The sequence below is a fragment of the Thiomicrorhabdus heinhorstiae genome, from assembly GCF_013391765.2.
Taxonomy (GTDB): domain Bacteria; phylum Pseudomonadota; class Gammaproteobacteria; order Thiomicrospirales; family Thiomicrospiraceae; genus Thiomicrorhabdus; species Thiomicrorhabdus heinhorstiae.
Window position 1 is genome coordinate 1 of sequence record NZ_JACBGI020000023.1, and the last position, 40,422, is coordinate 40,422.

A 40,422-nucleotide genomic window follows, 5' to 3' on the forward strand; every position below is an offset into this window, starting at 1 on the left:
TTAAAATCCGGTGTCAAATATTTTTTCAAACTTTTTTCACCGACTTCCAACTCATCACAGCTCGTCAGACTTGGTTTTCACTCCAAGTGGCCGCTTCGTTCGCTGCCCCTCGGAACAGCTGCGTATTTTAGTTACTTAATTTTTTAAGTCAACACTTAAATTGCAAATATTTTTTATTTTTTTAATTTGAACGTTACTCATTACCAAAATCGATACTAGATCGCTTTTCTTCCAACTGCTTTATATTCGGGTTCATCCAGGGCCCGGTTATCGCAAACCGGTAGGTAATTAAATTTTCATTTATTCCCGGCAACACCTTCATAAGCGTATAAACCGCTAACGCAGTTAAAGGATTAGCGGCACCGACAAGGGCGGCAATGGTCGGCAAAGAAGATCCCACGGCCGGCGTTACATCCGCTTTCAAATCAAAAGACTCTTTTTGTATATCGATCTGCCCTTTCATGGAAACATTAGCCGACGGCGCTTTTAACGCAAAATCGTCCAAACTCAGGAATCCGTTTTCCAACTTGGCCTGGCCTTTAATTTCGTCATAGACCATGCCTTTATTAGTAACATCCTTCAGATCCAGCTGTAAACGTCTTGCCAGGGACTCAACACTTAACAACCCCAACAGACGCGCAAAGCCGGGCTCAACATCTTCAATAACGCCGTCTTTCAACTGAAAGTTGATCCCTCCCTTAGCACGAACCGTAGAAAAGCACTCCAGCTCTCCCAACCAGTTCAGAGCGAGTTTCACGTCCGCACTCTTACCAGTAAAACCACTCTTTAATTTTAAGAACTTGGTTACTGAAGCGACGTTTTTTGAGGTAATCGCCATATTCAATAGACTGGAATTCTGTGAATAGTCATAGACAAAATCCCCTTGTATGGCTCCGGCGCCATTGCCAAAGCCACCCTTAAGATCGGGAATCTTATAACCCGTATTCGTTTTATCGATGTGAAAATTTAGATGGTCAATCTTACGTCCATCGATAGAGATATCATCGCCATCAAAAGTCAGCAGCTTCCACGGGAAGGTGTTTTCAACAGGTTTGACGCATTGCTGGTCACTTTTTTCTGCAAGCTCAGGTCGAGTGTCGGCTGTGACAAAATCAAGACGATCGACTTTGACATCCAACTTCTCTTCACCGCTAAAGGTAACTTCGCTGGCAAGAATCTCATTTTCTACCTTCAGAATAATTTGCTGCTTATCTTCATGCCAACTCAGCAACAAATCTTTCAAAGGGTGGTTTTTAACCATTAACTCACCGATATTCAGAGTCGATTTACGCCACTGAAGCTGGCCACCGGAATCACTGTACTGATTTTTCAAACCACTATTTTCGATAAACTGCAGCCACTGATCGAAATCCACCCTGCCGATATTGCCGCTCACAAACAAGCCGGGTTGTAACTTAGTACCCGAAATACCACCTTTTCCTAAACTGACATACACCGCTCGCGGCGCATAGTTACCTTTCCCTTTGCGCCAATCTCCTTTTACCGCCAGTAAAGATGCAACACTAGCCTGGAGGTCAATCGTTTTTTCGGCAAAACCAACATTCAACTTAATTGCGCTCTTACTCAAGGCCCTTTCATCAAATGGGGCCGGGAAACGGCTCTTTGCCGTCGAGAGAGGAATATTAAGCGCCAAATTCGAAGCTTTTTCGGCAGAAAAAGGCACTGTCATATTCGCTGTCCAAGGCAAGCTGCCGGCGAATAACTGCTGACTGGCATCTTTTAGAGCTCCATTACCTAGGATCATGATTTGTTTGGACTTGGAATCGGTAGTGACTTTTACCTGTCCATTCCCTTTTAAACGGTCGGCCGCGACAATAAAGTCCAGACGATCTGCACTCACGCCTTTTTCGGAAACATCCAGTTCGCCATTAATGCTAGACAGGCTCAACTTAGAGTGAAAATTCAACGATGCCTGCTCAAGTTTGACATGACCTTTTACTTTTTCACCCACCCCGTCGAAACCGGACACGGGAATCCAAATCGAATCCAAGCGAATATCAGCTCGACCTTGAAGAGGTTTTGCTCCATCCAATACCGAGCCCAAACCAGTCAAAGCTTTAACAGGAGTGCGATTTAAATAACCAGAAACTTGATCCATTGTGGCTGAGACATTACCACTTATATTCACCGCAATATCATGTTTATTTAGATCGGCAATTTTGACCGCCACTTTTTTCGCCAAAACACCATCGCCCATATCCACACTTTCCGAGCGAATATTTAGGGTATGCGGCTGGTAGCGAAGATAAACTTTGGCGTGTTCAATCATCGGCCATTTAGAATCGAAATTTAACTTAACGTCATCGACCTCTCCCGTCACCGAAAAGTCGCCACCCCCATCGTTAAATGGAAACTTGCTGACATCCCCTTTCAAAGAAGATTTCAGGATAATGTTCTTACCATCGACCAAGGCCGTAGACAGCCATTTTGTCAAAGGTTTTGACATAAAGCCGTACGGCAGATATTGCTTCAACGTCGACATATTATTGACTCTCACTTGTAATTCGCCCTCAAGCTGAGTGAAGGAATCATCGGCTCGCAGGGAAAGGCCAAACGGAATTTTATCGACGAAAAATTTAAAATCTTCCAATGCCCATGAAGTATTGTCTTTTACCAAACTCCAACGCTTAGGCAGGTCTACGCGAATCGCTCCGGAATGAATCCGAGTATCAACCATCCACACCGGAAGATTAGTTGTAAACTCAAACCCATCAGGGCGTTTATTGATCTGCAGATTCTGTACAGCCAGACTCGGAAATTCCGTTTTTGGAACCGTCAACTTATCGACCTTGACCGACAAATCTTCAAGCGTCAATGTCTGCCAGTTTAGCAAACCGTGCAAATCGGAAATACTCAACTCGGCAGCTTGGTCAAACATCGCGTAAATATGAGGATTGGAGATTGCCGATTTAATCATATTTTTAAACGGATCAATATCGACGGCTTTAGCTTCGAAATGCAACAAGCTTTTGTCATCAAAATACAGCACTAAGGGGGAAACGGTTTCGATGAAACGATTATCCAATTGCATCTTGGAAACTTGAAATCGCCAATCACGGAATTCTCTATGGATATTGCGGTGTTCCAGCACCCAACTTAACTCAACACCCATGCTTTTCGGCAGATTTTTCACACGGTTAACGGAGGAACTCCAGTTCAACGACTGGCCATTGACATTCAACACCACCGAAGAGAGCTGTGACTGAGAAACGGCTACTTTCGCATCCAGCAACATATCGCCTTTCGGCAGAACACCGGACCACGAGGATGGCAACAGTTTTTCGATACGCTCAAAGCGTAAAGGAGAAAACGAGTTAATATTGAGCGTGCCACTACCTATCCCTTTCCATTCACTCGGTGTAAAGGAAGCGGTTAAATTAAAACGCTCATAATCCAGGAATTTGTCGTAACGCACTCCAAATTCAGCGGCAAGATTCAGCTGCGCGCCTTTCAAAGAACGCAGGTTATTGATATGCAATGTCAAATCGGGATAAATAAGATTACTGACAACAAAGTCGGAAATTCGGACTTTCTGCCATAAACGTGCCACATCAAAATCCTGGACACCCAAGACATTCGACGGCTCTGATGTTAATTCCTTAGAGCCGGAACCACGGCTCAGGTAGCCTTCTTCAATATCAATTTCACTACCGATTGACCAACCAGGCCAAAGCCAGGCAAAAAGATTAACATCAACCAGTGCCTTACGGGCCTGAAATTCATAGGATCCATTTTTAAAATAGGCACCATCCAGATCGACTCGAAACCCGAGCAGATTCTGCTCGATGCTGACATCCTTAAATTTCACCTCCGCATCGGTCAGCCATTCAACAAAATCAACCGACTGCTGAGGTGCAACTTGAACCCAGGTAATCACTGCCCGGGTGACAAGAAGGTAAACCAGAAAAACTGCGAAGAGAAGATGCAGTAATTGATGCACTCGTTTTATCAACACGCCTAACCTCTTCTCTTTACTCTCGATTACATCATAACGACATCGAACTGCTCGGCCGCATAGGTGCTTTCCGCTTGAAAGCGAATGCTTTTATTCAAAAAGGCTTCCAGCTCCGCCACACTGCTGGACTCTTCATCCATAATTCTTGATACCACACTCTCGGCGGCAATGACGCGATAAGTCTGCGCATCGAAAGAGCGCGCCATACGGGTAATTTCCCGGAAGATTTCATAAGCTACCGTTTCGGCGGTCTTGACCGTTCCGCGGCCGCTGCATACCGGACAAGGTTCACATAGCGTTCTTTCTAAACTTTCTCTGGTACGTTTGCGAGTCATCTCGACCAGTCCCAGACTGGAAATACTGCTGATCGTCGTTTTAACCCGATCCTTGCTCAGCTCTTTCTCCAAAGAACCTAAAACATGCTGTTGGTGGTTGGAATCTTCCATATCGATAAAATCAAGAATAATGATGCCGCCCAAGTTTCTTAACCTTAACTGGCGGGCGATCGCCTGCGTCGCTTCCAGATTGGTTCGGTAGATCGTCTCTTCAAGGTTCCGATGGCCGACAAAAGCACCAGTATTAACATCGATGGTCGTCATCGCTTCGGTCTGGTCGATAATCAGATAACCGCCGGATTTGAGGTTGACACGCTTATGCAAAGCAGCCTGCAGTTCTTCCTCGATATTATATAAATCAAAGATCGGGCGCTCTCCTTGATATAGACCGACCCGATCGGCCAATTCCATAACGTACATATCAACGAAAGACTGCATCTTTTTCAAGGTTTCCGTGGAGTCGACACGAATTTTCTCGATACGATCAATCGGAATATCGCGCATAATCCTCAAATACAGTGGAAGATCTTCATACACTACCGCAGGTTTACGCGCTTGCCTCGCTTTATCCTGAATACTGTTCCACAAGCGTTGCAGGTAAAGCATATCAGCGCGCATTTCATGAAAATCGACACCTTCGGCAACCGTTCGAACAATGTAACCACCCTCCGATCCCTGATATTCCGGAATCTGTTTGACCATCTCTCTTAAGCGTTCGCGCTCTTCTTGCGAATCAATTTTCTGCGAAACACCAAGCGTTTTCTCGATCGGCATATACACCAGCATTCGCGATGGAATCGTTACCTGCATCGTGATTCTGGCACCTTTGGAGCCGAGTGGGTCTTTAACGACCTGAACCATGATTTTCTGCCCGGGATGCAATAGTTTGACGATATCGTCGCACTCCGTATCCGGATAGCCTATTGCATGATGACACACATCCGACACATGCAAAAACGCTGCTCTTTCCAAACCGATATTGACGAACGCCGCCTGCATCCCCGGCAAAACCCGCTCTACTTTACCGATGTAAATATTTCCAACCAGACCGCGTTTATTGGATCGTTCAACCCAAACTTCCTGCAATACGCCGTTTTCAACCCAGGCCACCCGCGTTTCGTTCGGGGTAACGTTTACTAAAATTTTTTCTTCATTATTCATAGTGCATCAAGCCTTTACTCTTGATAGAAGTTTGCTTGTAGCAACAACTGATTCAATTCAAAAATCGGCAATCCCATCACCGCCGAATAACTGCCGTCGATGCGGCTAATCCATTTAGCCGCCTGCCCCTGGATCGCATAAGCCCCCGCTTTATCCATCGGCTCACCGGAAGCAACCATTCTCTCGATTTCTTCAGTCGGAATTTCGGTGAACTCAACCCGAGTCTGGTTCACTGCCGAAAAAACCTCACCATCGTACACCACAGCCACCGCGGATAAAACTTCATGCGTCGTTCCGGAAAGCTTCCTTAACATTGTTGTCGCATCGGTCGTATGTCTTGGTTTACCTAGCACCTTATTATTTAAGACTACCGCCGTATCACCGCCGATCACCCAACAATCCTTACCTTCAATTTTATTAAAGCCATCCAAAGCCTTTTCAATCGCAATTCTGCGAACAAAGGAAAACGGAGATTCGTTGGGAAGCGCTACTTCTTCAACCGGAGCTTGTACCAGTTGAAAAGTCAGCCCCATCTGCTGTAAAAGCTCTTGACGTCGAGGCGAACTCGACGCTAAATATAGTTTTTCGGCCATTGCTGATCTAAATTATTAAACTAAAGGGTAAATATAAAATCGATAAACGCTTATTCTACCGCGTCGAAGATAATGAAACCCTTAAAAACCAATTAATATTGTCATGGAAACGTGGAGCAATCCCTGTTAACAAGACGTAATCGGAATTATGAATGGACATTTTGACTACTGATCACAGCATCACTGCCCTTGAAACCCGTTTTGAAGCCCATTACTTAACCGGCAACGATTTTTTTTCCGCATTGATTGCGGAAACCGAGATTCCCTGGTTACTGATTATCCCCAAACAAACCCTAAACAATCCCGATTTCATTGCCGGCTACTACCAGCAGATCCATCATTTAATTCAACATCTCCAGGATCAAGGTTTTGGACCGCACTACAATCTGGCAAAAATCGGCAATAAAAACCCTTATCTGCACTATCATCTGATATTCCGAGATGAAAAAGATGCCGTCTGGCCGGATGCGATTTGGTGTCACGAACCCTTGACACCAAGTGAAACCAGATGGAAAAAAGTAAAACAGGCTCTCGAAAACTTCGAGTGAGGAAAAGAAAAAGGCTCTGCTAATCGACAGCAATTAGTCAGCGGCGCTTAACACCTGTTCAAAAACCTGGGCAATATGCAATGCCTGATAACCGCCCAGATCGGCAACTTGATGGCGGCAGCTGGTCCCGGTGGCGACAATCCAATCACCATCGGACGCATTTTGAAGCGCCGGTAGAAGCGCCTGCTCGGCAATGGTTTTAGAAACGTCATAGTGCTTATAACCAAATTCGCCCGACATGCCACAGCAACCTGATGAAATCATTTCTACCTGTAAACCTTCAATCCACTGTAGAGCCCTCTGCGAGTCCAACGGTTTTGCCAGCGATTTCTGATGACAGTGGACATGCAACCACACTTTTCTGGGTGAGGTACGCAACCGCGGCAGTTTTTCAAGCTCGACATAAGAGAGAATAAACTCCTCAAAACTCTGAATATTTGAGCGCCAAACCGGCATTTTTTCCAAAGCTGTTGACTGTGGCGCCTTCGCCAGCAAATCTTTCGCTTCATCACGCCACACCAACAACTCAGAAGGCTCAATGCCAATTAAATAGTCCTCTTCTCTAACCTCTAGCAATTGCTCGGCAACGTCCAGTAACGCTGCCCTTGCTTCAAGCAGCAAACCTTTACTGATCAGAGCACGCGGCGACTGGGCCATAAACAAGGGTTGGACAGACAACCCAAGTTTTTGCAGACTGTTTAAAACGGCCTGGCCAACCTGTGGCTCCTGATATTGGCTAAACAGATCACACAGCACCCAAATTCTTGGCGCTCGACTATCCGAAAAGGGTTTCTGCTTACCCCACCAAACCTGCAAAGATTCTGCTCGAACCGACGGTAAATTACGACGTGGATCAACCCCCATCAGTCGTTTCACCAAAGCCAGAGATTGAATTCCATTAAACAAGCGCGGGAATAAAGCCCCCAACTTCATTAAACGGCCATAATGCTTTAAGGCCAAACGACTCAAATCCAGAAACTTTCTTGACTGATACAAAACTTCCGCCTTTAAACGAGCCATATCCACATTGGCCGGACACTGGCTTTTGCAACCTTTACAGCCAAGGCAAAGCTCCAAGGCATCTTTCAACTCAGGGTGGCTCAAAGCCTGGCGAGGATCCGGTTCCGTCAAAGCATGACGCAATAGGTTGGCTCGCCCGCGCGTCGAATAATTCTCTTCTCGAGTGGCCTGATAAGAAGGACACATTAAACCGCTCGACTTACGGCATGCACCTGCTCCATTACACTTTTCAACGGCGTCCATCAAAGACAGGTCTCCACTCCAATCAAACGCCGTGGTCAATGACTGTCGTGGCTGACGATCTGCACGTAAATTTTCGGTAATCGATACATTTCCGAGAATTACCCCCGGATTGAGCAAATTATGCGGATCAAAAGCGCGTTTCAGTTCTAGCAGCCATGCATAGACCTGTTCGCCAACCTGTTCCTTGAGGAAAGGCGCACGGATTCGGCCATCACCATGCTCACCGGATAAGGCACCGCGATATTTTTTTACCAACGTGGAGTTTCGTTCAGCAATCGTCCGGAACAATTGCTTACCTTCACTGGTCGCCAGATCCAACTCAGGACGGATATGGATCAAACCGACCGAAGCATGCCCGTAATAAACGCAACCCACTCCTAGCTCGGCCATTAAATTCCGCACATCCTGATAATAGTCATACAAGGAGGTCACGGGGACTGCGGCGTCTTCAATCACCGCAACCGCTTTTTTGCGCGTTACTTTCCCCATCAGCATCCCTAGCCCGGCTTTGCGCACTTCCCAAATCTTTGCAGAATCAGCCCGATCAATAACCGGAACCGAGTAAGATCCATTTTGTAACAACCATTGCTGCTGTTCGATCAACCGTTTTGTCAGAGAGTTTTCATCTTCATCAAACAACTCGATCACCAGCACCGCCAGCGGATCACCATCGATCCAAAAACGGTTTTGCTGCTGCTGAAGATTGGTTTTAGTGCCATCCAGTGTAGCTTTATCGATCAACTCTATCGCCGCAGGACGAAACTCCAACAGATGATTTACCACCTTCATCGCCTTTTCGACCGAATCAAAATGGGCACAGATCAGTTGTTGAAATTTTGGCGTTTTGACTAAATTCAGCGTGGCTTTTTTAATCACCGCCAGAGTTCCCTCGCTCCCGCAAATCAAAGGTGCCAGATTAAACGGCCTGCCGTCCGGGTTGAAAGGTTGATGGTGACGGTATAATTCATCCAGAGCGTAACCGGTATTACGGCGTTTAATGGACGGATGCGGATAATGTTCGAGAATGGTCTTGCCGTGGCGCTCAAGCAGGTTGAAAATCGTACGGTAAATGTTTCCTTCAAAGCTCTGCAGCTCGAGTTTTTCGCGCAGTTTTTGTGGAGTCAAAGGTTCGAAAATGGTTTCGGAACCGTCGGCTAGAACCACCTCAATCGATTTAACATACTCGCGGGTCGTTCCATAATAAACCGAGTACGAGCCACAGGAGTTGTTGCCGATCATGCCGCCGATCATGGCCCGGTTGGATGTGGAAGTGTCAGGTGCAAAGCGCAAACCGTCTTTTCTGACAAACGCATTCAGGTCGTCCTGAATCACGCCGGGTTCGACATCGACTTCTTTTTCGTCCGGGCGGTAATCGAGAATATGGGTCAGGTGCTTGGAAACATCAATCACCGCTCCGCTGCCGATCGCCTGTCCGCCTAACGAAGTTCCTCCGGCACGCATGGTAATCGGCAAAGCCAAACGAAGACAGGCCTCAACCTGATGCGTTAAATCGGTTAGAGATTCGGGGCAGATGAATCTCTCGGCCGGAATTTCAAATACCGAAGCATCATTTGAAATAGTTTTAATTGAATTATTCATGTGATTTAAAATTTACACGCTCTTCCAGCAGAGGAGGTCACCATCCATTGCTACCGGAAAAACTCCCAACCCCATAGCAAGAGACCATCACGATAAAATATCGGGGGAAATCGAACTTAATTATTGCTCAACGCTGCTTTCGAACTCTTCAAGTTTGTTTCTAACCGACTGGAAATGCTGTTCATCAGGCTTTCTCCAATCCCCCTCAACCAGAAACTCGTTGGAAAGATAACTTAGCAACCCATGTCTTGCTTCTTGGTCATAATCCCAGCCTGCGACAACCTTTTTGACGGCTGCATTCAAACTTTCCGAGTCCGTCGCCCTCAAGCATAGAAACTGATAGAACGCTTTGCCTAAACAAATAACCGGTTTGTTTAGCAGTACCCCTTCAAAACCGACCGTAGAATTAATCGTTATGACGGCCTGAGACTGGTTAACCAGAGTTTCCGTATCGACTTGATTGGCAAAGAAAACGTTTTTTCTATTTTCTGCTTGAACCATCAGATCGGAGTAATCGACGCTTGAACTCGGATGCAATTTATAAACAACATTTACTCCCAACTTAGACAACACGTTACTGGTCTTTTCGAAAAGATCCAGCATATCGGTTATCCAGGGAGAATGAGCAATAATCTGAGTATCGTAATCGACTTGGAAAGGAACAAAGAAGTAACGCTCCGGTAGCTCAGTTACCCCTTCTTTACTTAAGTGAGTCAACCTGAAATTGCGAGTCGGCAAGCGGCCTTCCAGGTGATATTCAGGCCCTTGCTTGGCATATTCCTGATAAAAACTCAGATTCTGGTTCAAGTCAGAAGAACAGTTAACTCCTGCCAAATTCATTTGTGTGCTATTCGGAAGCCAGCCATTCTCCATATAAATACACCGAACCGGCAAATCTTTAACCAAGGACTTAACAATCAAGCTGTATGGTTTTTGATCATTCCACAACCATACAAACTCTATAGAGGGATATTCTTTGAGATATTTATCCACTTGAATCGCGAGAAGTTCGGCTTTTTTCCGGAACTTTCTCTTATAAATTTTCTGCGCCCACTTCATACTGTACAGCCAATTAAGCTTAGGATTCTTTTTAAGCTTCTCGGTTAACTTAAAATCCAGCGCACGACTCAAATCCAATCCCTTAAGTTTTTTAACAACATCAGGATCCGGATTATTTTTCAAATACTTATCATAAATAATGACATATTCACCATCAAAACAAGTCTTAGCCAAGATATCAAAATAGTTAAATCCTCCCCTATGGCTAATAAACAAATGTTTAATAGAGTTGTTCCGCATAAACCGTTCCTACTAATTTTGGGTGGACGAAAATGAACGAGCTTTCTTTAAACAAATAGCACCTACTGTTCCAGTTTTTCTCACCCAAAGATAACTGTTTTATTCCAATCTTTTAAATACTTGGCCACAAATTGTCAAACCAACTCAATCCGCAATTTCTTAATTGATATAAATCGCCGTTAAAGAGTGAGCATGTCGCCAAACGCAAATATTTTCCAATCCACGCTCTTTTTACTGAAACGCATGACTTCTTTATTGCGTATTTTCCATCACTGTATCGATAATCTGCTTCATCGGCAAAACAGGAATATCCATTTTCTGATATAAATCAGCAAACTGCTTAAAATGCCGGTTTTCCTGATCCGGTTTAATCGCCAAAACTCCAACATCCGGTCTAAAAAGCCGAGTCATAATCAGGGTTGAACTCATATCACCTATGACAAAAGCGTTATCTCGCGGCATAAACGGTAACAGAACTTCAAACGGAATTTTGGCCGGGAGGATACTCACGTTTAGGCGGGAAGAGACTTGCAGCGGATCCAATTGCTGTTCACTCGGATGGTATTTAACCGAAATTCCGTAACCGGAAGACGACAAACTATCGACCAGGTCATAGACTCTGTCGACATAACCGGGAACCAGACGCATGTTTCGATCCTGCGGCAGAGTCAGCACAACCCGACTGTTTTCGATCACTTCCTGGTCAACATCGAAACAAGCCAACCAATGCTGCGTCAATTGGACGAAGTGCGGGGCGTAGAACCATTCAGGGTCGATTTTTTGCATTTTCTTGCGTTGAATCAGCGGATGCCCTTGCTCCGGGTAAGCAAGATACGCAGAGGTAATCCATTTACCCGCACCGACCGTCGGCGGCTGACTCCACCAGTTCCCGTATGCCAGCTTTTTGAAAAATGTATCGACATACCGATCCGAAAAACTTTTTGAAGCCTCTCGACCAACGTAACTGAACAGACCTTCATCAAGGTACACGCCTTCGACCTGCGGATGATTTTTGCGCGAATGATGCATCAAGAACTGGAACTCAATACGCCGGTCGTTACCGCAAAAAATATAATTCGGAGCATACTGCTCGACAATTTCTGCGAGCTCTTTAAAAAGCTGCTTTCGAAAGGCTTTTTTCTGCAACAGGGAGACTTCTCGCCCACCGAAAACAAAAACTTTATCGAAAGGTGAACCGGATTCCTTATCGCGTAAATTCTTGACGAAACAGTCCGACTGCCCCTCATATTGATCAATAAAAATTGCAATGCATTTACGAGCGCGATGTAACGCCAAGGCTGACGAAACAAACATATGCAAAGGGGTTGAAATCAGGTAGTAATCAAACATCTTCGAGCCATTTCTCTACTTCCGGAACGCCGATATTCTGTAAGGAAAGCCTTTCCTGATCGCCGGAAAAATTCTTTATATACTGACTTGCCAACGGAGAAACCAAACGAGCCACCTTGGGTCCATCCGCACCGACCAGCTCCGGGTCGGTCACGCGATAAAGAACCAGTAATGGAACATCCAAAGCAGCCGCCACATGTGACAATCCGGTATCCACCGAAACGACCGCATTCGCATTTTTCAATAAGGCCGCCATCTCATTCAGAGTCAGCATCCGTTCGGGAACCCAGACATCCTTATCGGACAAATCGGCTTTTAAACGAAGAGAACGAAGTTTTTCCTCGTCATTACCCCACGGGAGCACCACTTTTAGCCCTGACTCCACGGCCTTACGCAAAAGCTGATACCAGTTTTCTTCCGGCCAATATTTAGTTGCCCAAGTCGTACCGTGCAGACAGACCAAATAATTCTCGCTGCTCCATGGCAAAGCCTCGGGGCGATTCCACAACTCCGTCTGCAAACCATAATAAATCGGTTGACCTTGCGGTAATTCATAGCCTAATGCCTGGGCAAAAAGCAAGCGCAAGCGCAATATAGCGTGCTGTGATTTTTCTACCGAAAATTTGCGTTGATAAAATAAGCTGGCAAGCGGTTCGCGGGCACTCTTCAGGTCAAAACCGCTTATCGCCCCCTGTATTCTGCGGCCGACCCAAACGCTTTTATAAAGCCCTTGCGCATCCAGAATCAAATCGTAGGATGTCTGATTAATTTCCTCAAAGAAGGCTCTGACCTGGCGACGAGTTTCGCCTTTAAACAGGCTTTTTCGCCACTCTCTCAACTCAATCGGATAGACCTTATCTACTGCCGGATGCCACTTGGGAATTTCCGCAAACGTCTTTTCTACGACCCAATCGACCTTAATGTTTGGCATGGCCTGTAGCGCATCAGACAGAGCCGGAAACGTATGAAAAACATCCCCCATCGAGGACATCTTGATCAGCAGGACGCGCATCTATTTAAAATCCAAAACCTTCGGATTCTCACTTAACCAGGTCAAGTACTTCTCGACGCCCTGAGCAACCGTATGGAAAGGCGCATCATATCCAGCGTCTCTTAACAAAGTATTATCCGCCTGAGTAAAGCTTTGGTAAGCCCCTTTCAAATGTTCCGGAAACGGAATATATTCGATTTCACCTTTGCCGTGGAAAGCAATCACCGCTTCGGCGATATTCTTAAACGGTTCCGCTTGTGCCGGCCCCAGATTGAAAATACCCGATTTCTCCGGATTCTGCATAAACCACAAATTGACACTCACAACATCTTCGATATACACAAAATCGCGGGTCTGCATGCCGGCATCATAGCCATCGTACGGGCCAAACAGTTTCAACTTCTCACCGGCAAGCAGCTGGTTATGCAATTTGAAAGCCACACTGGCCATATCCCCCTTATGTTGTTCACGAGGGCCATATACATTGAAATAACGGAAACCGACAATCTGGCTTTGCGCCGTCGGAAGGATTCCACGCACATACTGGTCGAACTGAAACTTGGAAAAACCGTAAGCATTCAACGGCTTTTCGTATTGGCGCTCTTCAATAAAGGTCGGTCCGTCTCCATATACAGATGCTGAAGAAGCGTATAAGAACGGAATTTTATAATCCAGACAATAATGCAATACATCTTTAGAGTATTCGTAGTTATTGTCCATTAAGAATTGACCGTCCCATTCGGTGGTCGCGGAACAGGCCCCTTCATGAAACACGGCATCGATCTTCGGTAGGCCCTGTTCAGCAAAAATTCGCTGACGGAAATCTTCTTTATCTAAAAAATCCGCAAAATCGCAATCCGCCAAATTGATAAATTTCTTACCGTTTTTTAGATTATCGACCACCAAAATATCGGTGCGACCCATAGCATTTAACGCCTTGACGATATTGGAACCGATAAACCCCGCTCCACCAGTGACTACAATCATCTGCTCTGTCCGTATTTCTTATGTTTCATTTATTCGCTAGTCCAATCCGCACTCAACACTCAGCAAGATTACGAATTCAACTCATTCTTCTCTCGGCCCCGACAGCATACACAGTACTAACGTTTCCGAAATTCAGAAGCAATTCTATCATTTCATCGCCGATAAAAATTGTAAAATACCCCCTATTTAGCAAGCGTGGATACAGCCTTCATGACACATTTTCACTCTGTATGGGACAGAGTCAAAGCACATCTTCAAGCCTGGTTTATTGACCACGAGCTGTTGAGAGTCATATATCGTAATTTCTTCAGACTGTCGAATAACGCCTATAGGAGCAACCACCCGTCTCCGGCGTTTATCCGCAAAATGCAGCGTGAACACGGGTTAAAGAGCATTATCAGCCTGCGCGCAGCCAACAAATCCGGCCCCTACCGTCTGGAAAAAGAGGCTTGCGATCAACTCGGCATTCACCTTATCAACCATACAATGTCATCACGTGCTCTACCGAAAGTCGATCAGGTTCTCAAAGCCAAAGAAATTTTGGAGACAGCAGAATACCCTATCCTGATTCATTGCAAATCCGGGGCCGACCGCGCGGGATTGATGAGCGTCTTCTATAAATTATTCATTGAAAAAGAGCCGATTGAAGTCGCCTTAAAACAATTAAGCATGAAATACGGTCACTTCCGCTGGGCGGAAACCGGTAAACTGGATTTCTTTTTCGACGAATACCTGCGATTTGCCAAACTTCATCCAGAAACCGATTTTGTGGATTGGTTACAGAACCATTATGACCGTGAAGAGCTAAATCGCCGTTTCAAAAGCGACGGCTGGGCAAACATCGTGGTTAATAAAATCTTGAGACGAGAATAATGCTCGATCGTACGACTTTAAACCTGTACCGACGCTTACTAAAATATATCCTTCCCTACAAAGCCATGATTGCCGTTACCATGCTATCCCTGGTCGTCATAGCCGCGATGGAACCGGCGACAGCGATGGTCATGAAGGATCTGGTGGACGAGAGTCTGATCGCTAAAAACCCGGACTCTTTCATTCAGATGCCATTACTACTGGCGGGAATATTCATCATAAAAGGCTTTGCCGAGTATTTCAGCAAGGTATTCAGTCAGTGGATCGCCCAGAAAGCGATTCTTGCCATTCGTACTGACATGTACAGCAAAATGCAAAACCTGCCTTTTGCTAAATTTCAGTCGTACGGTACCGGCAATCTGATGTCCAAAATCACCTATGACGTGCCGCAAGCCAGTAACGCACTTTCCACCGCCTGGGTAACCTTAATCCGCGACAGCCTGACGATTCTTGCACTGATTGCCTATCTGCTATACACATCCTGGCAACTGACATTACTGATGTTGATTGTCGGCCCTGTCGTCGCCTGGATCATCGACAAAGCCAGTAAATTGATGCGCAACTCCTCCAAAGCGATGCAAAAAAACATGGGACAAATGACCCATCATCTAGAGGAAAGCTTGAACGCCTATCAGGACATTAAAATCTACGCAGCCGAATCCTATGAGCAAAAGCGCTTTAAACAAACCGGCAGCGAGCTTCTGAATAATTCCATGCACGTCACCAAAGTATCGGCATTGAACGTCCCCTTGGTGCAGGTTCTTGCCGCAATCGCTTTGTCGGGCGTTGTATATATTGCGATGCAAATGTCCGCCAAAGATCTCTTCACGCCCGGCGAACTGCTCGCTTATATCACGGCAATGGCATTAATTTTCGAACCGATCCGCCGTTTAACCAGCATCAACGAAACCGTGCAAAAAGGTATGGCCGCTTCGGAAAGTATCTTTGAATTGCTCGACCAGCCTGACGAACCGGATCAAGGTTCTAACAAAATCGAGCATCTGAAAGGCGAAATTCGCTTCGAAAATGTCGAATTCCGTTACAACAACAGTACCCAACCGGCCCTAAACAACTTTAACCTGGTTATCCCTGCTGGAAAAACCACCGCTCTGGTCGGCCAATCCGGCAGTGGGAAAACGACACTGGTTAATCTGATCACACGCTTCTATGACACCACCCAGGGTGGCATCTATTTAGATGGCGAAAACCTGCAATCACTGGATCGCAACCATCTTCGCGAACAAATTGCGCTTGTCGGGCAGAAAGTGACACTCTTCGCCGACACGGTTGCTGCCAACATTGCATACGGACGAGCAGACATACCGCGAGAAGCAATTATCGCCGCCGCTAAAGCCGCGCATGCCTGGGAGTTCATCGAACAATTACCGCAAGGCCTTGAGACGCAGATCGGTGAAAACGGCAGTCTGCTTTCCGGCGGACAGCGTCAGCGTATCGCCATCGCGCGCGCTTTTTTAAAAAACGCACCGATCTTGATTCTCGACGAAGCAACCTCGGCGCTCGACAATCAGAGTGAGAAGATGATTCAGGAAGCGATGGAAGTACTTAAACAAAACCGTACGGTCATCATCATCGCCCACCGTCTAAGCACCATTGAAAATGCCGACCAGATTGCGGTTCTCTCGCAAGGACAACTGGTCGAACTCGGCAATCATCGTCAGCTACTGGCACATCAAGGATATTATTCAGGCCTGTACCAGCAGGGAGAGCTGGCCGATGAAAGCTAAGCGCCCGCAAAAGAATAAGCAGATTACTCCATTTCAATATGCTTTTCTTGCACCGAAATACTGGGGGATCTGGTTGGGATTAGGCCTTCTCCGCTTGATCAATTTTCTGCCTTACAAACAGAAAATGGCTTTGGGAAAGCAAATCGGCAAACTCCTGTACAGAATTGCCGGCAAACGTCGACGTCTGGCTTTGGCGAACATTCGTTTAGCCCTGGCAGAGCTAAATGACCAACAGCAGTTGGAAATTCTCAAGAAGCACTTCGAGTCGATAGGCATCGCCTTAATCGAAAGCGGTATCGCCTTATGGGGCGAACACCGAAAAAATCATAAAACCTCTTTTGAAAGCTCGCTGATCGAACTTGTTGACGGTGAAAACCTGCAAGAAGCCAAGCAGGCAGGAAAAGGGGTTTTAATCGTCTCACCGCATTTCACTACCGTCGAAATGACAGGAGTGCTTCTCTCCTTTCTAACACCATTCCGACCGGTATACCGACCGCACGACAATCCACTCATGGATTATTTAATTGCCAAAGGGCGTTCGATTGAATTCGACGACGGCTCGAAAGTGCAACCGATCTCTAATGCCAACACACGTGAAATGCTTAAGGCACTTCGAAACGGTGAATGCATGGTGATACTTCCCGACCAGAGATATCGGACCAAAGGACATGTTAAGGTTCCTTTTTTCAACCATATTGCCCCAAGTAATCCCGCCACATCCAAACTGAGTAAATTGACCGGCTGCAAAGTCGTACTCGCATTTACCAGCCGACTTGACAACGGCAAATACCAAATCCGCTTCCTGCCTGCTTTGAAAGATTTTCCTTCCGGAGACGATTACCAGGATACCCTTCGACTGCATCACATCTACGAAGATGCTATTCGCAGCAACCCTACCCAATATTTATGGGTCCACAACCGCTGGGATCTTAAAGATTATTAATCGTGACCCGTGATTAGCAAAAAACCTCTAAGGACTTTCGACACGAAATTCTCCAACCCAAATAAAAAGGCCGCGACAATCGAAATTGTCACGGCCTTCAAAACTAAACCCGTTTGGCATCTATGCAGCCAAATCAGTGTCCACCTGCATGATTCGGATCAAAATCGATCAACACATACTCGGCACCGCAATATGGACATTTCGCTTTACCGGTCTTTTCAATCGGCAAGTAGACTCTGGGGTGCGAATTCCACTTACTCATCTCCGGCGTCGGACAATGTAAAGGCAAATCCGCTTTAGTCACCTCATAATGTTTTTTAGCGTTCGTCGAGTTTGACGTCATCCGTAACTCCTAATCGTTTGAAAATTTTATTATGCAACCGGGGTCAGCCAGTCCATGTGAGCAGGCGAACGCCCGTGAACGATGTCGAAATAAAGCGACTGCAACTGCTCGGTTACAGGCCCACGAGTACCGGCTCCGATCGCACGACCGTCCAGCATACGAATTGGCGTCACTTCGGCCGCTGTTCCGGTAAAGAAAGCCTCATCGGCAATATAGACTTCGTCACGGGTAATGCGTTTTTCAACCACTTCAATGCCGGCATCCTTAGCCAACTGCATGATTGTACGTCGGGTAATACCGTCCAAACAGGAAGTTAATTCCGGCGTATACAGAACACCATCTTTAACCATAAAGAAGTTTTCACCAGAACCTTCGGAAACATAACCATCCACGTCAAGCAATAGTGCTTCATCGCAGCCATGACTGATCGCTTCCTGAAGAGCCAACATCGAGTTCATATACTGACCGTTGGATTTTGCTTTGGTCATGGTTACGTTAACGTGATGACGGGTATAGGAAGAAGTGGCAATTTTAATACCACGGGTCAAATTCTCTTCACCCATGTAAGCACCCCATTCCCAAGCTGCAACCATAACATGCACCTGCAAATTATCGGCACGCAGTCCCATTCCTTCCGAACCGAAAAACGCCATCGGACGAATATAGGCCGATTTTAAACCATTTTCTCGGACAGAGGCTTTTTGCGCCTCATTCAAGGTCTCTTTATCGAATGGAAGCTGCATATTCAAAATTTTTGCGGAGTTAAACAAACGATCGGTATGTTCCTGCAAACGGAAAATAGCAGTACCCTGTTCGGCATCATAGGCTCGGACCCCTTCAAATACCCCCATTCCATAATGCAAGGTGTGGGTTAGCAAATGGACTTTAGCCTCACGCCAAGGAACCATTTCTCCGTCCAACCAAATCACGCCATCTCTGTCCGCCATCGTTTGCATTCAAAAAATCTCCCACAAAAATTAAAAAAGTTTAAGCCGGTCATTTTATCGCAAAATCAATTTTTTTTGATTTTTTTTCAGTACTTTACGGTAAGAATTCGCTAAGTAAATCCCTCCCGAAAACACGCCTCTATTCGCCCTGAAACATCTTTCGACAAATTACCCGAATTTATAGACCACTCTCTGATACTAAATAAGACTAATATAGAGAAATTCAATAAATTTTATCCGCTTAGCAGGTCCTATGTGCTTGCTATTTTATTCACAATAGATAAAATCACTTTTTTAAATTTAAAAAATTAAGTTTGAAAAGCAACCTTGTTAGGTCAGATTTTTAAGTCGCCAACACACGAATTCAAAACCACTGTGTCGACAATTTAAAAATATTACCTAGGGTTGCTTTTTTGTTTTGGCCGAAGACTCAAAAGTTCCATCAAGACTTCGCCTCGGAGACTGATTAAATTATGTCAAACCATTTAATGAATACTTATGCTCGCCTGCCAGTCAGTTTTGATAAAGGCCAAGGCGCTTTATTATTTGATGCAAACGGTCAAGCTTACCTGGATGCCGTCAGCGGAATTGCCGTGTGCAGCCTTGGGCATGCCCATCCTGACGTCAGTGAAGCGATCTGCAATCAAAGCCACAAACTGATTCACACTTCAAATCTCTATCAAATCGAAAACCAGCAGCAGCTAGCAGATCGTTTGATCGATATCTCCGGCATGGATCGAGTCTTTTTCAGCAACTCGGGCGCTGAAGCGAATGAAGCTGCGATCAAAATCGCCAAGAAATACGGCCACCAGAAAGACATCGACAAAGCCGAAATCATCGTGATGGAAAACAGCTTTCACGGCAGAACCATGGCGACTTTATCCGCTACCGGAAATGCTAAGGTTCAGGAAGGTTTCACCCCTCTGGTCGAAGGCTTTATTCGTGTACCGTTTGACGATATCGAAGCTGTTAAAGCGCACAGCAGCAATCCGAATATCGTCGCTATTTTGGTCGAGCCGATCCAGGGTGAAGGCGGTGTGCACATTCCGCAAGACGGTTATCTGAGTGCCCTAAAAGCGATTTGCGAAGAGCACGGCTGGCTACTGATGCTGGACGAAATTCAAACTGGACTTGGTCGTACAGGTAAGTGGTTTGCCGGACAGCACGACGGTGTTACTCCGGATGTAATGACCCTGGCCAAAGCACTCGGTAACGGTGTACCGATCGGAGCCTGTCTTGCCAAAGGCAAAGCTGCCGAGGTTCTGGCTCCCGGCAACCATGGCACAACCTTCGGAGGGAATCCGCTGGCATGCGCCGCAGGTCTGGCCGTTCTGAATGCACTTACTGTTCATAATCACATTGAGCAGGTTGCCAAAAAAGGCGAAGCTCTGCTGAACGCATTCAAACAGAGCTTGTCCGGTGTAGCCGGCGTCAAACAAATCCGCGGCCGCGGCTATATGCTAGGTATTCAGCTTGACCGTCCTTGCGGTGAGTTGGTAAGCAAAGCCCTGGAAAACAAACTTCTGATCAACGTAACTCGGCAGGACACCGTTCGACTATTGCCGGCTTTCGTTATGACACAACAACAAAGCGACCAGCTGGTCGAAGAAGTCACTCAATTAATCAAAGACTTTTTAAGTCAATAAAACGGAGGGCAACCTGGTTAGACAGGCCTATTCGACATTATTTTAAATTTCTGGCCAACTAGTCAGACCGCGCTCTCGACAGCAATTCAAGACTGAAAAAGAAACGCTATGACTGTAAGACATTTTTTAACACTCAAAGATTTAACTCCGGCAGAGCTGCAGCAGCTACTGAAACGAGGAATCGAACTCAAGCAGATGCAAAAAGCGGGCGAAATTTTCGAACCGCTTAAAAACAAAACCTTGGCGATGATTTTCGAAAAATCCTCGACCCGTACCCGCATCTCTTTTGAAACCGGCATGACTCAACTGGGCGGTCACGCGCTGTTCCTGTCCCCACGAGATACTCAACTGGGTCGTGGAGAACCGATTGAAGATTCCGCTCGCGTCATTTCCAGCATGGTCGACGGCATTATGATCCGCACCTTTGGTCACGACATCGTCGAAACCATGGCTCAATATTCGCAAGCCCCGGTAATCAACGCCCTGACGGATGATTTTCACCCTTGCCAACTGTTGGCCGACATGCAGACTTACTACGAGCATCGCGGCAGTATCCAAGGCAAGACCGTTACCTGGGTCGGCGATGGTAATAACATGTGCCATAGCTACATCAATGCCGCCGCTCAATACGACTTTAAATTACGCATCGCGTGCCCGGAAGGTTTTGATCCAAATCCTGAGCTGGTGACAGCGCACGCAGATCGAGTAGAAATCGTCCGCAACGTAATGGATGCCGCGGAAAGCTCCGATTTGATCGTGACCGATGTTTGGGCCAGCATGGGACAAGAAGAAGAGCAGCGTCTTCGCGAAGCCGCTTTCGCCGACTATCAAGTCAATAAAGCGGTAATGCTGCAGGCGAATTCGGATGCGCTATTTATGCACTGCTTGCCGGCTCACCGTGGTGAGGAAGTCACCGCCGAAGTCATCGATGCCGAAGGCACCGTCGTCTGGGACGAAGCGGAGAACCGTTTACACGCCCAAAAGGCACTGCTGGAATTCCTGATGAGCAATTAATTTAGGCAATAGTTACGCATCGATAAAAAAATAGGAGGTAAATACCTCCTATTTTTTTATCTGCCCGACAACAATTCTAGAGCAATTGCTTTCGGCTCAAAAACGCCTGAGACAAGGTGCTGCTATCCAGATACTCCAACTCACCGCCAACAGGAATCCCTTGTGCCGGACGCGAGACCGTCACAGAATACTTGTCGGCCAACTGCTGGATATAGTGTGCCGTCGCCTCCCCTTCAACCGTTGGATTAGTGGCAACAATCAACTCCTGAATCGGCTCCTTATCCAAGCGCGCTTCGAGAAGCTCCAAGCCTAATTCTGCAGGACCAATACCGTCAATCGGAGACAAGTGCCCCATCAACACAAAATACTTTCCGTTAAAAGCACCGGAAGCCTCGATCACAGCAATATCCGCCGGGCTTTCGACAACACACAGCAAAGTCGCGTCACGATGGTTAGAAGCACAAATCTGACAGACTTTCTCTTCCGTCAAGGTTCGACAACTTTCACAGTGCCCGACATTCTGCACCGCATCTCGCAATACATCGGCCAAACGCGAAGCTCCATTACGATTTCGTTCCAATAGATAAAACGCCATGCGCTGTGCCGATTTTGGGCCGACACCAGGCAAAACCTGAAAAGCTTCAATCAGAGATTGAATTAAAGGACTGGACATCTGTTATCGCTTTAAAACGGCATTTTCATTCCGCCCGGCAAATCCATACCGGCCGTTAATCCACCCATTTTTTGCTGAGTCTCCTGTTCAAGACGACGAGAAGCGCTGTTGACCGCAGCAGCGATCAAATCTTCCAACATTTCCTTATCATCCATCAGGCTTTCATCAATATCAACTCGAATCAGCTCGTGCTTACCGGTCATAGTCACCTTAACCATACCGCCGCCGGCTTCGCCGGTAATTTCCATATTGGCGATCTCTTCTTGCGCTTTCTGCATATTCTTTTGCATCTCTTGCGCTTGTTTCATCAGGTTTCCTAAACCGCCTTTTCCACCAAACATGGGTTTTCTCCTTTAGATTTGCGTTCTGTCATTTGTCATATTCAAACTGTGCACAACTTATCCACAGCTTGTTCTATTAAATCATTCCGGTACATTTTCTAGTGGTGCGATTGTCTCTTCCAGCAATTGCCAACCGAATTTAGCCCTTAAATCCAGCACCTTCGGGTCCTGTAAAATCGAATCTCGGGCCTGTTGCATGCGCAGCTCTCTCTGCTGTTGCTGATAAGCTCGCGGCGTAAAATGCGCTGCCGCCTGAACCCAAGAGAGCTTGAACGACGGCCCGAATAACTCTGCAACTGCACTCTCTATCTGCTGAAACGCCCCTCCCTGCCTGGAAAAGTCCTCGGCAGGATCAAGACTAAGTTCCAGACGATTCTGGTCATAAAAAACCAGCACCGAATTCATCGCTACTTCCGCAGCCATGCCTTTTAACTGCAACTGCGCAATCAACTCCATCCACTGCAATACCTGCTCATTTTCAGTAGCATTGATAAACCGATCCGGAGCAACAACTTCCTCTGTCGAGGTTTCGTAGGTGATCGTTTCCGGTTGTTGCATCCCAGCCCCAAAATGATCCATTGGGATGGCAAAACGCTCTTCCTGCCGTACCGCCTCAAAGTTGTCAGAATTCCAAGCGGTCGGAGCCATATCGGGCACTTCAACTTCAGGCTCCGACATGGAAAGATATTGATCATTCACGTACTCACTTGCGGCCTGCAAGGCTACAGAATCGCTTGGGATTGTTGAAGCGCGGTCTCGAGGTTGAGTCGGAATGACATTCGCTGTGCTGATCGGGTCGGAATCCTTCGACCCCGCCTCAGGCTTTCCCAGCGCCTGCAGCCTCGCTCTTACTTCCGCCAAATGATCCACTTCAGCAGGCACTTCGGGCTCAACCTGCATTTCAGCAGACGCATGCGATTGTGCAAACATTTGCTCCTCTGGAGGAACCATCGCATCTTGCGAAGCCGATTCAATCTCCTGATTTTCCAACGGCTGAGAGGCTTCCTCTAACTGAAGTTCCGGCTTTTTAATCTGCTTACCGACCAGACTCCTTGCCGAAGCCAATCCGGCCATCGCTTCTTCAATCGACATTTCGCCCAATTGAACTTCCGGATGAACTTGCGGTTCAGGCTGAGTTATTAGCGGCGCAGTTTTTTCTGGAGCGGCATTCGGCTTAACAATCTGCGGTTTCGTGGGACTTTCAGATACCTCCAACGGCCGGAAAGCCAACATACGAATCATCGCCATTTCAAAACCGATACGAACATCCGGGGCAAGCAGCATATCTTGTTTGGCCAAAAGTGCAATCTGATACAAGACCTGAACCCTTTCAGGATGCATATCCTTCGCCAGTTCCTGAAGCGCATCGACGGGGAAAGCCCCTTCCACCGGCAAATCTCCGAACAGCTGGATCGAAGCGAGCCCATGCAAAAGCTCGATCAACTGCGCCAGCAGCGCCGAATAATCAACTCCCATTAAAGCCAGATGCTGAATTTGACTTTTTAAGCCTTCGATATTCTGCTCTGCTAATGCCTGTACCAGTTCCAAAGAATGCTGCTGATCGACCAAACCAAGCATCGTTTGCACAGCGTCGAATTCAACTTGACCACCGCCGTAAGCGATCGCTTGATCAAGCAGACTCAAAGCATCACGCGCCGAACCGTCGGCACTGTGCGCGATCAATCCAAGGGCGGCGGCTTCAAACGGAAGCTGTTCCTGTTGCAGAATCATTTGCAGGTGAGACTGAATTTGTGTCTGAGTCAGGCGCATCAGATTGAATTGCAGGCAGCGAGACAGTACGGTGATCGGCAACTTGTGCGGGTCAGTCGTCGCCAGCAAGAATTTAACATGCTCCGGCGGTTCTTCCAGCGTCTTCAACAACGCGTTGAAACTGCTTTTGGACAACATGTGCACTTCATCGATCAGATAAACCTTATAGCGGCCTTGCGTCGGTGCAAACTGGACATTATCAAGAATTTCTCTGGTATCGTCGACTTTGGTTTTAGAAGCGGCATCCACTTCAATCAGGTCGATAAAACGCCCTTCGTCGATCGAGCGGCATGCAGCACATTGCCCGCAGGGCTGCGAGGATACACCGTGTTCGCAATTCAGCGCTTTAGAGAAAATACGCGCAATGGTCGTCTTCCCGACACCGCGTGTGCCGGTGAACAGATAAGCATGGTGCAAGCGCTGCTGATCCAAAGCATTAGAGAGAGCTTGCATGACGTGTGTCTGACCAACCAGCTCACTAAAATTTTTAGGACGCCATTTTCGCGCCAGAACCTGATAACTCATGCAATCCTTTAACCTTAATGCGAACAAAATATGGCAAGCCGAAGCTCAACATCGAATCCATTTTCCGACCCGAAAAGCCATGCTCGTCCCGAACTAATTCGAGACAAAATAAGTCAACATTTTAACGTGAAACCGGGTGTAAAGGGATAAGAATTTAAACGCAATCAGGAAAGGTTAAAGCAAGCGATCTAAAGAATTAAAACAAAGAGGACAATAAGAAAAATGGAGGCAACTTCGCCCGCCGGTCCTCGGCGCACGCATCAGAAGGTACCGTTGCTTCCTTCCGGACCTGGCGGGGTTCCCGACTTAGCGTCGCGAGGGGACGAACGAAGTCACCATAATTGGAGCGGGTAAGGAGAATCGAACTCCTCTCATCGGCTTGGAAGGCCGAGGTAATAGCCAATATACGATACCCGCTTGGCGGAGAGCGGGGGATTCGAACCCCCGATAGGTATTAACCTATACCCGCTTTCCAGGCGAGCTCCTTCAACCACTCAGACAGCTCTCCGAAGGAATGCAGGATTATACAAGGCGTATCTAGGCTTGTCTAGAGTATCGCCTGTTTTTTATTAAAGCTTACAACGCTTCCCAGCCGCCCCAGAAAAGCCAACCTTTATATTTGAACCGCGAGATTTCGCAATTCAATCCTTCGTAAGCTTTTTCCCAATCGATGAAAGGACCAAGAAGAAAGGCGGTTAAACGATCCTGAAAATTCATATCATTCGGATTGCTATGCATAATGGTTTCGCAGCTCTGGTAAATACCACCATCGGTGTTTTGCCAAAAACAACGATCACTATTAACATTATCAGAATCGGTATAAGGAGTACAGGTTCCGCTACGTCCGACATAAGCTGTGTCGGAAAACAATATATTCGGGTCCGTTACATCAATAACCAACCCTCCAAGTCCACCAAGCAAACCGCCTAATAATCCATTCAACAGACCATTGGTTATCGATGTCAGGGTTTGCCCTATCGCATTGACCAGCCCTCCGCATGGTCCGGTCAGCAAACCGCCGGTATCCAGTAAATTAATTAAGTCGACACTGACATTAGTTAAAGAGCAACGATACTGGTTTTGATTACTGATTGAATCCGGTTCAATATCGCTGGCCTGCATGGTTGAACCATCTTGATTTGAGGCAACCATTTGCGATGACGGCGCCAACAAATCCAGCAGCCCTCCAACCGTATACAGCAAACCACCCTCGTCGTCCAACGGATCATCACCATCTTCAACGGCCACATTCATCTGCGACAGCACTCGCATGAAATCACTATTGGTATAGTCATCCGTGTAAAGTAAACCAAGTAAAACGCTATTTTGCGATGGTGTCTGGCCGATCCAGCCGGAATGAAAATCGACCCACGGATATTTCACTTTGGAATTATCGGTATAAGCCGGATGAGGCGGAGCATAACCGTATTCACAATAATTTTGCCTTGCCACCGAACCCTTTACACGGATCGCCTGCTTAAACTGTGCCGGCTCAACCCCGACCAAGTCGGGAACTGAAAAATCGGCATCAAGACAACTTTTATAACGGGTGTCGCAATAACAGTCCTCTTCGTCATCCATTAAGCCAAATAAAGCTCTACCCTGCGGAACAAAACCGTAAAAGTAATCGTCCGTCCATAACTGTACGGCAACGGCACTGAATTCCGGCGGAGGCTCTGCCGCCTTAGGGTTTTCAGAATTGGAGCCAAGAGGTATAAAACACCCTTCCTTGTTAATACTGTTTGGATCTTTACAGGCTTCTGAATCGGAGAAATTACCGAAGGTGATTTTTTTATGAATCGTACGATTAGTACTGTCACCACCTTCGACAACATAACCGGATCGGGCAAGAATGGCTTCCGCCACCTGGCTGGTCTGATTAGCAGACACCGTTCCTTCTTCCAGCATTGTCCGTGTAATCGATAGCTCGGAACGTAAGGCCGCTTCGGCGATTGTGCGGGCATAATTATCCAGTTCCCGGTCGATGATTTTGAGCTTGGCGTACTCCATAACCATCCCGAAACCGAGAACCGCCGTTATCAGACTACTGATAACAAAAAAAGTTACCGCGCCCTGTTGACGCTTAAAACTTAATGATCTCATAGCAACTTACTGATCCGATTATCAAACATGGCACCATGCCAGAATCTAAGAAAATACATTTAAAGGAATTAACTCTCCCAGCATATTAACTTCGGTAAAACAATCAAGATAATTCACACCATCCCAGCCATATACTCAACGTCCTGGATTCTCAAAGATTACACAACTTCCGGTCCTTGGTGCAGACTCTTAACTGGCGCGCCCCTTCCTGCTAAAAAATGATTCTCTTTAAACCAATTCCTATAGCTCTTCCCATCCCCCCCAGAAAAGCCAGCCTTTATATTTGAACCGCGAGACTTCGCAATTCAACCCCTCGTAGGCTTTTTCCCAATCGATGAAAGGTCCGAGAAGAAAGGCAGTCAAACGATCCTGAAAAGTCATATCGTTCGGATTGCTATGCAAAATATTCTCACAACTCTGATACACGCCGCCGCCTGTGCTTTGCCATAAGCATCGGTCGTTAGTGATATTATCCGCATCGGTAAATGGAGTGCAAACTCCACTTCGCCCAATATAAGCCGTATCAGAAAACAACACATTCGGATCCGTCACGTCTATCACCAAACCGCTTAGCAGCCAGCTCAAGATTGATGACAAAGTACTGGCAATATTATTGACCAACCCGCCGCAAGGTTCAGACAACTCTCCCTCCGCATCAAGCAAATCGACCAGATCCACACTTAAATTGGTCAGGGAACAGCGATATTGGTTACGTCCGTCTGTCGTTGCCGGATCAATATCACTGGCTTGCATAGCAGTACCATCGCTATTTAAAGCAACCATCTGAGAAGTTGGAGCGAGAAGGTCAAGCAATCCTCCGACCGTATAAAGCACGCCTCCTTCATCATCCAGAGGATCGTCACCATTACTGACCGTCACATTTTTTTGCGCCAGAACCCGCATAAAATCGGTTTTGGAATAGTTGCCAGCATAAAGCAATCCGAGCAACACACTGGTTTCCGGCGGCGTTTGCCCGATCCAGCCGGAGTGAAAATCAACCCATGGATATTTTGATATGGAATTGTCCGGGTGGGAGACGTGTGGAGGAACATAGCCGTATTCACAGTAATTCTTCCGGGCTTCCGAGCCTTTTACCGTAATCGCAATTTTAAACTCGGCTGGTTCGACATCAGGCAACTCGGAAGAGTTAAAGTCTGCATCCAAACAGCTTTGATAACGGGTATCGCAATAACAACCGTCGTCATCCTCCATTAAGCCAAATAAAGCTCTACCTTGAGGGACAAAACCGTAAAAGTAGTCGTCGGTCCACAATTGCACGGCAACCGCGCTAAATTCCGGCGGAGGTTCTGCGGCTTTCGGATTTTCTGCATTGGAACTAAGCGGAATGAAGCAGCTCTCTTTATTGATACTGCTTGGGTCGGCGCAGACACCTGAATCGGAGAAATTACCGAAAGTGATTTTTCTGCGAATCACTCGATTAGATTCCTCTCCACCCTCGGTGATATAGCCGGAACGTATCAGTATCGAGTCTACTACTTGAGCGGTCTGATCAGAAGAGATCACCCCCTCTTCCAGCATTGTTCGAGTAATCGAAAGCTCGGAACGTAGTGCGGTTTGGGCAATCGTGCGGGCATAATTATCCAGTTCACGGTCGATGATCTTGAGCTTGGCATACTCCATAATCATTCCAAAACCGATAATCGCCGTGATCAGGCTACTGATAACGAAAAAAGATATTGCGCCTTGTTGACGCTCAAAACTTGATGATCTCATGGCAACTTACCTATTCGGTTATCGAATATTGCACCATGTCAGAATCTAAGAAAATACACTTAAGGAATTGACTCTCATAGCTCATTAACTTCGGCAAAATAATCAAGATAACTCACACCATCCCAGCCTTGCCTCCAAGTCCCCTTGGAAATTCAGCGCTTACAATTATGACCGATCCCTGGTGTAGGTATTAACGGGCCTTACATCCTTTTAAACCCTCACAAAGATTCCCGGACAAATCACTTAAGGGAAATCATTTTATGTATCGGCCGAAATAGTAATTTTTTAACCTGATTTTTTAAGAACCATCTTTTAACGACTTATGCCTATAACTCTTCCCATCCTCCCCAGAAAAGCCAACCCTTATATTTAAAATGGGACACCTCGCAATCCAAACTCTCATAAGAAGCATTCCAATCGGTCAAAGGCCCCAGTAAAAAAGCCGTCAGACGCTCGCCAAAACTCATTACCTTATCATTCGGCATGCTGGACATAATCGCTCTACAACTTTGATATTCGATACCATTATGCAGGCAACTACCCGGATTCAGACTATCTTCATCCGTTCCGTAGATACACACTCCCGAACGTCCAATATAGACTGGATCACTTACGACTACATCAGGATCCAGCAGATCATCAAGAATTTGAGTCAGGCCGTCGACACCAAGAAAACCTAGCAACCCATCTAAACCAAGCGGTTTTAATAGAAGACCGCCCAAAAGGTTAAACAGTGGACTTGTGAGAGCATCTAAAACGCCTAAAATTTGCGAAACTGGTGCATCACAATCCATTGCCAGTGCATTTTGCTGCAAACCTAAAAAACCGGTTAAAAAATTCAGAATCGATAAATCAACACCGGCATTCACCAATGAGCATTTATATTGATAGCCATTATTGGGCAGTTCAGATTTTTGCTCAATTGACATTGATGGCTGATCCAGACGGGAATACAGTAAAGAAGAACCTGTATTAGGATTTAAAATATCCAACAAATCAGTTACGGTTGGAATCAGTCCCGTCGTATCGTAGAGCATATCCACGCCTTCGTTAACATAAACGGGTTTTTGCTCCAAAACATGATCGAAATCGACTTGAGAATATCCCGAGGCGTAAACCAAGTTCAACAACCAGCCGTTATCTTTGGCATTAGGGACATTTCCAACCCAACCTTGCTTATTGGCAAAACTGATATAGGGATACTTACTTGTTGATGCATCCACCGGACTGGTGGTGGTATAACCGTATTCACAGTAATTTTTTCGCGCTTCAGAATTTGGGACTGAAATGGCTTGTGCAATGGCATTCGCCTCCGAAGGTGTAATCGAATGCCCCGTAACTGGTTTTAAATTTAATATATCCAATATATCGCGGGTGACATGCGGCCTTAACGCTTTAGCTATCTCAACTTTGGATAAGTCTCCGCTAACGCAAGACTCATAGCGCGTATCGCAATAACACCCTTCTTGATCATCGGTCATACCGTATAAGGCACGACCCTGGGGAACAAAGCCGTAAAAGTCATCGTCGGTCCACAGCTGAACCGCTACCGCGCTGAACTCAGGCGGAGGTTCTACCGCTTTCGGGTTCTCGGCATTGGAATCCAGGGGAATAAAACAATCCTGATTATTCCCGGCATTCGGGTTTCGGCAAGCATCCGAATCAGAAAAATTACCGAAAGTAATCTTTTTATGAATTTCACGATTACCGTTCTCTCCTCCGTCAAGCACATAACCCGACTGAGCTAATACGGCATTGGTCACCAGATCGGTCTGCGCTGAAGAAATCTTTTTTTCGTCCAGCATCTTTTTGGTGATCGCCAACTCTGATCTCAAGGCGGTTTCGGCAATCGTGCGCGCATAGTTATCCAGCTCACGATCAACAATCTTGAGTTTGGCGTACTCCATAATCAGGCCGAACCCGATAATTGCTGTCATCATGGTTCCGATGACGATGAAAGTCGCCGCCCCTTTTTGGCGATTTAAACTGGATGTTTTCATCACTTCCTACCTGTTAGCCCGTCCAACAAAATCAGGTTATTAAGCGCTTTACTATTCAGAGGATCTCGGTGCAAGGCTTGCTTAAAATAACTCCTCGCTTCGTCATAGTGCTTTTGCAACAATGCCGAGAATCCCAAATTGTTTAACGCCGACACTTCACGTTCAGCGACACCGCTCGATAACCACGTATGATAAATACTATCGGCGGTCTGATAATTTCCTTGAACCAATGCTACTTGCGCATAACCGGCCTCATCATCAACAGTCTTGCCAGGCAACTGATTGACTTCGCGCCAAGCCAAAAGAGCCAACTGACGCTTGTCCTGTCCTTCGTAGGCTTTTGCCAACAGACGGTAAGTTCTCAATTGATCTGAAGTGGTCTTACGAATTTTCTGCAACATCTCTTCGGCACGTTCATAATGCTGACGAGTAATTTCCAGCTCAATCAAATCCAAGGCAAACTTTTCCTCCTGTTCGGAGGTCAATTCCGTCGCCAAAGGCGTCTGCTGCGTCGAGAATTTAGCGTAATTCAGATCATTCTTCTGAGAAGTCGATGCCGTCGTACATGCATTCAACAACAACAGAGCAAACGCAATAACAGGGAGTTTGTTGCTTAACTGCATGCTATAGCCCTCGACCCAGAGCGACCATTCGTTCGCCAAGCAATAGAATCAGATAAGGCGCCAGTAGAAACGGCATAATGACCATCGCCATCTTGGCAGAAGTTTTTGCCGCCTTCTCTTCCATCTGAGACTCACGATTCTGGTACATGCGCCGAGAAAACTCGTTCAAGGCATCACTAATCGAGCTCCCCATTTTCTCGTTCTGAATCAGCACTTGAACAAGGCCTTCGATTTCTCGAGTCGGATTACGTATTGCAAACTGTCTCAAAGCATCCTGACGAGGAACCCCAATCTTTATCTGATCCAATAAAAATTCAAACTCGTAACAAATCTCCGGCTGAAGTTCTTTCAACTCTTCGGAAACCCGCTTGATCGACCCCAGATAACTCAGACCCGAGTTCATACTCACATTGGTCATATCCAAAAAATCCGGAAGCGATTCACTGATACGGCTAAGTCTTTTATTCGCCAATCCCTTCAAAAGCCATTCGGGAAGCAACAGCAAAATCAGGGGGACAAAAAAGATAACAGGCGAAACCGCAAACAAAGCCCAAATGAATAGAGCGATCAAAAGCGAAACCAGCACCAGGGCGAACTTGATAAAAAAGTAGGCACCGATATAACGTTCATTTCGGAATCCGGCACTCACCAGCATTCTTTGCGTTTTTTCAATCTCTCTGGTACTTCTTGGACCCAAAGCCCGGCCAAGGCTACACCACCAGCAACGCTCACTGGATACATGCTCGATATGCAGCTCTTGGCCAAGGCCGATACGGCTTTTAACTCTCTCCATTTGCAAGTGCTGATTACGGCGTTCCTGGAGAGCTTTAAGCAAAATCCAACTACTCAAAAAAATCAATACTGCAACACCGAATAACAATAGATACAACATAGTTAGAACCTCAAGCGCAGCATATAACGCAAAATCAAAGCACCGGTGAAGATCAACGCAAACGAGATCGCGAATAATTGAATCCCAAGAGGATCATTCAAGAAAAAATGCAATGACGGACGGTCGAAAAGGAATTTATACGCAACATACAGCACCGGTGCCCCACCGATAAACCAGGCCGTCATCCGTGATTCAGCCGTCAGCGTTTTTAATTTATTTTGGAAAACTTCACGACGGCGCATCAGGCGGGCCAATTCGCGCAAAATATTTGATAGCTGACCACCGGTTTCACGCTGGATAATTAAAGTCATAACAAAGAACTGTGCTTCCGGCAGATCAACCCGTCGCTGAAACTCGCGAAGAACTTCGCGCATACTAATCCCCAACGCCAGCTGCTTATGAACTTCGCGCATTTCCTCGGCCAAGGGGCCGGTCATGTCCTGCCCCAATGCTCCGATGGCTCCATCCACGCCGTAACCGGAATTCAGAGAACGAACGATGGCTTCAAGCATCTCCGGAAATTGAGAGCGTAATTCCGTTTGGCGCTGATTAATTTTGACATACAGATAAATAATCGGCAGTATCGGCAGAATCACCGCTAGAAACAAAGAGTTTCCATCCAGCTGATCGGTTTGCAACTGCTTGATTAACAAAGCGAAAGCAACCAGAATCAAAACCGCTTCCAGAATCAACAGGCGAATAGTCTGTTTTTTATCTACAATACCGGCTTGTTTGAATTTATCGCTGACCCATATGAACCAAGGACTCTGTTGCTGTTGTAGCAGCTGTTCCTTAAAACTCAAAACTTCGTTCGGCTCCAAACCAACCCGACGCTTCATTACGGATAATAGACGTGATCGCTCATAACGGCGGCCCCACGCCATACCGAGACTAAGAATCAAAAACGGTAAACCGATCGCCACCGCAATACCGACAAACGCCCAATCCATTTAAACCACTTCCTGAATGAAATTAAACAAACTTTCATTAAGTTGATAACCGAAAGATTCACACTTCTTACCGCATTTAGGACGAATACCGATGGCTTTAAAGCGATTAATGATCACGCCGGTAATCGGATCTGGTGTCGCCTCGAATACGAATAACTCCTGCAGAACGACATTCTCATTCTCGACACCGATAATCTCGGTGACGGACTCAACACGTCGCTTACCGTCCTTACCACGTTTAACGAAAATGATAAGATCGATCGCGCTGGCAATCTGCTTGCGAATCGATTCGGCAGGAATATCAACCCCACTAAGGTTGATCATCAGCTCCAAACGTGAGATGCAGTCTCGCGGACTGTTGGCGTGAAGCGTCGCTAAGGAGCCTTCATGCCCCGTGTTCATTGCCTGGAGCATATCCAAGACTTCGCCACCACGAACCTCACCCAAAACGATTCGGTCCGGTCGCATACGAAGGGCATTCTTCAATAATTCACGCTGAGTGACCTCACCGACACCCTCGGCATTCGGCGGTCTGGTTTCCAGACGAACGACATGCGGCTGCTGCATTCTCAGTTCGGCGCTATCCTCGATGGTAACAGTACGCTCACCAAAGGGAATCAAGCCCGAAAGCATATTCAACGTCGTCGTTTTCCCGGAACCGGTACCACCGCAAACAATGATATTCATCCCCGATTTAACCGCCACGTCCAGGAATTGGAACATCTGCTCGGTCATGGAACCGAAGGAGATCAAATCCTTAGCTCTTAAATGCTGTTCGGGGAAGCGACGAATGGAAACACTGATACCATCAACTGCCAGAGGAGGAATAATAATGTTAATCCGCGATCCATCCGGCAAACGGGCGTCAACCAAAGGGGAAGATTCGTCGACACGACGCCCGGTGGTATAGAGCATGCGATCAACCTTATTACGCAGGTGCTCTTCACTGATGAAACTAACGTCGGTTAATTCAAGCTGCCCACCGCGTTCGATATAAATTTGGTTATAACCGTTAATCAGAATATCCGACACGGTCGGATCGGCCATCAGAGGCTCAATCGGCCCTAGACCATAAATTTCATCCAGTAATTCAATGCCGAGCTGTCTAACCTCGAGCTCGGACAAGGGGTATCCGATTTCCGCAGCATTTTCACGAACCAAAGCTTCAAGACGCGGTCTTAATTCCTGACGGGTTTCCTGACTGTTCGCCTGATAGAAGGCTTCATCTTCAGCCGCTTTTTTCTGACAGCGACTTTTGATTTCCATAAAGGTCGAATTTTTACCCAGGCTGGCTGCTTTCAAACTCTCAGCAGTATGCTTAACTTTCTCTTCGACTTCACCGTCGTCGTTGATAACCGTCTCGGACGCAACCTGTACCCTCTGTTCCGCTCTACGCAATCGCTCTCGAATACTCATGACTTACACCGCCGCTTTCTGTTTCTCGTCTCCGGACTCTAACAAGCGTTTTGCCGGCATCTTGTCCAAAAGCTGCTTGAACATACCTCGTGCCTGACGCGTAAACACCGGTTCTTTATCCACTTCTAATTTAACGCTGCCGTTATGCAACATATTGGCTATGTTCCATAGCTGCTTATTCACCACTGACTCGGGCTTGTAAGCGGAAATCAACTTGCCTTCTTTCAATGAATTGGTAAATCCTTCGTAGTCGTTGGCAACTTTCGCCACAACATCGACATCAAACGATTCGACAACATCGTCAAGCATGTGATCATCCTGGCTGGTACTGCGGTTCACAATCAACTTGATGGTTTCACGCAAATAACCAAGCTTCTGAGTCAACTGCAGCGCCGTATTTACCGCACGGAACGAAGACAGGGAAGGCTCCGCCACCAGAACAATATTGTCCGACTCATCCAAACAACTCAGAGTGATATCCGACAGATCACTGGCACAATCGATCACCACATGATCGTAGTAACGACGCAGAGCCTGAATAATCGTTTTAATCAAATCTCCGGAAATACTCTCCAATTCACTGACTTCCGTCGGCAAACTTAAAATATACAGACCGGATTCATGGCGACTCAGAGACTTATAAATCAGGTTTTCGTCAAAGCGCTTCAAGTTATAGACAAAATCCGTCAGGGAATATAAACGACGCCCTTCCATATTCAAATACAAGGCGGTATCGCCTAAAGGCATATTCAAATCGACAAGAACCGTACGGCCCTTAGTGATTTCGTTTAAATTCGCCGCAATATTCGTTGCGACAGCCGTGCAACCAACTCCGCCTTTCAGGCTGAAAAACGTTGAGATAATACCGTTTTTGCCCTGTCTGCGACGATCCTGCATATGCAATATAGACAAGATCTGGAACACTTCGTCCGGGCATTCGATAAAGCCTTGAACCCCTTGGTGACTGGCGGCAATAATAAAATCTGCATTCTTTTCTTTCAGAAGGATGTAAATCGATACTCCGCGAGCCAGGGTCAAAATTTGGTTCACTCGTTCTAAAACGTTGGTGTCGTCCCCCTGGTATTCCAAGAAAACCAGTCCGATATTTTCCGGCCAGATGTGAGGCACCTCGTGCATCACTTCCAGCGAATACTTTGACATAATGGCAAGGTTAACCGCTTCCTGAAGATCCTTGTCTCCGCCAAAATAGAGGCAAGGTTTTAACGTAAGCGACCCGGTTGAAAGCGCTGCACTCATTATGGTTTCTCCAATCCTATTTTATCGGATAGTTCCGGTAAGACGACCTGGCCTTCCGGCAACATCTCGACCACTTTTCCTTCAAAGAATCCTTCGGCTGCCGTCGGACGATCCATATTTTCACCCGGCAGGCGAATCTTGGTTCCTTTCTCGATCGGGTCAACGAAAGTCGGCGTAACTAAGATCGCCAGTTCCGACTGATCCTTCTCGTAGGTCGTTGAGCGGAAAAGTGCTCCTATAATAGGGATATCGCCCAAAAACGGAATCTTTGAGACCGAACTACTAAAATTATCCTGTAAAAGCCCTCCGATCACGAAACTCTGTCCGGCAGCCAAGGTAATTGTGGTGCTGGCACGTCTTGAACGGAAACCCGGAACCGTGATACTGCCTGAAGATTGACCGGCGGTTTCATCAATATTGCTGACTTCCGGAGCAACCGTCATCTGAATCTCACCTGAATCCGTAATGACCGGACTGAAGCGCAAACGGACACCAAATTCTTTATACTTGACGGTAATCGCCTCGGCATTTTGCGCAACCGGAATCGGCACTTCACCACCAACCAGGAACTCGGCCGTTTCTCCAGCCTGAACAATTAATTCAGGTTTAGCCAAAACACGCGCCAGCTGATTTCCTTCCATAATGGAAAGCAAACCGAATAAGTCTTCTCCAGCGGGATTGAAACCGATTTGAAATGCATCGTTCTGGGCCGGGACGATATTTTCTAAAGCATTACTTAGAACCCCTAAAAGGCTACTGGCGGTACCAGGCGCAGAAACGCCGATTCGTTGATTTGAATCTCTCAAAATAAAACCACTTCTAAAAGGGTTTCCTTTCACGACTTCGGCAATACGTACCGAAAGTTTCACTCTCTGCGGCCCACTAATATGAACCATATTGACCACGCTCAATCCTAAAGCGGAAATGACCGACTGAATACGCTTTTTCTGGGCTTTATTCGGTACATCCCCTTTAAGGATCACCATATAGTCACCAGCCAAAGGTTGGATATTTACCGAACCGGATGTGGTTTCCGTCTGCAACACCTCTGAATCCTGACGACCCAGTACTTGCTCCGATGCGTCACCGTCGACTTGATTCCCGACATTATCCACCTCTCGGCGAACCGAGGAACCGGACTTCACCCAAATTCGCTTAAGCTTATAAGTAACGGTTCCTTGCGGGTTCAAATCTTTTAACAGGTTATCCAAAGTCTCTTCAATTTGCAGACGCTGAGTCTGATCTGCCATAACCTTGACGGCAAACAACTGCGCTTTAGCACCGCTTTTCGGCGTCAACATTAACTGCGTACTGCCGGCACTTTTACCGGTCAGCAACAATTCCGATTTATTCAGAACCTTCAAGGTTGCCACATTCGGATTAGCGATCATTGCTCGATTAAAACGAAAGTTAATTTTTATAATTTGGCTTTCGCCCTCTTTTACCGAGTAAATTGGAGCAACTTCGGCTTTGACTGTAAAAGAAGAGAGCAAACCCACAACCAGAAAGCCGATCACCAGAATGAAAGGACTAAATTGCTTGTTTTGCATATATAAAGTTTTCATCTGACCACCACCTTCTCTACCTGATCACCCTGCAAAACTTCAATCGTCTCCTGACGACTGCGATACGGAACTTTTTGAACGACTTTATCACCCGCATCATTCAGAGGATCCTTGATAGTCGACGTTTGCATTTCGCGGATATCCACACCTCTGGAATTGACAATCTTGGCATCCGCTGCACTACGCAAAGCCAAATGAACTTTACCGACATTCATCGCCAGGGCCAGGCTTTCAGCTTGCTTAACGTCCACATTCAAAGTCACCATGGAAACCTTTTCCGCCATTTCGGTATTGGTTTTTTTGTCAACGTCATCCTGCTTGCCGACCCGGTTAAAACGCCCGACTGTAAGCACCTCGACATTTTGCAGAATATTTCGACTGATTACCTTTTTCTGTGAACCGCTTTGCACCTCAAAAACACTGATCACATCGACATGATCTCCCGGGTTTAGAATCCCCAGCAATCCACTCTCCGCGGAAACAGGGATGCGCATCGCTCGCATACCTTTGGTTAAAAGGGCTTCAACTTCACTACTGTCTTGAATGTCTTTTTCATCAGGATTCTGCGTGCCGATTTTAGATTTTAAAACCCACTCACCTTTAAACATTGCCTGCTGAGCGACATGCCCGACCGCCTGCTTAGCATCCTGAAAACTTCCGCTAACCTCAATACCTTCTTTAGGGACCCGCAAAACAGTTAAATCCGCTTCCGATAAACGTTCCCCGCGAAGAATATCGCGATTTACCGCCACAATCGGTAGTAATTCCGGCTTTTCTACCACCGTTACCGTTTTAATGATCTCTTTACTTTCAGCTTCGGAAACGCGCTTTTCAACATAGCCGTACACGAGCATGACCGCCAAAATAGCAGCCAATGCCGCAATTCCGTATAAAATAAAATCACTACGTAATATCTTCATAACAATTAAACCGATTGTTAAGCGTGAAAATTTGGTCTAGGACCCTGTTTGAAAATTCTCCGTGATGCGAGAGAACTTTACCTCGACACGAGGCGCTTTTATAGGATGGAGCAGGCTTTTCTACCTGTTGTCACTAAGCCCTTTTAAATACGTATCGACGTATATAAAACTTATCGTCATTCCACTTAGGAACTGACACAAGAATCTTTAATGCTAATGAGTGTATCGACATTGATAACCAACAGACCACTCAAAAAGTTGGGTAAAACAATTGGAACGGCTTCACCCTTAAAATTAATTCGGTAAATATCGAATCCGGAATCACTCGTCTGTGTCACCGTAGTTCGACCTGGATTATCCTCAGTCAACTCGACCGGAATAAGGGACAAATCAGCGAGAATCTTGGTATTAATAGCCGATTCAATATCCGCCTTTAATCCGACACGACCGGAATTACAACTTACATAAAGCGTATTAGCGGTTTGTCCAGCTTCCAGGGCGGCGACTTCCTGAATTTCATTGGTAATTGTCGAATGAATATCGGTAATCGTATCATTGACAACAAAACTATTGAGGCCGTAACCGACGGCCTCAATAATAAACAACACCACTCCGATCAAAAGGGGCAAAAAATACGCCGCTTCGATCATTACTGCGCCTTTTTGCTTTTGACGTTGCAATGTCATTCTTGTTTCTCCAAAAAAATCATCAATGAACCGTTACAGAATTAATTGCACTATCGAACTTGTTCTCAATAGCGGAACCAACGACACCGTCAGTACCATTACCGAACAAAAGATATGCAATAACAGCGACTCCGGCAACGACAAGCGCATACTCAATCATAGATGCACCCGTCTGCTTTTGCCGCTTAATCCGATGTCTGAATTCCATTGGACAATTCTTCTATGCAAAAACTAATCTCAGCAAACTGTATCAGTTAACTAAGATTAAAGATTACCAACAGAGTTATTAACCGCACCTTGGATTGCAGTACCGACAGTACCACCATTTGTGCCACCAAATAGCAAATAGGCAACCACTGCGACACCGGCGATAACCAGTGCGTACTCAATCATAGATGCACCTTCTTGCTTTTTAAGTTGCTTTTGGCGAATCAAACGCATAACTTTAGATTCATTCAACATTACATTCCCTCCGAAACAGACAGATAAATAGAGGCATCTAAACGCTGGATTACAGAGTCTACATCCCTCTAGTGAATTTAAGTATAACCAAGCCTTAGCAGGTTTACATAGTATTTAACGCCCGAAACCTTTAAACCTAAATAAAAAATTTAAAAAAAATTTTTAAAAGTTTTTTGACGGGCGAAAAACACCGAATTTACATCATTTCCAGGTCGTCCTGAACACTCTGAATACCAGCGATCGCGCAGGCTTCATCGTCCATTCCATCCGGCGCTCCACTGACACCTACGGCACCGTACAACTTTCCGCCAGCCTGAATAGGAGACGAACCGGCCATAAACGCCAACCCCTCACCCATCGTTTGCAAAGGACTGTTTGCTCGACCGTCCAACTGAGAGCCTTTAACATTAAACATCACTGCGGTATAAGCTTTTTTCTTGCTGATACTCCAGGAAACCGGCGGCGCCATAGTGTCGCGCATTTGAACTTGCGGAATACCGTTTCGATCAACGACCGTCACACTGACCGGTATACCTTTTTCTCGGCAAGCCTTAATCGTGTTTTCGGCAATGGTTTTCGCTACGTCGACATTTAATCTTGCCACATTTACCGTCATCGCATCTTCAGCGAATGCAGCGGAAGACATCAGACCCATCATACCGACAGCCATAACCTTTAACGCTTTTTTCATTTCAAAACCTCCTGACTCATCTATAAAACCGCCCGCCGGAATTGCAGGCGTTGTACTAACTGTAATCTCAATTACAGCCAAGCCAGTATAGCGTGATTTCCGCCCCTTCCATCATTACAAACTTTTATCCATAAGCAAACCATTCTTATTATGTTTTTCATTGGCAGAAAACAAAAAGGCCGGGCATTCTCAAAGAATGCC

The 40,422-nt window shown here is 46.4% G+C and carries 32 protein-coding genes, 2 tRNA genes and 1 other RNA gene; 6 read left to right on the forward strand and 29 right to left on the reverse strand.

Going from position 1 to position 40,422, the window contains the following annotated elements; all coding sequences use genetic code 11:
- Positions 1–193: 193 nt before the first annotated feature.
- The 3 genes from H8792_RS09785 to H8792_RS09795 are packed head-to-tail and all read right to left on the reverse strand — an operon-like array spanning position 194 to position 6,065.
- The gene (locus H8792_RS09785; RefSeq protein ID WP_185978777.1) at positions 194–3,976 is read right to left on the reverse strand and encodes a YhdP family phospholipid transporter; all 3,783 of its coding nucleotides are present in this window, start codon (positions 3,974–3,976) and stop codon (positions 194–196) included.
- A 26-nt stretch (positions 3,977–4,002) separates the two neighbouring features.
- Positions 4,003–5,472 (reverse strand): ribonuclease G, encoded by a 1,470-nt coding sequence (gene rng / locus H8792_RS09790; protein WP_185978778.1) that lies wholly within the window; start codon positions 5,470–5,472, stop codon positions 4,003–4,005.
- A gap of 14 nt (positions 5,473–5,486) precedes the next feature.
- Positions 5,487–6,065, reverse strand: a complete 579-nt coding sequence (locus H8792_RS09795; RefSeq protein ID WP_185978779.1) for a Maf family protein — start codon at positions 6,063–6,065, stop codon at positions 5,487–5,489.
- A gap of 152 nt (positions 6,066–6,217) precedes the next feature.
- On the opposite strand from H8792_RS09795, the gene H8792_RS09800 reads away from it, so the two are divergent.
- Positions 6,218–6,613, forward strand: coding sequence for a hypothetical protein (locus tag H8792_RS09800; RefSeq protein WP_185978780.1), 396 nt, complete (start codon positions 6,218–6,220; stop codon positions 6,611–6,613).
- Between the two features lie 33 nt (positions 6,614–6,646).
- Here H8792_RS09800 and H8792_RS09805 read toward each other — a convergent pair whose 3' ends face one another.
- The 5 genes from H8792_RS09805 to rfaD all read right to left on the reverse strand — a co-directional run bounded on the left by H8792_RS09805 (position 6,647) and on the right by rfaD (position 14,102).
- The gene (locus H8792_RS09805; RefSeq protein ID WP_185978781.1) at positions 6,647–9,475 is read right to left on the reverse strand and encodes an FAD-binding and (Fe-S)-binding domain-containing protein; all 2,829 of its coding nucleotides are present in this window, start codon (positions 9,473–9,475) and stop codon (positions 6,647–6,649) included.
- A 120-nt stretch (positions 9,476–9,595) separates the two neighbouring features.
- Positions 9,596–10,774 (reverse strand): capsular polysaccharide export protein, LipB/KpsS family, encoded by a 1,179-nt coding sequence (locus tag H8792_RS09810; protein ID WP_185978782.1) that lies wholly within the window; start codon positions 10,772–10,774, stop codon positions 9,596–9,598.
- A 252-nt stretch (positions 10,775–11,026) separates the two neighbouring features.
- Positions 11,027–12,124, reverse strand: a complete 1,098-nt coding sequence (locus H8792_RS09815; protein WP_185978783.1) for a polysialyltransferase family glycosyltransferase — start codon at positions 12,122–12,124, stop codon at positions 11,027–11,029.
- Positions 12,117–13,136: a lipopolysaccharide heptosyltransferase I gene (gene waaC, locus H8792_RS09820; RefSeq protein ID WP_185978784.1), complete on the reverse strand. Its 1,020-nt coding sequence runs from the start codon at positions 13,134–13,136 to the stop codon at positions 12,117–12,119. Before waaC ends, H8792_RS09815 begins: the two co-directional genes overlap by 8 nt.
- Positions 13,137–14,102: an ADP-glyceromanno-heptose 6-epimerase gene (gene rfaD, locus H8792_RS09825; protein WP_185978785.1), complete on the reverse strand. Its 966-nt coding sequence runs from the start codon at positions 14,100–14,102 to the stop codon at positions 13,137–13,139.
- 210 nt (positions 14,103–14,312) lie between these two features.
- On the opposite strand from rfaD, the gene H8792_RS09830 reads away from it, so the two are divergent.
- Genes H8792_RS09830 through H8792_RS09840 form a run of 3 tightly spaced genes read left to right on the forward strand, consistent with a single transcriptional unit; the run spans position 14,313 to position 17,663 of the window.
- Complete coding sequence (locus H8792_RS09830; RefSeq protein ID WP_185978786.1) at positions 14,313–14,975, forward strand: fused DSP-PTPase phosphatase/NAD kinase-like protein; 663 nt, start codon at positions 14,313–14,315, stop codon at positions 14,973–14,975.
- Entirely contained in the window at positions 14,975–16,720 is a 1,746-nt protein-coding gene (gene msbA / locus H8792_RS09835; RefSeq protein WP_185978787.1) for a lipid A export permease/ATP-binding protein MsbA, read from the forward strand. Before H8792_RS09830 ends, msbA begins: the two co-directional genes overlap by 1 nt.
- Positions 16,710–17,663, forward strand: coding sequence for an LpxL/LpxP family acyltransferase (locus H8792_RS09840; RefSeq protein ID WP_185978788.1), 954 nt, complete (start codon positions 16,710–16,712; stop codon positions 17,661–17,663). Before msbA ends, H8792_RS09840 begins: the two co-directional genes overlap by 11 nt.
- A 133-nt stretch (positions 17,664–17,796) precedes the next feature.
- Here the strand turns inward: H8792_RS09840 and H8792_RS09845 are convergent, their stop codons facing one another.
- On the reverse strand, positions 17,797–18,006 hold the full coding sequence (locus tag H8792_RS09845) for a zinc-finger domain-containing protein (protein ID WP_185978789.1): 210 nt from the start codon (positions 18,004–18,006) through the stop codon (positions 17,797–17,799).
- A 29-nt stretch (positions 18,007–18,035) separates the two neighbouring features.
- Positions 18,036–18,962 carry a branched-chain amino acid transaminase gene (locus tag H8792_RS09850; RefSeq protein ID WP_185978790.1) on the reverse strand — a complete coding sequence of 309 codons (927 nt, stop codon included), beginning with the start codon at positions 18,960–18,962 and terminating at the stop codon, positions 18,036–18,038.
- 464 nt (positions 18,963–19,426) lie between these two features.
- Between H8792_RS09850 and H8792_RS09855 the strand changes: the two genes are divergently transcribed.
- Both H8792_RS09855 and argF read left to right on the forward strand, forming a co-directional pair.
- Positions 19,427–20,599 carry an aspartate aminotransferase family protein gene (locus H8792_RS09855; protein ID WP_185978791.1) on the forward strand — a complete coding sequence of 391 codons (1,173 nt, stop codon included), beginning with the start codon at positions 19,427–19,429 and terminating at the stop codon, positions 20,597–20,599.
- A 108-nt stretch (positions 20,600–20,707) separates the two neighbouring features.
- On the forward strand, positions 20,708–21,613 hold the full coding sequence (argF, locus tag H8792_RS09860; RefSeq protein WP_185978792.1) for an ornithine carbamoyltransferase: 906 nt from the start codon (positions 20,708–20,710) through the stop codon (positions 21,611–21,613).
- A 76-nt stretch (positions 21,614–21,689) separates the two neighbouring features.
- On the opposite strand, the gene recR is transcribed toward argF, so the two are convergent.
- From recR to H8792_RS09955, 19 genes are all read right to left on the reverse strand, one after another.
- On the reverse strand, positions 21,690–22,286 hold the full coding sequence (recR, locus tag H8792_RS09865) for a recombination mediator RecR (protein ID WP_185978793.1): 597 nt from the start codon (positions 22,284–22,286) through the stop codon (positions 21,690–21,692).
- An 11-nt stretch (positions 22,287–22,297) separates the two neighbouring features.
- Positions 22,298–22,627: a YbaB/EbfC family nucleoid-associated protein gene (locus H8792_RS09870; RefSeq protein ID WP_185978794.1), complete on the reverse strand. Its 330-nt coding sequence runs from the start codon at positions 22,625–22,627 to the stop codon at positions 22,298–22,300.
- 81 nt (positions 22,628–22,708) lie between these two features.
- Positions 22,709–24,922 (reverse strand): DNA polymerase III subunit gamma/tau, encoded by a 2,214-nt coding sequence (gene dnaX / locus H8792_RS09875; RefSeq protein ID WP_185978795.1) that lies wholly within the window; start codon positions 24,920–24,922, stop codon positions 22,709–22,711.
- 232 nt (positions 24,923–25,154) lie between these two features.
- Positions 25,155–25,251, reverse strand: an RNA gene (gene ffs, locus H8792_RS09880) — signal recognition particle sRNA small type.
- A 13-nt stretch (positions 25,252–25,264) separates the two neighbouring features.
- Positions 25,265–25,339 (reverse strand) — tRNA-Gly (locus H8792_RS09885).
- Between the two features lies 1 nt (position 25,340).
- A tRNA-Ser gene (locus H8792_RS09890) sits at positions 25,341–25,430 on the reverse strand.
- Between the two features lie 68 nt (positions 25,431–25,498).
- Positions 25,499–27,025 (reverse strand): hypothetical protein, encoded by a 1,527-nt coding sequence (locus H8792_RS09895; RefSeq protein WP_185978796.1) that lies wholly within the window; start codon positions 27,023–27,025, stop codon positions 25,499–25,501.
- Positions 27,026–27,265: 240 nt separating this feature from the next.
- The gene (locus H8792_RS09900) at positions 27,266–28,759 is read right to left on the reverse strand and encodes a hypothetical protein (protein WP_185978797.1); all 1,494 of its coding nucleotides are present in this window, start codon (positions 28,757–28,759) and stop codon (positions 27,266–27,268) included.
- Positions 28,760–29,085: 326 nt separating this feature from the next.
- Positions 29,086–30,759, reverse strand: coding sequence for a hypothetical protein (locus tag H8792_RS09905; RefSeq protein ID WP_185978798.1), 1,674 nt, complete (start codon positions 30,757–30,759; stop codon positions 29,086–29,088).
- On the reverse strand, positions 30,759–31,382 hold the full coding sequence (locus H8792_RS09910; protein ID WP_185978799.1) for a tetratricopeptide repeat protein: 624 nt from the start codon (positions 31,380–31,382) through the stop codon (positions 30,759–30,761). The genes H8792_RS09905 and H8792_RS09910 overlap by 1 nt, the downstream gene beginning before the upstream one ends.
- 1 nt (position 31,383) lies before the next feature.
- Positions 31,384–32,274: a type II secretion system F family protein gene (locus tag H8792_RS09915; RefSeq protein WP_185978800.1), complete on the reverse strand. Its 891-nt coding sequence runs from the start codon at positions 32,272–32,274 to the stop codon at positions 31,384–31,386.
- Between the two features lie 2 nt (positions 32,275–32,276).
- Entirely contained in the window at positions 32,277–33,224 is a 948-nt protein-coding gene (locus H8792_RS09920) for a type II secretion system F family protein (protein ID WP_185978801.1), read from the reverse strand.
- A complete protein-coding gene (locus H8792_RS09925) occupies positions 33,225–34,640 on the reverse strand; it encodes a CpaF family protein (RefSeq protein ID WP_185978802.1) in 1,416 nt (471 codons plus the stop codon). It lies immediately after the preceding gene.
- Between the two features lie 3 nt (positions 34,641–34,643).
- A complete protein-coding gene (locus H8792_RS09930) occupies positions 34,644–35,897 on the reverse strand; it encodes an AAA family ATPase (protein WP_185978803.1) in 1,254 nt (417 codons plus the stop codon).
- Positions 35,897–37,462: a type II and III secretion system protein family protein gene (locus tag H8792_RS09935; RefSeq protein WP_228767072.1), complete on the reverse strand. Its 1,566-nt coding sequence runs from the start codon at positions 37,460–37,462 to the stop codon at positions 35,897–35,899. Before H8792_RS09935 ends, H8792_RS09930 begins: the two co-directional genes overlap by 1 nt.
- On the reverse strand, positions 37,459–38,382 hold the full coding sequence (gene cpaB / locus H8792_RS09940; RefSeq protein ID WP_185978804.1) for a Flp pilus assembly protein CpaB: 924 nt from the start codon (positions 38,380–38,382) through the stop codon (positions 37,459–37,461). The genes H8792_RS09935 and cpaB overlap by 4 nt, the downstream gene beginning before the upstream one ends.
- 185 nt (positions 38,383–38,567) lie before the next feature.
- The gene (locus H8792_RS09945; RefSeq protein WP_185978805.1) at positions 38,568–39,068 is read right to left on the reverse strand and encodes a TadE/TadG family type IV pilus assembly protein; all 501 of its coding nucleotides are present in this window, start codon (positions 39,066–39,068) and stop codon (positions 38,568–38,570) included.
- A 264-nt stretch (positions 39,069–39,332) separates the two neighbouring features.
- A complete protein-coding gene (locus H8792_RS09950; protein WP_185978807.1) occupies positions 39,333–39,530 on the reverse strand; it encodes a Flp family type IVb pilin in 198 nt (65 codons plus the stop codon).
- A 196-nt stretch (positions 39,531–39,726) separates the two neighbouring features.
- On the reverse strand, positions 39,727–40,221 hold the full coding sequence (locus H8792_RS09955) for a GlcG/HbpS family heme-binding protein (RefSeq protein ID WP_185978808.1): 495 nt from the start codon (positions 40,219–40,221) through the stop codon (positions 39,727–39,729).
- Positions 40,222–40,422 lie beyond the last annotated feature (201 nt).

Bases quoted from the DNA above. Each gene is read 5' to 3' on its own strand.
- rng (WP_185978778.1), bottom strand. From the start codon at position 5,472: ATGAATAATGAAGAAAAAATTTTAGTAAACGTTACCCCGAACGAAACG.
- H8792_RS09795 (WP_185978779.1), bottom strand. From the start codon at position 6,065: ATGGCCGAAAAACTATATTTAGCGTCGAGTTCGCCTCGACGTCAAGAG.
- H8792_RS09800 (WP_185978780.1), top strand. From the start codon at position 6,218: ATGGACATTTTGACTACTGATCACAGCATCACTGCCCTTGAAACCCGT.
- H8792_RS09805 (WP_185978781.1), bottom strand. From the start codon at position 9,475: ATGAATAATTCAATTAAAACTATTTCAAATGATGCTTCGGTATTTGAA.
- H8792_RS09810 (WP_185978782.1), bottom strand. From the start codon at position 10,774: ATGCGGAACAACTCTATTAAACATTTGTTTATTAGCCATAGGGGAGGA.
- H8792_RS09815 (WP_185978783.1), bottom strand. From the start codon at position 12,124: ATGTTTGATTACTACCTGATTTCAACCCCTTTGCATATGTTTGTTTCG.
- waaC (WP_185978784.1), bottom strand. From the start codon at position 13,136: ATGCGCGTCCTGCTGATCAAGATGTCCTCGATGGGGGATGTTTTTCAT.
- rfaD (WP_185978785.1), bottom strand. From the start codon at position 14,102: ATGATTGTAGTCACTGGTGGAGCGGGGTTTATCGGTTCCAATATCGTC.
- H8792_RS09830 (WP_185978786.1), top strand. From the start codon at position 14,313: ATGACACATTTTCACTCTGTATGGGACAGAGTCAAAGCACATCTTCAA.
- msbA (WP_185978787.1), top strand. From the start codon at position 14,975: ATGCTCGATCGTACGACTTTAAACCTGTACCGACGCTTACTAAAATAT.
- H8792_RS09840 (WP_185978788.1), top strand. From the start codon at position 16,710: ATGAAAGCTAAGCGCCCGCAAAAGAATAAGCAGATTACTCCATTTCAA.
- H8792_RS09845 (WP_185978789.1), bottom strand. From the start codon at position 18,006: ATGACGTCAAACTCGACGAACGCTAAAAAACATTATGAGGTGACTAAA.
- H8792_RS09850 (WP_185978790.1), bottom strand. From the start codon at position 18,962: ATGCAAACGATGGCGGACAGAGATGGCGTGATTTGGTTGGACGGAGAA.
- H8792_RS09855 (WP_185978791.1), top strand. From the start codon at position 19,427: ATGTCAAACCATTTAATGAATACTTATGCTCGCCTGCCAGTCAGTTTT.
- argF (WP_185978792.1), top strand. From the start codon at position 20,708: ATGACTGTAAGACATTTTTTAACACTCAAAGATTTAACTCCGGCAGAG.
- recR (WP_185978793.1), bottom strand. From the start codon at position 22,286: ATGTCCAGTCCTTTAATTCAATCTCTGATTGAAGCTTTTCAGGTTTTG.
- H8792_RS09870 (WP_185978794.1), bottom strand. From the start codon at position 22,627: ATGTTTGGTGGAAAAGGCGGTTTAGGAAACCTGATGAAACAAGCGCAA.
- dnaX (WP_185978795.1), bottom strand. From the start codon at position 24,922: ATGAGTTATCAGGTTCTGGCGCGAAAATGGCGTCCTAAAAATTTTAGT.
- H8792_RS09895 (WP_185978796.1), bottom strand. From the start codon at position 27,025: ATGAGATCATTAAGTTTTAAGCGTCAACAGGGCGCGGTAACTTTTTTT.
- H8792_RS09900 (WP_185978797.1), bottom strand. From the start codon at position 28,759: ATGAGATCATCAAGTTTTGAGCGTCAACAAGGCGCAATATCTTTTTTC.
- H8792_RS09905 (WP_185978798.1), bottom strand. From the start codon at position 30,759: ATGAAAACATCCAGTTTAAATCGCCAAAAAGGGGCGGCGACTTTCATC.
- H8792_RS09910 (WP_185978799.1), bottom strand. From the start codon at position 31,382: ATGCAGTTAAGCAACAAACTCCCTGTTATTGCGTTTGCTCTGTTGTTG.
- H8792_RS09915 (WP_185978800.1), bottom strand. From the start codon at position 32,274: ATGTTGTATCTATTGTTATTCGGTGTTGCAGTATTGATTTTTTTGAGT.
- H8792_RS09920 (WP_185978801.1), bottom strand. From the start codon at position 33,224: ATGGATTGGGCGTTTGTCGGTATTGCGGTGGCGATCGGTTTACCGTTT.
- H8792_RS09925 (WP_185978802.1), bottom strand. From the start codon at position 34,640: ATGAGTATTCGAGAGCGATTGCGTAGAGCGGAACAGAGGGTACAGGTT.
- H8792_RS09930 (WP_185978803.1), bottom strand. From the start codon at position 35,897: ATGAGTGCAGCGCTTTCAACCGGGTCGCTTACGTTAAAACCTTGCCTC.
- H8792_RS09935 (WP_228767072.1), bottom strand. From the start codon at position 37,462: ATGAAAACTTTATATATGCAAAACAAGCAATTTAGTCCTTTCATTCTG.
- cpaB (WP_185978804.1), bottom strand. From the start codon at position 38,382: ATGAAGATATTACGTAGTGATTTTATTTTATACGGAATTGCGGCATTG.
- H8792_RS09945 (WP_185978805.1), bottom strand. From the start codon at position 39,068: ATGACATTGCAACGTCAAAAGCAAAAAGGCGCAGTAATGATCGAAGCG.
- H8792_RS09950 (WP_185978807.1), bottom strand. From the start codon at position 39,530: ATGTTGAATGAATCTAAAGTTATGCGTTTGATTCGCCAAAAGCAACTT.
- H8792_RS09955 (WP_185978808.1), bottom strand. From the start codon at position 40,221: ATGAAAAAAGCGTTAAAGGTTATGGCTGTCGGTATGATGGGTCTGATG.